Annotated in this window: 52 protein-coding genes and 1 tRNA gene (2 of these 53 only partly in view); 31 read left to right on the top strand and 22 right to left on the bottom strand. The window is 49.4% G+C overall.

Features of this window, described 5'->3' with window-relative positions:
• The 3 genes in view from BZG25_RS01225 to BZG25_RS01215 are tightly spaced (at most 22 nt apart) and all read right to left on the bottom strand, a layout consistent with a single transcriptional unit that may run on beyond the window.
• Positions 1–927 carry the 5' portion of a lactate dehydrogenase gene (locus BZG25_RS01225; protein WP_046075623.1) on the bottom strand. Its footprint begins 540 nt before the window's first position, so only the first 927 of its 1,467 coding nucleotides appear in the window; it begins with the start codon at positions 925–927; its stop codon lies beyond the left edge, outside the window.
• An 18-nt stretch (positions 928–945) separates the two neighbouring features.
• Entirely contained in the window at positions 946–1,656 is a 711-nt protein-coding gene (gene deoD / locus BZG25_RS01220) for a purine-nucleoside phosphorylase (RefSeq protein ID WP_046075624.1), read from the bottom strand.
• 22 nt (positions 1,657–1,678) lie between these two features.
• A complete protein-coding gene (locus BZG25_RS01215; RefSeq protein WP_021023774.1) occupies positions 1,679–1,849 on the bottom strand; it encodes a XapX domain-containing protein in 171 nt (56 codons plus the stop codon).
• Positions 1,850–2,025: 176 nt separating this feature from the next.
• On the opposite strand from BZG25_RS01215, the gene BZG25_RS01210 reads away from it, so the two are divergent.
• The 5 genes from BZG25_RS01210 to BZG25_RS01190 all read left to right on the top strand — a co-directional run bounded on the left by BZG25_RS01210 (position 2,026) and on the right by BZG25_RS01190 (position 6,045).
• Entirely contained in the window at positions 2,026–2,316 is a 291-nt protein-coding gene (locus BZG25_RS01210; protein ID WP_046075625.1) for a hypothetical protein, read from the top strand.
• Positions 2,317–2,371: 55 nt separating this feature from the next.
• Complete coding sequence (locus tag BZG25_RS01205; RefSeq protein WP_046075626.1) at positions 2,372–3,286, top strand: siderophore ABC transporter substrate-binding protein; 915 nt, start codon at positions 2,372–2,374, stop codon at positions 3,284–3,286.
• Positions 3,287–3,361: 75 nt separating this feature from the next.
• Positions 3,362–4,309, top strand: a complete 948-nt coding sequence (locus tag BZG25_RS01200; protein ID WP_046075627.1) for an ABC transporter permease — start codon at positions 3,362–3,364, stop codon at positions 4,307–4,309.
• Positions 4,302–5,249, top strand: coding sequence for an iron chelate uptake ABC transporter family permease subunit (locus tag BZG25_RS01195; RefSeq protein WP_046075628.1), 948 nt, complete (start codon positions 4,302–4,304; stop codon positions 5,247–5,249). Before BZG25_RS01200 ends, BZG25_RS01195 begins: the two co-directional genes overlap by 8 nt.
• 4 nt (positions 5,250–5,253) lie before the next feature.
• Complete coding sequence (locus BZG25_RS01190) at positions 5,254–6,045, top strand: ABC transporter ATP-binding protein (RefSeq protein WP_077638393.1); 792 nt, start codon at positions 5,254–5,256, stop codon at positions 6,043–6,045.
• Positions 6,046–6,086: 41 nt separating this feature from the next.
• Here BZG25_RS01190 and yddG read toward each other — a convergent pair whose 3' ends face one another.
• Positions 6,087–7,004 (bottom strand): aromatic amino acid DMT transporter YddG, encoded by a 918-nt coding sequence (gene yddG / locus BZG25_RS01185; protein WP_077638392.1) that lies wholly within the window; start codon positions 7,002–7,004, stop codon positions 6,087–6,089.
• 118 nt (positions 7,005–7,122) lie between these two features.
• A complete protein-coding gene (locus tag BZG25_RS01180; RefSeq protein WP_077638391.1) occupies positions 7,123–10,869 on the bottom strand; it encodes an EAL domain-containing protein in 3,747 nt (1,248 codons plus the stop codon).
• A gap of 317 nt (positions 10,870–11,186) precedes the next feature.
• Between BZG25_RS01180 and BZG25_RS01175 the strand changes: the two genes are divergently transcribed.
• From BZG25_RS01175 to BZG25_RS01150, 6 genes are all read left to right on the top strand, one after another.
• Positions 11,187–12,785, top strand: coding sequence for a methyl-accepting chemotaxis protein (locus tag BZG25_RS01175; RefSeq protein ID WP_158010023.1), 1,599 nt, complete (start codon positions 11,187–11,189; stop codon positions 12,783–12,785).
• Positions 12,786–12,801: 16 nt separating this feature from the next.
• Positions 12,802–13,548: an SDR family oxidoreductase gene (locus BZG25_RS01170; RefSeq protein ID WP_046075632.1), complete on the top strand. Its 747-nt coding sequence runs from the start codon at positions 12,802–12,804 to the stop codon at positions 13,546–13,548.
• Positions 13,549–13,620: 72 nt separating this feature from the next.
• Positions 13,621–14,208: a DedA family protein gene (locus BZG25_RS01165; RefSeq protein WP_077606691.1), complete on the top strand. Its 588-nt coding sequence runs from the start codon at positions 13,621–13,623 to the stop codon at positions 14,206–14,208.
• Positions 14,205–15,317, top strand: a complete 1,113-nt coding sequence (locus tag BZG25_RS01160) for a hypothetical protein (RefSeq protein ID WP_077638389.1) — start codon at positions 14,205–14,207, stop codon at positions 15,315–15,317. Before BZG25_RS01165 ends, BZG25_RS01160 begins: the two co-directional genes overlap by 4 nt.
• A gap of 69 nt (positions 15,318–15,386) precedes the next feature.
• On the top strand, positions 15,387–15,935 hold the full coding sequence (locus BZG25_RS01155; RefSeq protein ID WP_077638388.1) for a hypothetical protein: 549 nt from the start codon (positions 15,387–15,389) through the stop codon (positions 15,933–15,935).
• A complete protein-coding gene (locus BZG25_RS01150) occupies positions 15,923–16,705 on the top strand; it encodes an NRDE family protein (protein WP_046075635.1) in 783 nt (260 codons plus the stop codon). The genes BZG25_RS01155 and BZG25_RS01150 overlap by 13 nt, the downstream gene beginning before the upstream one ends.
• Here the strand turns inward: BZG25_RS01150 and BZG25_RS01145 are convergent.
• Positions 16,673–17,182, bottom strand: coding sequence for an outer membrane beta-barrel protein (locus tag BZG25_RS01145; protein WP_046075636.1), 510 nt, complete (start codon positions 17,180–17,182; stop codon positions 16,673–16,675). The two genes, BZG25_RS01150 and BZG25_RS01145, sit on opposite strands and share 33 nt — an antisense overlap.
• Before the next feature lie 222 nt (positions 17,183–17,404).
• On the opposite strand from BZG25_RS01145, the gene BZG25_RS01140 reads away from it, so the two are divergent.
• From BZG25_RS01140 to BZG25_RS01120, 5 genes are all read left to right on the top strand, one after another.
• A complete protein-coding gene (locus BZG25_RS01140; RefSeq protein WP_046075637.1) occupies positions 17,405–17,992 on the top strand; it encodes a nucleoside triphosphate pyrophosphohydrolase family protein in 588 nt (195 codons plus the stop codon).
• 316 nt (positions 17,993–18,308) lie between these two features.
• The gene (gene fabI / locus BZG25_RS01135; protein ID WP_077638387.1) at positions 18,309–19,082 is read left to right on the top strand and encodes an enoyl-ACP reductase FabI; all 774 of its coding nucleotides are present in this window, start codon (positions 18,309–18,311) and stop codon (positions 19,080–19,082) included.
• Between the two features lie 56 nt (positions 19,083–19,138).
• Positions 19,139–20,557, top strand: a complete 1,419-nt coding sequence (locus tag BZG25_RS01130) for a bifunctional enoyl-CoA hydratase/phosphate acetyltransferase (protein ID WP_077606698.1) — start codon at positions 19,139–19,141, stop codon at positions 20,555–20,557.
• Between the two features lie 6 nt (positions 20,558–20,563).
• Positions 20,564–21,754: an acetate/propionate family kinase gene (locus BZG25_RS01125; protein WP_077638386.1), complete on the top strand. Its 1,191-nt coding sequence runs from the start codon at positions 20,564–20,566 to the stop codon at positions 21,752–21,754.
• A gap of 195 nt (positions 21,755–21,949) precedes the next feature.
• The gene (locus BZG25_RS01120; protein WP_046075641.1) at positions 21,950–22,639 is read left to right on the top strand and encodes a hypothetical protein; all 690 of its coding nucleotides are present in this window, start codon (positions 21,950–21,952) and stop codon (positions 22,637–22,639) included.
• 32 nt (positions 22,640–22,671) lie between these two features.
• Here BZG25_RS01120 and BZG25_RS01115 read toward each other — a convergent pair whose 3' ends face one another.
• Positions 22,672–23,379 carry an SDR family oxidoreductase gene (locus BZG25_RS01115; protein ID WP_077578486.1) on the bottom strand — a complete coding sequence of 236 codons (708 nt, stop codon included), beginning with the start codon at positions 23,377–23,379 and terminating at the stop codon, positions 22,672–22,674.
• A 33-nt stretch (positions 23,380–23,412) separates the two neighbouring features.
• Positions 23,413–24,144 (bottom strand): 3-oxoacyl-ACP reductase FabG, encoded by a 732-nt coding sequence (fabG, locus tag BZG25_RS01110; protein WP_077578485.1) that lies wholly within the window; start codon positions 24,142–24,144, stop codon positions 23,413–23,415.
• Between the two features lie 208 nt (positions 24,145–24,352).
• Between fabG and BZG25_RS01105 the strand changes: the two genes are divergently transcribed.
• The 7 genes from BZG25_RS01105 (at position 24,353) to BZG25_RS01075 (ending at position 34,163) form a co-directional block, all read left to right on the top strand.
• Complete coding sequence (locus BZG25_RS01105) at positions 24,353–24,697, top strand: hypothetical protein (RefSeq protein ID WP_046075644.1); 345 nt, start codon at positions 24,353–24,355, stop codon at positions 24,695–24,697.
• 297 nt (positions 24,698–24,994) lie between these two features.
• Positions 24,995–26,080: a 4-hydroxyphenylpyruvate dioxygenase gene (gene hppD, locus BZG25_RS01100; RefSeq protein ID WP_046075645.1), complete on the top strand. Its 1,086-nt coding sequence runs from the start codon at positions 24,995–24,997 to the stop codon at positions 26,078–26,080.
• A 223-nt stretch (positions 26,081–26,303) separates the two neighbouring features.
• Positions 26,304–28,571 carry a response regulator gene (locus BZG25_RS01095; RefSeq protein WP_077638385.1) on the top strand — a complete coding sequence of 756 codons (2,268 nt, stop codon included), beginning with the start codon at positions 26,304–26,306 and terminating at the stop codon, positions 28,569–28,571.
• A 151-nt stretch (positions 28,572–28,722) separates the two neighbouring features.
• Positions 28,723–29,730 carry a sphingomyelin phosphodiesterase gene (locus BZG25_RS01090; protein ID WP_077578483.1) on the top strand — a complete coding sequence of 336 codons (1,008 nt, stop codon included), beginning with the start codon at positions 28,723–28,725 and terminating at the stop codon, positions 29,728–29,730.
• Between the two features lie 275 nt (positions 29,731–30,005).
• Positions 30,006–31,148, top strand: a complete 1,143-nt coding sequence (locus BZG25_RS01085) for an HDOD domain-containing protein (protein ID WP_077578482.1) — start codon at positions 30,006–30,008, stop codon at positions 31,146–31,148.
• An 82-nt stretch (positions 31,149–31,230) separates the two neighbouring features.
• Positions 31,231–32,541, top strand: coding sequence for a sensor histidine kinase (locus tag BZG25_RS01080; RefSeq protein ID WP_077638384.1), 1,311 nt, complete (start codon positions 31,231–31,233; stop codon positions 32,539–32,541).
• Positions 32,538–34,163, top strand: coding sequence for an EAL domain-containing protein (locus BZG25_RS01075; RefSeq protein ID WP_077638383.1), 1,626 nt, complete (start codon positions 32,538–32,540; stop codon positions 34,161–34,163). The genes BZG25_RS01080 and BZG25_RS01075 overlap by 4 nt, the downstream gene beginning before the upstream one ends.
• Before the next feature lie 9 nt (positions 34,164–34,172).
• Here the strand turns inward: BZG25_RS01075 and BZG25_RS01070 are convergent, their stop codons facing one another.
• A complete protein-coding gene (locus BZG25_RS01070; protein ID WP_077638382.1) occupies positions 34,173–35,807 on the bottom strand; it encodes an ATP-binding protein in 1,635 nt (544 codons plus the stop codon).
• A gap of 3 nt (positions 35,808–35,810) precedes the next feature.
• A complete protein-coding gene (locus BZG25_RS01065; RefSeq protein ID WP_046075651.1) occupies positions 35,811–36,629 on the bottom strand; it encodes a phosphate/phosphite/phosphonate ABC transporter substrate-binding protein in 819 nt (272 codons plus the stop codon).
• Between the two features lie 90 nt (positions 36,630–36,719).
• Here BZG25_RS01065 and BZG25_RS01060 point away from each other — a divergent pair, with 90 nt between their 5' ends.
• Positions 36,720–36,905, top strand: a complete 186-nt coding sequence (locus tag BZG25_RS01060) for a hypothetical protein (RefSeq protein ID WP_077638381.1) — start codon at positions 36,720–36,722, stop codon at positions 36,903–36,905.
• Here BZG25_RS01060 and BZG25_RS01055 read toward each other — a convergent pair whose 3' ends face one another.
• The 3 genes from BZG25_RS01055 to BZG25_RS01045 form a co-directional block, all read right to left on the bottom strand.
• On the bottom strand, positions 36,906–39,194 hold the full coding sequence (locus BZG25_RS01055) for a TonB-dependent receptor (RefSeq protein WP_077638380.1): 2,289 nt from the start codon (positions 39,192–39,194) through the stop codon (positions 36,906–36,908).
• A gap of 391 nt (positions 39,195–39,585) precedes the next feature.
• Complete coding sequence (locus BZG25_RS01050) at positions 39,586–39,891, bottom strand: DUF496 family protein (protein ID WP_046075653.1); 306 nt, start codon at positions 39,889–39,891, stop codon at positions 39,586–39,588.
• A gap of 276 nt (positions 39,892–40,167) precedes the next feature.
• Positions 40,168–41,097: a chemotaxis protein gene (locus tag BZG25_RS01045; protein ID WP_077638379.1), complete on the bottom strand. Its 930-nt coding sequence runs from the start codon at positions 41,095–41,097 to the stop codon at positions 40,168–40,170.
• Positions 41,098–41,524: 427 nt separating this feature from the next.
• Here BZG25_RS01045 and BZG25_RS01040 point away from each other — a divergent pair, with 427 nt between their 5' ends.
• From BZG25_RS01040 to BZG25_RS01030, 3 genes are all read left to right on the top strand, one after another.
• Positions 41,525–42,469, top strand: a complete 945-nt coding sequence (locus tag BZG25_RS01040; RefSeq protein WP_046075655.1) for a chemotaxis protein CheV — start codon at positions 41,525–41,527, stop codon at positions 42,467–42,469.
• Between the two features lie 73 nt (positions 42,470–42,542).
• The gene (locus BZG25_RS01035; RefSeq protein WP_077606710.1) at positions 42,543–43,034 is read left to right on the top strand and encodes a histidine phosphatase family protein; all 492 of its coding nucleotides are present in this window, start codon (positions 42,543–42,545) and stop codon (positions 43,032–43,034) included.
• A gap of 327 nt (positions 43,035–43,361) precedes the next feature.
• Positions 43,362–44,720 carry a hypothetical protein gene (locus BZG25_RS01030; RefSeq protein WP_046075657.1) on the top strand — a complete coding sequence of 453 codons (1,359 nt, stop codon included), beginning with the start codon at positions 43,362–43,364 and terminating at the stop codon, positions 44,718–44,720.
• On the opposite strand, the gene BZG25_RS01025 is transcribed toward BZG25_RS01030, so the two are convergent.
• The 3 genes from BZG25_RS01025 to BZG25_RS01015 all read right to left on the bottom strand — a co-directional run bounded on the left by BZG25_RS01025 (position 44,717) and on the right by BZG25_RS01015 (position 47,956).
• Positions 44,717–46,636 carry a bifunctional diguanylate cyclase/phosphodiesterase gene (locus BZG25_RS01025; RefSeq protein ID WP_077578475.1) on the bottom strand — a complete coding sequence of 640 codons (1,920 nt, stop codon included), beginning with the start codon at positions 46,634–46,636 and terminating at the stop codon, positions 44,717–44,719. The genes BZG25_RS01030 and BZG25_RS01025 overlap by 4 nt on opposite strands.
• A 103-nt stretch (positions 46,637–46,739) precedes the next feature.
• A complete protein-coding gene (locus tag BZG25_RS01020; protein WP_162274050.1) occupies positions 46,740–47,255 on the bottom strand; it encodes an oxidoreductase in 516 nt (171 codons plus the stop codon).
• 323 nt (positions 47,256–47,578) lie between these two features.
• Positions 47,579–47,956: a glutaredoxin gene (locus BZG25_RS01015; RefSeq protein WP_046075659.1), complete on the bottom strand. Its 378-nt coding sequence runs from the start codon at positions 47,954–47,956 to the stop codon at positions 47,579–47,581.
• A gap of 194 nt (positions 47,957–48,150) precedes the next feature.
• Here BZG25_RS01015 and BZG25_RS01010 point away from each other — a divergent pair, with 194 nt between their 5' ends.
• The gene (locus BZG25_RS01010; RefSeq protein ID WP_046075660.1) at positions 48,151–48,993 is read left to right on the top strand and encodes a 2OG-Fe(II) oxygenase family protein; all 843 of its coding nucleotides are present in this window, start codon (positions 48,151–48,153) and stop codon (positions 48,991–48,993) included.
• Positions 48,994–49,075: 82 nt separating this feature from the next.
• Here BZG25_RS01010 and BZG25_RS01005 read toward each other — a convergent pair whose 3' ends face one another.
• Entirely contained in the window at positions 49,076–50,083 is a 1,008-nt protein-coding gene (locus BZG25_RS01005; protein WP_077638378.1) for an ABC transporter substrate-binding protein, read from the bottom strand.
• A 133-nt stretch (positions 50,084–50,216) separates the two neighbouring features.
• Here BZG25_RS01005 and BZG25_RS01000 point away from each other — a divergent pair, with 133 nt between their 5' ends.
• A complete protein-coding gene (locus tag BZG25_RS01000) occupies positions 50,217–50,972 on the top strand; it encodes a PilZ domain-containing protein (RefSeq protein WP_077638377.1) in 756 nt (251 codons plus the stop codon).
• Here BZG25_RS01000 and BZG25_RS00995 read toward each other — a convergent pair.
• From BZG25_RS00995 to BZG25_RS00985, 3 genes are all read right to left on the bottom strand, one after another.
• On the bottom strand, positions 50,969–52,096 hold the full coding sequence (locus BZG25_RS00995) for a PQQ-dependent sugar dehydrogenase (RefSeq protein WP_046075663.1): 1,128 nt from the start codon (positions 52,094–52,096) through the stop codon (positions 50,969–50,971). The genes BZG25_RS01000 and BZG25_RS00995 overlap by 4 nt on opposite strands.
• 12 nt (positions 52,097–52,108) lie before the next feature.
• Positions 52,109–52,348, bottom strand: coding sequence for a YdcH family protein (locus tag BZG25_RS00990; protein WP_046075664.1), 240 nt, complete (start codon positions 52,346–52,348; stop codon positions 52,109–52,111).
• Positions 52,349–52,451: 103 nt separating this feature from the next.
• Positions 52,452–54,326 (bottom strand): alkaline phosphatase D family protein, encoded by a 1,875-nt coding sequence (locus BZG25_RS00985; RefSeq protein WP_077638421.1) that lies wholly within the window; start codon positions 54,324–54,326, stop codon positions 52,452–52,454.
• A 236-nt stretch (positions 54,327–54,562) separates the two neighbouring features.
• On the opposite strand from BZG25_RS00985, the gene BZG25_RS00980 reads away from it, so the two are divergent.
• A tRNA-Asn gene (locus tag BZG25_RS00980) sits at positions 54,563–54,638 on the top strand.
• Positions 54,639–54,758: 120 nt separating this feature from the next.
• Here BZG25_RS00980 and BZG25_RS00975 read toward each other — a convergent pair.
• The gene (locus tag BZG25_RS00975) at positions 54,759–56,366 is read right to left on the bottom strand and encodes an ABC transporter substrate-binding protein (protein ID WP_077638376.1); all 1,608 of its coding nucleotides are present in this window, start codon (positions 56,364–56,366) and stop codon (positions 54,759–54,761) included.
• Between the two features lie 321 nt (positions 56,367–56,687).
• Between BZG25_RS00975 and BZG25_RS00970 the strand changes: the two genes are divergently transcribed.
• On the top strand, positions 56,688–57,308 hold the full coding sequence (locus tag BZG25_RS00970; RefSeq protein ID WP_077638375.1) for a glutathione S-transferase family protein: 621 nt from the start codon (positions 56,688–56,690) through the stop codon (positions 57,306–57,308).
• 13 nt (positions 57,309–57,321) lie between these two features.
• Here the strand turns inward: BZG25_RS00970 and BZG25_RS00965 are convergent, their stop codons facing one another.
• A protein-coding gene (locus BZG25_RS00965; protein ID WP_046075667.1) for a glutathione S-transferase crosses the window boundary here: on the bottom strand, positions 57,322–57,671 show its 3' portion. It continues 313 nt past the right edge of the window; only the last 350 of its 663 coding nucleotides appear in the window; its start codon lies off the right edge, out of view — the gene reads right to left on this strand; the stop codon is at positions 57,322–57,324.

Below are 57,671 nucleotides of genomic sequence, written 5' to 3'. Positions count from 1 at the left end.
AGTGTATTGAGGGCGGATCAGCGTGCCGCGATTAGGATAAATAAAGTGCAGCGGCTGCGTATAGGGATCTTCGACATTCGAGCGAGCAAAGACGTCGCGGTATTTGGCATCCACTCGACCCAGTAACCCCTCTGGGCGTGCTACTGTATCTTGCGGCTGACCCGCACTGTGCGTCGACATAAAGCGACAGTCAGGCTGATAAGGGTCATGATGTGTGTGCAAGTGGTGATGGTCATCCGTATGATAATTCACATCTTGTTGCAGCACGTAGCCACTGTGCGCTTCTCCTGTTGCCAGCCATTGCACGCCATTGTCGCTCTTGGGTTGCAAGGCGGTGTGGACACTGGCCAGATGGCCGGTTGAGGTATCGGCTAAAAACCGGCTGTCGTAAGCGGCAAGCTTTTGTCGGCAGCGCGCGGCTATTTGGTTAAGATGGTCGTAGAAGGTTTTCGGGTTCAGTGACAGTCTTCGGCAGATGTCACGCACTGTGTGGCCAGTAAAAAGAAACGCTAACAGCTTTTGCTGTAACTCACTTTTTTTGTTGACCCCAGACCAGCGGTCGACAAAGGTGCTTTGGCAGCTTTTGCAGCGATAACGCTGACGATCGCCACTATAGCCGAACGCATGATAACAATGCCGATGCGTGAGCACGGGTTTACCTAAATGCTCACATTCTGGGTTGGTACAAGCACACAAACCATCGGCATGAAGTTGACGCTGAGCAATCAGCTCAGCTTGAACATCATGGTTATTTAACAGTGGAGGAAACGCGCCACACTCTCGACACACCAAGGTTGGGCGAGCAGGATTGGTGTGTTGAACCAAGTAATCTTGCTCATCTTTCGACCCAAAGTTGGGGCAGGTGAGTGTTTTACAAAAGTTTAGCTGTAATTCACCGGCTGCAAGAGGCAGCTTACTGCTTGACACGTTTCCTCCGACCAACACTTACAGGTTGATCGCGGTTTCTAGCGAGACCGTCATCATCTCGTTAAATGATTTTTGACGCTCGTCAGAGCTTAGTGCTTCGCCACGGATGATATGGTCAGACACGGTCAGGATGGTGAGTGCACGCGCACCCAGTTCAGCCGCAACACCGTAGATGCCTGCCGCTTCCATATCTACAGCGAGGATACCTAAGTTATCCATTTTGTTGAACAAATCACCTTCTGGGCTGTAGAACAGATCGGCAGAGAAGACGTTACCGACACGCACAGACACATTCTGCTTACGTGCTTCGCCCACGGCCGTTTCCAGGAGGTGATAGTCAGAGATAGCCGCGAAGTCATGGCCAGCAAAGCGTGTACGGTTTACTTTCGCATCCGTGGATGCGCCTTGTGCGATGATGACATCCATCAGTTTGACATCGTCTTTAACCGCACCACAGCTGCCGACGCGGATCACGTTCTTAACACCGTAATCTTTGATTAGCTCATGCACATAGATTGAGCAAGATGGGATCCCCATGCCGTGACCCATGACAGACACTTTTTTGCCTTTGTAGGTGCCGGTGTAGCCGAACATGTTACGCACGTCGGTGACGCGCTCCGCGTTCTCGAGAAAGTTTTCGGCAATGTACTGCGCGCGCAGCGGATCACCAGGCATGAGGACAGTTTCAGCAAATGCGCCGTCTACAGCATTGATATGTGGGGTAGCCATAGTGTGCTCCAATTATCTTTAGTTAAGAGAAAAAGCGTTCGATCACAGCTTGGTAAGCCATGCCGCCAAGGTAGATACCAACAATGCCCATGATCCCAGAAATCACCGGGGGAGCAGGCAGTGGTAACTTGATCGCGCTGAAGAAAAAGCCAACGATGGCGCCAGCGACGACCGCAAGTAAAATTTCGTTCATTATAACCCTCAAACATCTAGTTAGGTGCAGTCCAGCTCAAATCGGTACCCAAATTGCGACAGTCATAGCTGTCTTTATTGTCTTTTAAGTGGTGCCGCATGAGATGAGTCCAGTGTATGTAACCCATGCGCATTTACGCGCGATCTTGATCACAACTATCCCCATATTAGCGCGTAATGGCCACAATGATTACTAAATATGTTGATAGTGTCGATGCAATCGCTTGCGTTTTGGTCAAATGGCGCGGTTTTATCGCCTCTCAGATGCGTGGTGATGACGAATCAACAGCAGGTAGCCGATTCAATTGCGGTTTTTTTGCGCAAGATCAAAACAGTTTTGGTAAGCGTAACTGGCATCGCCGGATGAAAGACATGATGACTGGCTTTTGCGAGCGAAACCTATTGCCTCATGCCATGCGCTTAATCAATAACACTATAAATATGAATAGTTCTCACTTCTATTCGTGACTTGCTTATTCAACTGCGTTAGCATTCCCCCACCGATTTTTGCGAGGAAAGGGCTATGCAAGCTTTTCGTTCATTTTTTTCATTTATTTTTCTCACTGTTTCTTTGCTGTTGAGCAGCCAGGCGGCCGCAAAAACCATCACCCATGCGATGGGCACCGTTGAAATCGACGGCGTACCACAACGCGTCGTTGTGTTGGGGCAGGGCAGTTTAGATGTGCTGGATCGCCTCGGTGTTGAGCCTGTTGGCGTGGTGAAGTCTTTAATGCCGGATTATCTTGCCAAAACCTATCAAGACGATAAGTATGTCGCGGTCGGGACGGTGAAAGAGCCTGATTATGAGGCCATTTTCACCGCTAAGCCGGATTTGATCATTGCGGAAGCGCGTATGGCCTCGCTCATGGGCGAGTTAGAGGAAATCGCTCCGACAATTATGTTTCGAGCGGACTACGAGAATTACTGGCAAAGTGTGCAAGCTAATTGGCGCATGCTAGGCGAGGTGTTTAACAAGCAAGAAAAAGTCGACGCGATCATTGAACAAATGAATACCAAAATCGCGCAGACCCATGATAAAGCGGTGGCAGATAACTTTAACGCGTTGATGGTCATGAGCAACGGCAGTAAAGTGGCGATGTTCGGCGAGAATAGCCGATTTGGTATGGTGTTTGATGAGCTAGGCTTGAAACCTGCGAAAAGCGATGATGTAGAAGTGGCAGGCTCACACGGTAATTTGATTTCGTTCGAATATATTGCCGACGCCAACCCAGATGTCTTATTAGTCCTTGATCGTGAGCAGGCGATTGGGGAAGGTGAAGGCAAGGCAAAAGCGCGTTTTGATAATCCTTTGGTCAACAAAACGCATGCTCACCAACAGCAACGTATCAGTTATCTCGACCCAACCGCGTGGTACATTACCATGGCTGGCATGACGGCGATGGATAAGATGATCGATGATGTAAACCGCGTGCTTTAATCATCATACGAGAAACAAACAGACCCAGGCTGGCCCTGGGTCTTTGTGGTTATAGACCTCAACGGTAGTGATTCTGTGAAGTATCTTTCTATTCCTGTCCTCGTGGTGCTGGCGATCCTGTCGATATCCATTGGTGTGGCGCACGTGTCCTTCGCGAGCTTGTGGGCGGGCGATCCAGAAGCGTGGACAATTTTTACCACCAGTCGTATTCCTCGGTTACTGGCTATCTGTTTGGCTGGTGCGGGTTTAAGTGTGGCTGGACTCATCATGCAGCAGATCTGTCAAAACCGCTTTGCCGCGCCCGACACTACCGGCACCATTGATTGTGCGCTGCTGGGTTATGTGCTGACGTTGGTTGCGTTTGGGGGCGCCAGCCAATGGCTGGACTTGTCCGTTATTGTGGGGATGGCGATGGCTGGCACTTGGCTATTCGTCCATTTTCTCCAACGACTGAAGTTTAAAAATACCGTGCTGGTTCCCTTGATTGGCATTATGTACGGCAATGTCGTTTCTTCGCTAACCCAGTTTTTAGCTTATAAGTACGATCTGATTCAAACCTTGCAAGCGTGGACGGTCGCCAACTTTTCGTCGGTGCTCGCGGGAAATTATGAAGTACTCTTTGTGGCTATTCCGGTATGTGGTATCGCCTATGCGTATGCCAGCCAATTCAGCGCCGCCAGTATTGGCGAAAGCTTTGCCAAAAACATTGGCCTTGATTATCAAAAGGTAGTGCTATTCGGTGTCATGGTGGTCGCGTTGCTGTCGTCCGCTGTGGTGATGATTGTTGGGGTCATCCCCTTTCTTGGCTTAATTGTGCCCAATGTTGTCTCGCTTTTTATGGGCGATAACATTAAACGCAACTTGCCTTGGACGGCCTTTTGGGGCGTGGTGTTGGTGTTGAGCTGCGACATTCTGGGCCGTGTCATTATCTTCCCTTATGAAGTCCCGATTGCGATGATCATTTCTATCTTAGGCGGTGCGGTGTTTATCTATCTAGTGATGAGGGACAAAGCGAATGCGTGATGGTATCAAGCTTTCCCTGGTCGCAATGGGTGTGGTGCTCGTGGCGGGGTACTTTTTAGGGCATGGATTAACGGCGGATAATTACGCGTATTTTCTTTCGCGACGAACCCCTAAGGTTTTGGCAATCACGTTGGCTGCCGTGGCCATCTCTGCCTCTTCGCTGGTGTTTCAAACCATCACCAACAATCGGATCCTGACCCCTTCGATTCTGGGCTTTGATAGTTTATACGTTCTCTTGCAAACCGTTTTATTGGTGGTATTTGGCTCAAGTAGCGTATTGCTGATCAATGCGTACGCGAACTTTACCGCCAGTGTGGTGTTAATGACGGTAAGTGCGACTGTGTTGTTCACGCTTTACTTTCGTCGACATCGCGCCAACATCTATACGCTGCTGTTAATTGGTATTGTGTTAGGTAGCGTGTTTGGCAGTATCAGTCAGTTTTTTACCTTGTTGGTCGATCCGAGTGAGTTCGCCATCCTGCAAGATGCGATGTTCGCCAGCTTCAACAATGCTAATCGTGAGCTGGTCTATGTCAGTGTACCGGTCTTAGCCGCCTGTTTGCTGGTGCTATATCGATTTAGCAATCAGCTTGATGTGTGTTTGTTGGGTGAGGATAACGCAACCAGCCTTGGCATCGATACGCGCCGACTCACACTGAAAGTGATGATGGTGATTGCGGTGATGATTGCCTTATCAACTGCTTTGGTTGGACCGGTGCTCTTTTTTGGTTTGATTGTGGTGAGCCTCGCACGACAAATGTTTGTCAGTTATCAGCATCGTTTTTTAATTGTGGCCACCAGCGTGTTGGCCGCCTTTTTGCTGTTAAGTGGCCAGTATGTTGTCGAACAATGGTTTGGGTTTGAGACCACGGTGAGTGTGATCATTAACTTTGTCGGTGGCGGTTACTTTTTGTATCTACTGACGAAAAACAAGTTTTAATATTATGATTGAATTAGTTGGATTATCGAAAGCTTATGGCCAAACACAGGTGGTCAATCAAGCCAGCGCACTGTTTCCACTCGGTAAAGTGACCGCTATCATTGGTCCCAACGGGGCTGGGAAAAGTACGCTGCTATCGATGGCGAGCCGACTGACAGACAGTGATGCCGGTGAGGTGTTGATTGGTGATAAACCACTGAGTGAGTGGAGTAACCAGGCGTTGGCGCAGCGCTTGGCCGTGTTGCGTCAAGCGAACAACGTCAATATGCGTTTTCGGGTGCGTGAGTTGGTTGCATTTGGGCGCTTTCCGCATTCCAAAGGGCGGCTAACCGAACAAGACAACGCGGTGATTGATGACGCGTTAGCGCAACTCGGGCTGACAGAGTTGCAAGAGCGCTTTATTGATCAGCTCAGTGGTGGTCAGCGTCAAATGGCATTCATTGCCATGGTGGTGGCGCAAAACACCGACTATGTTTTCCTCGACGAGCCACTCAACAACCTCGATATTCGTCACTCTGTGGCTATTATGAAAACGGTACGAGAGTTGGCACACCGATACAACAAAGCGGTGGTGGTGGTGATGCACGATATCAATTTTAGCGCGTGCTACGCCGATAACATGATTGCGATGAAAGCGGGTGAAGTGGTTGCCAGTGGCCAAGTGAAAAACGTGGTGACTAAACCCATCATGGAGCGGATTTACGAGATTGATTTTGAAGTCGAGGAGATAAACGGGCAGCGCATTTGTCTGTATTATGGCGCCGCCACACCATCGATGGCCGCTGCAGAGACTTAAGCGTGTTGTGAATGACTAGCCGCTATTAGCGGCTAGTCGTCTTAGTGTGCTTTGGCCTCTGCGCGTTTGTTCGCCGCTTTTTTAACGGGTGCCCGAGTCAGCCACCAACTTGCCAGTGAGCCTAAAGTGACCATGGCCACACCTTGCCAAAAGGTGAGCGTCAACGAAGTAGAAAGTAGTACTGCCGACAATAAGGTCGATAAAACAGGGATGAAATAGGATAGGGTGGCCAAGACCATCAAATTGCCCTTGAGAATACCTATATTCCACAGCCCATAACCGCCTCCCATGGCGAGTCCAGCGAGCAGCACATAGCCGCTGGTTTGCCATGAAAGATGCATAGCGGGTGCGTCAGAGGCGAGATAGCCCACCCACAAAGTGACCGCGGTGGCACAGAAAAACCAGGTGATCCCGTTCTTACCCTGCGCGCGCATCTTGGTGAGGTTGCAGTAAATCGCCCAAATAATCGCACCGCTAAACGCCAATATATAGCTAACCGGGTTCGACTGAATGTTGGCCACGAGGTGAGACCAAGATACGCCTTGCTTGCCTCCTACTGTCCACACCACGCCCATAAAGGCGACGACTAACGCAGGATAGAGCCACAGGCTTACTTTCTGACGGGTCAAAATAACCGAAAACAAGACAGTTAAGCACGGCCAGAGGTAGTTGATCACCCCCATTTCGATCGCTTGGGTGCGGGTATTCGCCCAAGCCAATGAGAGCGCTAAGCACAATTCATACACGACAAATAAAACGCCGCCAATCAGTAAATATTGGCGCGGGAAGGTGTTGAGTTTGGGGAGGCCGACGACGACAATCAAACAAAGAGAGGCAAGCGTATAGATCGCCGCTGCGCCACCGAGTGGCCCAAGCAGTTCGGTGACATGACGGATAAAGGCGACATTGCTGCTCCAAAGCATGATGGCGCCGCATCCCGCCAGCGTATATCGGTTCATGAGGTAGCCGTCCAAGCAAAACCTCTAAATTGCCTTTTTTATTGGACGTGTGCAACCACCATCGCCACTGCGTATTAGGTGAATGAGTCAAACAGTAGTCGGTGGTCGTCGGGCGCCGTCAGTGACTCGGCGGTGTGAGGGTATGCGTGGCAAGCAGTGTATCAAGCGGTGTTGGGTAGTCGATAAGAAACCCTTGCACGTAGTTAATGCCAATTTCTCGTACGCAGGCAAGTTTTTCTTCGTCGGAGACCCATTCCGCGACCGTTTTGTAACCCATGGTGTCACAAATGCTGACAATGGACTCCAGTATGACGCGATCGATTTTGTTTTCTCGGTCGGTCAGGTTAGCCACAAATTGGCCATCAACTTTAACCACATCCACATTGAACAGCTTTAAGTAATGAAACGAGCAGAGACCGGCACCAAAATCATCCAGCGCGACATGCGCGCCATGGTGGCGTAGTTCGTCGATAAAAGAGACGGCTGCGTTTAAATGACTAATGAGTGCTGATTCAGTGATCTCAAAACACAGTCGCTCCGCAGGAAGGACAGAAGCGCTTAATAGCTGTTTGAGTTGTGTCTGAAATTTAGGGTCACTGATTGAGTTTGCTGAGAGGTTGATGTTGAACCTGAGTCCTGACTCTGCCAACTCCGCGGCGCGCGTATTGAGCACATAGTTCACTACCCAGCCATCGATATCGCGAATGTAGCCAAAGGCCTCGGCAGCGGGAATAAATTCCCCCGGATTCATAATATTACCGTCGGTATCTATCATGCGTATTAATAGTTCGTACCAGTGTTCAACCACAGGCCCTTGTGCGGGTGCCACCTGTTGGCCATAGAGCGCAAAGCGGTTTTCAGTCAGTGCTCGTGTAATTTTCCCCACCATTTGCATGTCACTGTGGCGTCCCTGCGCGGTGCCTGAGATATCGTTGTAATCCACTATCTGGCCGCGTCCTGCCGACTTGGCCTCATACATCGCTACATCGGCGCGGCTCATCAAATCCGAGAGGGTTAATGTCGCATCGTTAACATCCACCAGACCCACACTGGCACTGATGGCAAAAATGCGCTCGCCATAGGAGAAAGACAAGTGTTCAAGCTGTTTGATTAAGTCGGCGATCGTATGTTTCGCGTCGCGCATATTGCAGTGCGTGAGCAGCAACGCAAACTCATCACCGCCCAAACGCGCCACCACATCATCACTGCGTATGTTATCGGCTAAGGCTTGTGACACTTGGCATAGGACTTCGTCACCGGCGTGATGGCCGACCGAGTCATTGATGATTTTGAACAGGTCTAAATCGATAAACGCTAACACGGAGGGCGATTGGTTCTCGCTGGACAGGTGATTTTCCATGAGGGTTTCAAAGGCGCGACGATTGGGTAGCTGTGTGAGCGAATCATGATTGGCGTTGTAGTCTAACTGTGCCATCAGCGCATGCTCATCCGACACGTCTCGCAACACAAACACATACCCGTGTTGACCGTTTTGGTTACTGGTCAGTGGAGACATAGCCACCGATACATACAGGCGTTTGCCGCCCGCGATAACCAGTTGGTAGGCGTCTTGTATTTGGGTTTCAAAAAAGGTCTCTGTTTGTTGACTGCTAAAGCTGGAAAGCAACACCCGTTGCTGGTTGTTGTAAAGCTCGAAAACCGCGTCCACAGGTTGGCCGAGTGGCAGCACGCTATCATTGGCAACAAGCCACTGCGCGGTGTTGTTGAGGTAGGCCAAGTTGCCCTGATCGTCGATGGTGATCACCGCATCGTTGATGGAGTTCATCACCACATCCAGCTGTTCACGCTCTTGGGCCAGTGCGTGGTTAAGCTCGTTGATTTCGGTATTGTCCCAATTGGCGCCGATCATCCGTACCGTGTTGCCATTATCGTCTATTTGTAAGCTGGCGAGAGCACGGATGTAGCGAATACGCCCTTGACTATCAATGATCCGAAACTGGGTATCGAGTCGTTGATGATGCGTAAGCGCGTCCTGGAGTGTTTGGTTGATCGTCTCTGCATCATCTGGATGAAGACGTTGCTGCCAGGTGGCGAGTTTTTCACTGCCTTCGGCCTCGGGGACATCGTAGAGGCGGTACATTTGTGCGTCCCACTCTAGCTTGTCTTCGTTAACGTGATACTCCCAAATACCAATATTGGCCGCTTTTGTCGCGGCTTCTAGGCGGCGGCGTAAGGTGTCTGTTTGCCGGTTAGTTAGATACTGTTCAGTGATGTCAATCACGGTACTCAAGACGGTTTCTGTTTCTTCCCCCGTTTGCCGCGCCGATGATTGGCGTAGATAGCGATAGGCGTTCGCGTCATTATTAAACCGGAATACCTCTACCATCCGGTCGGTGTGTTTGTCGACGAGCAGGCGCATAGATTGTTCCCATGCGGCGCGATCGTCTGGATGTATGCGACTGACCCAGTCTTGGTAGGTGCGTATCTGTTTGGCATTGATGCCGAGCAAAGGCGCGGACCACCCAGAAAACAGCAACGCACCCGTATGAATATTGAGTTCAAAGACGGCAAGTTTGTTGATATCGAGGGCAAAACGCCAACGTTCAAGCCAGCGTTTTTGTTCACGTTGTGCCGCTTTGAGTGCGTTGATATCCTCGATTTGGCTGATCAAGTGAGTCACATGACCAGCGTGCTTATCCCGGACAGCGGTGAGCGAAAGCCGTCCCCATACTGTCTCGCCATCGGCGCGTACAAAGCGCTTTTCCAATCGCTTATTATCAGAATGACCCATGATCAGATCGCTAAAATATTCCCTCAGCGAAGATTGGTCTTGTGCTCGCGTGAACAAAGAGACATGCGAACCGATAAGCACGCGGCGCTCACAGCCAAAAAACTGCGCCAAACTGGCGTTTGCTTCTTGGACAATACCTCGCGGATCCAGTATCGCCATCCCTATCAATGAGTTGTGCATGGCTTGCGTGAGCAGCGAGTGCTGCTCAATGTGATGCCGTTGATGACGTCGATAGCTATACGCCAGCTGTGTCATCCCGACGCCTATCACCAAGGTCGCGGCCGCGGTGACTAAGCGCGACAAGGAGACTTGGTGTTCGCTGTCGATATGGAAAGCAAAGACACCGATCGCAGAAAGGAGGTCAAAACTGACCACTGACAAGGCGATAGTGGCAAGGCCTATTATTCTGCTTTGCAGTGTGGCAGCAATGAAAAACAAGCCTGTCAGCGCGATGAACGGATAGGGGAAAGCATAAAAAAGCAAACTAATCAGGACAAACAGCGCGAGACTGCCGCTGATCATTGTCGATGGAGAGGGAGCCGGTCGATAGAGCTTGTCGAGAGTATCTGTGTATAGCCGCTCTTTGAGCGCTAAGCATAGCGGAAATAGCGCAACGAATCCGATAAATTCACTAAAAAACCAGCGTACTACATAGTAGTTAAACCCGTGTTCATTGAAGGCGGATAAAACATAGCCCCCGAGGAGGGCACCGACAAGCGGGCTCATAACGGCTGTTGGCATCAGTCCGCGGATAAATGGCCACACACCGTGCAAAGGGTTGCCATAACGCCGGCGCATCATAAGGTATAACGTACAGCCCGTGAAGGCGGTTAATGTATTGATGGCCGCCAGCTTAAGGCTCAGTTGGGATGGGAGCCCCATGACACTGTCTGCTGCAAATACCCCGATAAAAAAACCGAGGGTGGCCAGGGCACGCGCGCGGTGAGGAAGGTTGGCCAGTGAAAAAGCGCCCACGGCGGAGGCATACCAAATGACGGCAAATTCTTCACTCTCGGGAATGACGGCCAACGAAAAGCACACCAGCGAGAAACTAATTGTCATCAATACCAAAAAGGCGTGAATCGCCTGGCGCACTCGGTGATGGCGGGGCATGGCTCTCTCATTAATTACAATGACCTAGCTGTAGCTTAGCGCATTTTGTCTTAGAGTTAACGACCTTTATTGCCTTTCCGCTACCTTTGTCGGTACTGAATTGTTGCCCGCCGTATTGAGAGGCACCTGCATCCTATTAATCGCTTGGTTACTAGCGCCTCAGATCTAATGCTTTAGTCGAAATTTGATCACTTTCACCGCTATTGAGTGTGAAGCATGGCATTAGTAATCAAAACGTGGCAGTCCTGTGTGTCGTGATACGACCGCATGCCATGACATTGGATAAAATCGGTTCAGTGAGGAACAAAGGTGGCTCGATGACAGGGAACGCAGCGAACAAACAATCATGGATTTGGGTTGTAATAGGCACCACGTTGACACTTTTAGTGTTGGTGAGTTGGCACTTTTTTTCTGAGCAGTTTTATACGGTAGCGGGACTCCTCGCCTGCCAAGCGCTCGTGACCGTGTTGGCGATGAAGGTGTACTCGTCGGCACCCAAGGTGGTACCGGGGCAAAATACCGAGGAAGAAACGCAAACGCTGCCGATGAAAACGGTCGGACGGCTGGCAACGCGCGCTACCATGAATGCCATGAATGCGGCGGAAGTCTCGCATCGCTCGGATATATTAAAAACGCGATTAACCGAACAGTTTTCTTCTGTGGTCGAGGTCACCGAGACCGCGCAGCATATCGAACAGACTTTGTCTCACACCTGCCAAGCGCAGGCGGCGTCTGTTGAGCAAGTAACGCGCATGCGAGATTTGAGCTTGGAGGGGGCCGATAAGCTCACCGCCTCAATCGCGGAAATGCGTGATATTAACCAAAAAACGGCTGAAACAGTGGCACGTATTGAAGCGCTAGACGCTAACGTCAATAAAGTGAGTGATGTTGCACAGGTCATTGATGCGATTGCAGAGCAAACAAACCTATTGGCGTTGAATGCCGCCATTGAAGCGGCACGAGCGGGAGAGCAAGGGCGTGGCTTTGCGGTGGTGGCCGACGAAGTGCGTCAGCTTGCACAGCGTACGTCACAAAGCACCAGTGAAGTCGCGGCGATCATAAAACAAATCATGACAGAGTCGAGTAATGTGATGACCCATATTCAAACGCTGTCATCGGATGTCGAGGCGGGGACGTGGAATGTTGAGAGGGTGGGAGAGATTTTAACCGACCTCTCGTCCAGAGCCGATCAGGTTGAAGCGGCCGTGAGACAAATGGCGGATGGATCGTCACAAAACAGTGCAAGCCTCGAGCAAATTGCTTCAGCATTGACCCAAGTGCGGACTGGACTAGAAGACAGTGATAACCAGGTCATTGCGCTGAGCCAAGAAGCGGAAGGCTTGATGGAGACCACCGAAAAAACCAATGCCGTTTTCGCTGAGCTGTCTGAGGCGAGCCCACATCAACGCTTTTTTAAAGCAGCCAGCTTATGTCGTGATCGTATAGAGGCGGCGTTTGCACAAGCCATTGAGCAGGGTGAGATCAGTAAAAGTGATTTGTTTGATCGCCACTACCAGCCGATCGCGAACACCGATCCTAAAAAATATACCACTCGATTTGATAGCTTGTGTGATCGGATCTTACCGCCTATTCAAGAGCCCATTCTTGAGACAGATGAGAACATTGTTTATGTGATAGCCAATGACAACCATGGCTACGTCCCCACGCATAATCAGCGCTTTTGCCAGCCTCTCACCGGTGATTATGCGCAAGATATCACCGGAAACCGGACTAAACGCTTATTTGATGACCGAACAGGTAGGCGTTGCGGTCAACATACTGATACCATGTTGTTGCAGACCTACAAGCGCGATACCGGTGAGGTAATGCATGATCTTTCTGTTCCTCTTTTTGTTGCAGGTCAACATTGGGGCGCAGTGAGAATGGGGTATTATCCACCGGTATCGGCGGATTAAGCGAAAAGGAGTAGCAATGAATCCAGTTGCGATTGTAACCGGGGCAAGTGGCGGCATTGGCCGTGAGACGGCAAAACTATTGGCACAGCGTGGCTATGCCATTTGCATCAATTATCTTAGCAACAGTGAATCTGCTTTTGCGCTTGTTGATGAGCTTCAAGCGATTGGTGTCAATGCGATTGCGGTTCAGGCGGATGTGTCGAGTGAAGAGGGCGTTAAACGCTTATTCAGCGAAGCAGACAACCGTCTGGGAAATATCACTGCACTGGTGAACAACGCGGGGATCATGTTGCCACAGTCGACGGTGAGCAGTATGGATGCCGATCGGATTAACGCGATGTTCCAAGCGAATGTCACTAGTGCCTTTTTGTGCTGCCGCGAAGCGGTACACCGCATGGCGCAGTCCCGCGGCGGGAACGGTGGCGCGATTGTCAACGTTTCTTCCGCAGCGGTAAAAACCGGGTCGCCCAATGAATATGTTGACTACGCAGCCACCAAAGCAGCGCTTGATACGCTTACCATGGGGTTGGCAAAAGAAGTGGGGCGTGAAGGTATTCGTGTGAATGCAGTGCGGCCAGGACCCATCGATACGGATATGCATGCCGCAGGCGGTGAGCCGGATCGCGTCGCCCGTGTCGCGGATAACATTCCACTGGGTCGCGGTGGCTCTACCCTAGAAGTGGCAGAAATGATTGCTTGGTTATTATCTGATAATGCCTCGTACTCGACAGGAAGCTTATTTGATGTGGCGGGCGGCATGTAGCTTTATTTTTTCATCAATTTGTAAGTAACTTGGGCTTTCTCCTGTCTATGATTAATAAGGAGGAGAAAGCCAATGGTTGAGAGCATGATACCCAGTTTGGCGACCTTACCGTCACTGGGTTTATTTTTTGTCATTATATTTGCCTCGTATGTTTTTGAGGACGGTGCGATTGCGCTAGCCGCTTTTGTAGCGGTTGAGTCGGTCTTGGCGTGGCACACGGCCTTGTTGGCGATTTTCCTGGGCATCGCAAGTGGTGATATTGCCCTTTTTTTACTGGGTCGTTATGCGCGGCGTTATCGCGGTTTACGTGCCCGTTTATTGTTGATGAAAGGAGTGCGAGACGCACGCCACCTTTTACGGCGTCACGCTTTTTTTAATCTTTTCCTTATCCGCTTTATCCCCGGTTTAAGAACAATTACTTATAGCCTCAGCGGTTTTCTCGCGATCCCGCTCAGCACCTTTTTATTATCCGTTGGTATTGCCACCGCCTGTTGGACAGGATTGATTTTTTGGGGCGCATTCACGATTGAGCACAGCGATTGGCTGGCAGAGAAACAACTGACAGGTTGGGCGTTTGCGCTCTCGATTGTCTTGCTGGTGCTGATTAATCGTTTTCTCCGTCGCCGCGCGTTGCCAACGCCACCAAAAGGATCGCTATGACAAAGCCTTCGGTGACGCTTATCGGCCAAGCTGGCATGCCCCACTATCCTGTGTCACGGCCGTTGGGCTGGTTTGAGTTTCTGCCTGCTTGGTGTTTCTACACGCCCGTCGTGGTTCAATCAATCGGGCTTGGCCTCTACTATCGCAGTTTGACGTTGCCGTTGATTGCTAACCCGGGGATCCGTCTCTCAGGGATGGTCGGTGAGGCGAAATCAGAGGTGTTTGCCCAAGCGGGCGACACGGCGCAACGATACATCGCTGCCTATTGGCGATGGACGCGGCCCAATGCAATCACCCCCAGCATTAAAAAAACGCTACTTGCCGAACTAGCGAAGGCAGGTATCGCTATGCCGTTGGTGGCTAAGCCGGACAAAGGCTGTCGAGGGGCTGGCGTTCAGCGCATCGATACGGAAAAAAAGCTCTTTGCTTATATCAGCACATTTCCTCCCGACAGAGACATTATTTTCCAAGCATTGGCACCTTACGACGCGGAAGCAGGGGTTTTCTATATTCGCTATCCCGGCGAGGAAAGTGGGCACATATTCTCCCTCGGGTTGAAATATTTGCCCGCCGTGATCGGTGATGGCAAGCATACCTTAGCCGCGCTTATCCAGCACCATGATGCCGCCTCTGTGCGCGGACACCTTTATCATCAGCGCCACCACCACCAGCTTGATGACGTAATACCAGCGGGCGTACGTATTCCGTTAGCCTTCTCGGGTAGCCACTGCCGCGGTGCCATCTTTAAAGATGGGGCAACTTGGGTGACGCCAGCGTTGACGGCAAAAATGGATACGATCGCGAAAGACATTGATGGTTTTTACTTCGGTCGCTTTGACATCAAGTTTCGCGATATGGCGTCGTTAAAGAAAGGAGAGGCGCTTTGTATTGTTGAGATCAACGGCGCGAGTAGTGAGCCGGCGCATATTTGGGACAGTGAGGGGAGTTATTTCCAAGCCATCAGCGCACTTTTGCATCAATATCGGCATTTGTACCATATTGGTGCGCGCTTGCGATTGCAGGGACACAAACCGCCCTCTGTGTTTGCTTTGCTCCGCGCATGGTACCAAGAAAGGCGCTGGATGAAGCAATACCCAGAAACGGACTAAAGCGGCATGACATCTGCTTGAATGAAGATGATGGCGCCAAATTGCCGCAACATGTACTAAGGTGAGGGTATGCATTCGAGTCTAACCAAAGCAGATAGTGCGATTATTAGTGGTAACCTGGATGTGGCTTATCAGGCACAGCAGCTACTGACGAGTGTTACGAGCGCGGCTTATGGTCGTATGCGGGCCGATGGATTTACCAGCACCATTGGCCAACATATGCGTCATGCGCTTGATATGTATTGGGCCTTACACCAAGGAGAGGGTAGTGGCGTGATGAATGCAGATGGACGCCGGCGAGGCCATCGCGTAGAAACCGATAAATCTCTTGCCCAAGCTGAGTGGCAGGCCATAACCAGCTGGTTACATACGCTGTCTAGTCAACAACTCGAGCAGTCGATACAAGTGTCGACACAGGTCACCTTGTATGCCTCCAATACAGTGACTACCCCCTCAACCATAATGCGTGAATTGATTGCCGTGGCCAGTCACGCCACTCACCACTTTGCTATGATGCGCACAGCCGCATACGATCTGGGGGAAGTGTTGGATAAAGAGATCGGCATCGCTGCAGCGACGGCAAGTTATCAGCGAGAGCAGCACCCATGTGCACGCTGACATGGTTGACCTCAGAGCAAGGGTTTGAACTGTGTTTTAACCGTGATGAGGCACGAGGTAGAAGCCGTGCAATACCGCCGAAAGTCTATCAAATAGCGGGAACACGCGTACTTATGCCGATTGATCCTGATGGGATGGGCACCTGGATAGCGGCGAATGAACATGGGTTATTGGTCTGTTTGTTAAATGATTATCAAGGTCAACCGTCTGTTGTGCCCAAGCGCAGTCGGGGTCAGCTGGTGAAATCCGTGGCGAGGGCAAGCGATCTGTCTCAGGTGGCGGCCATGGTGACAGAGCATGAAATGACGGATTTTGCGCCTTTTACCTTGTTGGTCTTTAGCCCGATGAATACCGATAAGACCCAACACGCGGCGTGTTCACCGGTGGCTTGGCAGTGGAATGGACGCACGTTGCAAGGTATCGACTGTGTGCCACCTGTTGTCTCCTCTGCGGTGGTAGCAGATGACGTACGTCGCACGCGCTCAGCGCTCCTCGCCGCAAAATTGCGTGATTCATCTTCTTCCGCCCATGCGCTACTCGATTATCATCGAAGCCACGAGCCAGTATTGGGGAGTTTATCTGTGTGTATGCACCGAGAAGACGCCAGTACAGTGAGTTTGACACATATCTGCGTGAACGCGGATACCGCAAGTATGTATTACTACGATGGTGCCCCGTGTCGGGTCAGCAGGCCATTAGTGGCCCACTTACCCCTCGAGGTTGATCCTACTATGCCACTAAAAGCCAATACTGGTTCCGACGTTTACTGAGCTGGTTTCCGCGGTGCCTCTATCGGCATAAGTGAACTCAAACGCCATTTTGGGGCCGACGGTAGGCTGTAGTTCAAAGCCCACCGTGCCTGTTGCGCCCCAGCCAATATCTTTATCTGAACCGAACTTTGTTTGATAATAATTACCACCACCGCGCAAATAAACATTGCCCATGCTCATGGGGACATTGATCTGCACTCCCACCGGAATATAGCTTGAGGTTAGTGTTGTTTCTGTACCGTTACTATTGTCGAAATCGGCACTGGTTTGGCCGTAGCCGCTGTAAAGGCTTGTGTAATCGGTGACACGTAAGGTGCCGTTAATTTCCCAAGTGTGGCCTGTTTCTGTTTGTGTGCCGTACCTGACATCTGTGATACCGGCACTTGCGCCAATACTGAGTGGGGAGGTTTGCGCTTGTGCGGTTGTGGCCAGCAACATACCAGCACACAGTGTGGCGAGCGATAAACGTTTGGTCATAGTAACTATCCTTTTGGCCGAGCGTGCAAATGACGTCATAGATTCAGTATAAGGCGTTAGCGGCGGGCGTACACCAAGCTTGAGTGATATTTGTGCTTTAACGCTGTCTGGCGACAAAGAATCATCATGATCGATTTTAAGTCTGAGTGAGCAGTGCTATTGTAATGCCCCTTGTATGTCAGCATGAACGCATGCGTGTTTGTTTCTCAAAGGGCCCTACAAATGAAATTTGCTGTTCTCGATCAAGCGATCTACGACCACCTTTACCGTGATATTGAAGCCTTCCGCACCACCTTTGATTTGCCCTGCAATGATCCTGACTCTCTCGATGACAAAGCCGATGATCTGCACACGGCGTTGGCGGTCGAGGAAATGACAGAGCTTGCGGAAGCCGACTCGCTGGTTGAGCAAGTGGACGCTATTGTTGATAGTGTTTATGTGCTGATGGGACGTGCTGTTCAAATGGGCGCGCGTGGGTATCGAGAACAACTCGAAGTGAGCTACATGGTTGATATCTTGCTTCAAATCGCCTCGCGCCTAGGTGTTGATTTTGTGACCTGTTGGGATGAGGTGCATAGCAGCAATATGAGTAAAGTCTGTCGCAATCAACAAGAGTTTGCCGACACCCAAGCGTTTTACGCGCAAAAAGGCATTGATGTTGTCGCCAGTCCCAAAGAAGATGGCATCATCGCCAAATGTGCCGCCGATGTCAGTGTCGACGGCAAGCTTATCCGTGAAGGCAAGGTGATGAAATCGGTTTACTACCGCCCCGCTGACCTTGCCAAGTGTGTGATGGCCGAGTTGGCGTAGTCCCACGCTTCTCGCCTGCCCAAAACGCCACCGTGATTAGCGGTGGCGTTTTTGGTTCGTGAGAAGGAATACCGGTTAGAGTGAAAGCTCTCATCGCGGTGGCCCGAGGCGAGGTTGTCATCAAAAATTGTCACAATTGTCTTTTTATCTAGCACGTCACTCGGCCTTTTTTCTTCTATACTTTTGCACTTAACGCTGATTTAAGTCTACGTTAAGGGTTTGCGGTTGCCCTAAAGTGGATGATGTCTTTTTTAGTGTAATCACTCAGCCCTCTGAGCGATTAACACTTTCGCTATCCAATTTAAGGGAGAGTATTGTGGAACATCCTTTTTCACTTGCAGGTAAAGTCGGTATTGTCGCCGGACTGGCCAATGAAAACAGCATTGCGTTTGGGTGTGCTCAAGCGCTAAGCCAAGCGGGTGCCGATGTGCTGGTCACCTATGGCACACCTAAGGCAGAGCGGTTTGTGACCCCGCTCAAAGCGTCCATGGGCGATCCAGAACTCATGCTGTGTGATGTACAGGACGATCAACAACTCGACGCACTATTCGCTCGCGCCAAGGAGAAATGGGGACGGGTCGATTTTGTTGTGCATTCCATTGCCTTCGCGCCTTTGGAAGATTTACACGGTCGCGTGGTCGATTGCTCACGAGAGGGGTTCTCGCTGGCGATGGATATCTCTTGTCACTCGTTTATCCGTATGGCGAAACGTGCAGAGCCACTGATGTCTGAGGGCGGCACGCTGTTTAACATGTCCTACTATGGGGCGGAGAAAGCCGTCGATAATTATAATTTAATGGGGCCTGTTAAAGCGGCGCTTGAGTCGACCACCCGTTACTTGGCAGCAGAATTAGGACCAAAAGGGATCCGGGTGCATGCTATTTCCCCCGGCCCGATCAGAACGCGTGCTGCGTCGGGGTTAAAAGAATTTGAAGCCTTGGCCGTGGATGGAGAAACGCGCTCGCCCCTTCGACGTTTGGCAACAGTGCAAGATGTTGGTCATGCCGTGGTTTACCTTAGCGCCGATGCTGGGCAAGTGTTGACGGGACTCACCCACTACGTTGATGCCGGTCATCACCTTAGGTTTTAAGCGCAACGAGGCTAACACATACTTTTTTGACTTGATCGATTATTGAGGAGCCCACCATGTCAGGGACGAATAACGAGGAAGTCATCGAGAATAAGACGTACGATGAGATTTCATTAGGCGATGAAGCGTTTTTAGAAAAGCGCCTCACCATGGAGGACATTAAGCTTTTTGCGATTATGTCGGGGGATGTCAATCCTGCCCATGTGGATGATGACTTTGCCAAAAGCAGTCGCTTTCAGGAAGTGATTGCGCACGGTATGTGGGGCGGAGCATTGATTTCTACCGTATTGGGGACAAAGCTACCCGGTCCTGGCACTGTCTACCTCGGACAAACACTCGCGTTCAAAGCCCCCGTCATGCTAGGCGATGTGCTGCGCGTCGCTGTTCGTGTCGATAAAATGGACGAAAAGCGTCACCACATTGTGTTTGCTTGCCGGTGTGAAAACCAACGCGGTGATACTGTGATTGAAGGGGAAGCACGCGTACTGGCGCCCACTAAAAAAGTTCGACGTCAACGCACGGTATTACCAGAAGTGCGCTTATCTGAGCGCGGGCAGTTGCATGCGATTTTAACCGCGGCCGATCACCCTGAGCCCATGCATACCGCGGTGGTGCACCCCGTTGACGATAGCTCGATCCGCGGCGCGGTGGAGTCGGCGAAGCAACAGCTCATTATTCCTACCCTCGTCGGGCCTCGTGACAAAATAATGGCGGCGGCGGATAAAGCTGAACTGGATATCCGCGACTTTGACATTGTTGATGTCCCCCATAGTCACGCGGCGGCGGAAAAAGCGGTGGCTATGGCACGTGCGGGGGAGATAGAGGCGCTGATGAAAGGCGCACTGCATACCGACGAATTGCTACATGAAGTGGTTAAACGGGAAGGAGGGTTGAGAACTGAGCGTTGCCTCAGTCATGTGATGGCCTTTGATGTGCCGACCTATCCGCGCCCGCTATTTATTACTGATGCCGCCATTAATATCTATCCAGGGTTGGCTCAAAAGCGCGATATTATTCAAAATGCCATCGAACTGGCTCATGCGATTGGCAACAGTCATCCACGGGTGGCGATTTTGTCGGCCGTGGAAACCATTAACCCTAAATTGAATGCGACGCTTGATGCCGCGGCACTGTGTAAAATGGCGGAGCGTGGTCAAATAACGGGCGGTATCTTAGATGGACCACTGGCGTTTGACAGTGCCGTCTCCGAAGACTCTCGCGTGACCAAAGGGATTAACTCCCCGGTTGCAGGGTGTGCGGATATCCTGGTGGCCCCTGATCTTGAGGCTGCCAATATGCTGATGAAACAGCTGAGCTACCTCGCAGATGCCACCGGCGCGGGTGTGGTGGTGGGGGCGCGTGTGCCCATTATGCTGACCAGCCGTGCCGATGATGCATTGACCCGCATTGCATCGAGTGCGCTGGCGTTGTTGCTTGCGGAGCATCAACGTAAAGCACTGGATAAGTATAAGTAGGCGACAATGGCGAACATACTGGTCATTAACAGCGGCTCGTCGAGTCTGAAATTCGCGCTGTTTGACGTCAATACGGATCCGGTTGAGGAGACGCGTTGGCAGGGTGTTAATCGGTTAATGGGTGGACAATTTTCCGGTTTGGGGACCCAAGGTTACGCGGTGTCCGTTGATAGCGGCGCGGATGGGCTTTCTATCCCGCCCGCCAACGCAGCGGATCACCATGCCGCGATTGTTTCGCTATTGGCGTGGCTCGAACCGCGAGGCTTTCTTGATAATCTGATTGCTGTCGGTCACCGCGTGGTTCATGGTGGTACGTACTTTCAGCAAGCAACGCCTCTTGATGCGCGCAGCGTCAAGCTGTTGGAGGCATTAACCTCGCTGGCGCCGCTTCATCAGCCTTATAGCCTTGCCCCGATTAAAGCACTTCAGACCCGATTACCCAACATGCGCCAAATTGCCTGTTTTGATACCGCCTTTCATGCCCAGCAGCCCAAGGAGGCGCGCCAGTTTGCGCTTCCTTACGCAATGTATGACAGGGGCTTTCAACGTTATGGTTTTCATGGCTTGTCTTACGACTTTATCTCGCGTTGCTTACCCGAGGTGATCCCGGATTTTGATTGCGACGCCAAAGTGATTGTTGCGCATCTTGGTAATGGCGCGAGTTTGTGTGCTATCCAATCACGACAAAGTGTGGCTTCCACCATGGGCTTTACCGCGCTTGAGGGGTTACCCATGGGAACGCGAAGTGGCGCCATTGATGCGGGATTAGTGCTGCATCTGATCACCGAAGAAGGCATGACTGCAGACGACGTCAGCACGCTCTTATATAAAGAGTCTGGGCTGTTAGGTTTATCGGGTATCAGCAGTGATATGCGCACCTTATTACGCAGCGATAAACCAAGAGCTAAGCAGGCGATAGCGCACTATTGTTATCGGATTGCGCGAGAAATCGGCAGCCTCTGTGCGGCAATGGGCGGTGTCGAACATCTGGTGTTCACCGCTGGGATTGGCGAGCATGCTGCACCTGTACGCGAGCGTGTGGTGGCACAGTGTGATTGGCTAGGTATGCGCTTGGACGCCGCGGCCAATCAAGCCAATCAAACGTGTATATCTGCACCGGACAGTAAGATTGGCGTGTGGGTTATCCCCACTGATGAAGAGCGTGTTATTGCCGCTGATTGTGTCGCGATGCTGTGATGACGATCGTTTCTTGGCGTTGCCTGCCGCCAATGGGGGACATATTGGCTCAAAAAGGTTCAAGGTGGATTGATGATTGCAGCGCCAGTTATACGCTAAAAGTGTGATATTCCATACAAGATTTTTTCTAAGAGTGCACCGAGCGGGCGTAAATCGTTATGCTAGCGCCGAGTTAGAGGATGCAAGGATGTTGTTATGATGCGCTGGGTATGGGTGAGCGTATTATTGCTTAGCCTCACAGGGTGTGCGCAGAAGCTTGGTCGGCCATTTGATATTAAAAATCTCGCCAAGTCAGACATGGATTTAATTACCGATATTCACATCGCTGAGATTCGTGATCTTAGCGAAGCCCTCATCGTGAAACTGTACAAGCGTAACCCGCGCGAGCTCAAAAAAGTGCCCGGCATGACGATTGAAAAACGCGTGGCGCAGTTGATGACGGCAGAACGCCCCGACAATGGCTTTCGAGAGCTGGGAGGAATGGATGGCATCGCGCTGCTGCCTTTAGCCTTTTCAAGTGAATTTGAGGGCGACCGCGTGTTTGCGCTCATGGCGGGTGTTACCGGCATGATCAGTGCGAGCTATAATCATCAACTTGAGTTTTTTTTGCTCGATGATATTGACCAACAAAAACTCTATAACAGTGCTCGAAACCTAGAAAAAATTGCCTGGCTTTTAAACAATCAAAAGGACGAACACGGTCAACTGCTGTTGCTGAGTAATGGAATGGGCAAAAATGGTGTGCCCAATTATAGTTACGAGCGTTTGTTGGGCCAGATGATTATTATTCAAGACATGATGGCCATTATGGTGGCGGACAGTACTAACCGTAATATTAATCAGGTGGTACACAGCATGGCGTCGATGACATTCTTCCCTATCTAATTAACGAGGCGGCGCAATCACCGCCTCGCTCCTTACCAACCAATTTCTTGGCCTTGATAATCAATAAAGTTGCCGTTTTGACTGTCCGTTAGGGTATCGAGCACATGCTTCAACCCTTGGGCCGATGTGGCAGTATTGATAAGGGCATTGGGTCCACCCATTTGCGTTTGTACCCAACCGGGGTGGAGAGCAATCGAACGAATGCCTTTACTTCGCAGGTCAATAGATAGACTTTTGATCACCGCGTTGAGCGCGGCTTTTGAACTTCGATAAATATACCCACCGCCTGATTGGTTATCACTCATGCTCCCGACTTTTGAGGATAGGAAAGCGAAAATGGGTGTATGGCCACTTTGGCTTGCCTTTTCAAGATGCGGGGTGAAATGTTCAGCGATAACCAGGGGAGCGATGGTATTGACTTCCAGCACCTCGCGCCAGGCCGCTGTATCCACGTCACCGAATTGATACCCTTTGGGGCCATATAGACCTGCATTGTTGATCAGTAAATGGATAGGCGTGTCGATAAGCTGTAATGCAAGTTGCTGTATTACCGTATGATCCGTGACATCTAATCCGTAGGTGGTGAGCGTTGAGTAACGGTTTTTTAGTGTCATCAAGTGAGGCGCAGAGCCGGGGAAGCGGCAGCAGGCAATCACCTGCCAACCGTGCTCGAGATACAGCTCAGTGAGCGCCAGGCCAATCCCACGGTTCGCGCCTGTGATAAGAAGTGTTGGAGTCATTGTTGCCTCATAATGGCCGGAAGTGTCCTTCCATTATATGACTAACCCTCCATCGACTTTAAGCGTTTGACCTGTGATAAAGCTCGCGTTATCGCTGGCAAGAAAACTAATCGCGTTGGCGATATCCTGCGCGGTACCCATGCGGCCCAAGGGTGTTTTCCCTTTCATCATCTCAATGACTTTATCGGGTAAATTTTCCGTCATGGGCGTTTCAATAAAACCGGGAGCGACACAATTGGCGCGTATTTGCGCACCGTGACGAGCGAGTTCTTTTGACCAAGTCTTTGTCATTGCAATCACGCCACCTTTTGAGGCGGCATAGTTGGTTTGACCAATATTGCCGTCGGTGCCGACGACCGAAGACAAGCTCACAATCGCGCCTTTCTCTTGCGCCATCATCAGTGGCGCGATGGCTTGTGTCATGGTAAAAACGCCCTTTAGATTGACGTCAATGACCGCGTCCCAGTCACTTTCGCTCATTTTGGTCAGCAGGTTGTCACGAGTGATGCCAGCATTGTTCACCAGCACATCGATAACTGCGTGTTGTTGGTGCAAGCTCTGCACCCAATTCGCGACAGCCTCTTGATCGCAGACATCCAGCGCAACGGGAACGATAACCCGATGTGCTTGCCAGTCTTGCATGTTGTCAATATTCCTATCTAATGCATAAATCTTGGTAGCGCCTTGTTCGACAAAGGTTTCAACGATGGCGCGGCCGATCCCTTGTGCGGCACCTGTAATGACACAGTGTTTACCGGTCAGCATGGTGTTTCTCCTCATTATATTCATCGTGCTTTTCTTGGGCGTTGGGTCACCTAAGCCCCTGCTTCTACGTTGGTATCTCGCGGCCAACGTCAGATAACGTGCAACAACTAGGCCAGTGGTGACATCCTCTATAGTAAATTGAGATATCAATTTGTGGGCGTATGGGCTAAAATTTAATCAAGTTGTCACCTTGTTCGAGAGAGGACCTATGCCGACGTCAATCAATTCGCAACCTTTAGCGCAGCAATACATGCAGCGTCAGCGCGATCGTCAAGATGATCAGGTCAATGGCGGTCTCAATAACTCGATGAGCGTGCAAGAGCGTGCCGAGCTGATCCGTAAAGAGCGAGAAGAGCAAAAAGAAGCCGCAGCATCGGGCGAGCAGCGTGAGGATAAGCGTGATTATCAAGCCCTCATTGATCGTGTGGCGGAACAAGAAGCGCAGAAAACGCGAGCGGATGCCTACAACCAACAGCAACAAGCGCTGATGGATCAGGTGCAAAAAACCATCACACCCAACGGCCAGCAAAACAGTTACAGCCTCAAGGTTTAATACGCCCACCCGCCTGCTTTTTGGTCGCCGCCTTTGGGCGGCGTTTGTGTTTTCGCTGTATGGTTTTCATCTCGCGTTGCAAAAATGTAAAATGTAATGGCGTTTTGGTTGCTATTCTTTACACTTGTTATTGGCTTAAACCCTTAAAAAAACGCGGTTAGCGACGCTTTCCTCTCACTGTTCAGCATAAGTGACACTATTGGTTAACATTTGATTAACCAGCTGTCCGCTTGTCTTCTCTAGTCCCAGTCACCGTCTAATGCTATCTCTAATGTTACACACAAGGAGGAAGCGATTATGACGTCAACCATGCAAGCACCTGTCAAAACGATTAATCCATTGGGCACAGATGGGTTTGAGTTCGTTGAATACACAGCGCCCGATCAAGCGGGTATCGATGCACTTAAGAATTTGTTCTCGTTGATGGGTTTTGCGGAAATTGCCAAACACAAGCACAAAGACGTTTGGCTGTATCGTCAGGGAGACACCAACTTTATCGTAAACGGTGAGCCCGAATCACAAGCGCAAGGCTTTGCTAAGCAGCACGGTGCGAGTGTCAACGCCATGGCGTTTCGAGTGAAAGATGCGGTACACGCGATTGCGTATGCGGCCAAACAAGGCGCCAAAGTGGTTGAGCCAAACATTGGTCCAATGGAGCTCAGCATTCCTGCGGTATACGGCATTGGTGATTCATTGCTTTACTTTGTCGACCGCTATGGTGACCAAAGTATTTATGAAGTCGATTTTGACTTTTATCCAGACTGGCAATCGCGCCTGAAAGAAGCGGATGCAGGATTGAAAGTTATCGATCACCTGACCCACAACGTCGATATTGGCAACATGGATGTATGGGCTGACTTTTACGAGCGTATTGCCAACTTCAAAGAGATCCGATTTTTTGACATTGAAGGCAAAAAGACCGGGCTGAAGTCGCGAGCGCTGACCGCACCTTGCGGAAAAATCCGTATTCCTATCAATGAGTCAAGTGATGACAAGTCACAGATTGCAGAATATTTGAAAGAGTATAACGGTGAGGGGATCCAGCATATCGCCATGACCACCGACAACATCTACCAAACGGTGCGGACGTTACGCCAACGAGGCATGGCGTTCATGGATACGCCGGACACCTACTATGAGAAAATCAACGAGCGTGTCAATGGCCATGAAGAAAGCATCGATGAGTTGCGTGATACCCGTGTATTGATTGATGGTGACGTCGACAGCGGTATCTTACTGCAAATCTTTACCAATACTGTTATTGGACCGGTTTTCTTCGAAATCATCCAACGTAAGGGTAACCAAGGCTTTGGCGAAGGTAATTTTAAAGCCTTGTTCGAGTCTATCGAGCTGGATCAAATGCGTCGTGGTGTATTGGACTAACCGAAACGGTACATAACAAACTCGCTTGAGGCTGCGATACGGGTTATCCGGATAAACTGACTCAAGTCGATAGGCTGTCGTTATTTGTAGACACCCTATGTTATTGGCGCTCCTTTGTGAGCGCCTTTTTTGTTCTTTTTCGCCCACTAACTAGGACATTTCTCGCCCAAAATAAGATTAGACTCTATGATTAGCAGAGAAGCTTTTTCGATAAAAGGTGATTATGAAGGTAGGCAGCCCCCTGACTCGCCCCTCTCTTTCTGCGGGAATCATTACCAAGCTAGCCTTAAGCTGGACCGTACTGACAGCGTTATTTGCGGCGCTTCTCCTGCTGGGCGATTACCAAACGCATAAAGCAGATGTCGATCGCGCCTTGCAAGAGGTGGGCAACAGAGATCTCAGTGCAATGACTGGACATCTATGGCGTGTGGAAACGCAAGCGTTTGAGCAACGGATAGAGCAGCTCATCGCCCAACCTGAGATTGATTATATCCATGTATATGATGCCGATGGCTCGTTAATTGAGCGTGGCGTGGAGCCTGCTGCACAATCGTTGCAAAAGCGTTGGTCGTTAATTGCAAGAGACGAGGGAAACGAGTATACCCTTGGGCAACTTGAGGTGGCGTCAAATTATACGGCGTTAAATGCCTACTTTGGCGATAGTGCTCAGTGGGTTTTTCTTGGATGGTTGGCTGTTTCAGGATTGGGGATCTTAAGCTCGATATGGATTGTGCGTCGCCACTTAGAAAGGCCGTTAGTGGCGCTACACCAGCAGGTCAACCAGTGGGATAATGGCGTACCCACGCCGATTCAGGTCCCCCCCCAATTCCATCATTGGCGAGGTTTTGAAACGCGTTATAACGCTATGATCACGGCGCTAGGGCAACAACTGGCTCAGTTGGAGGACGCGAAGCACGACGCTGAAAAGGCTAGCCAAAAGAAAAGTGAGTTTTTGGCCAACATGAGCCATGAAATCCGTACTCCAATGAACGGCATTATTGGGATGGCCTCGCTGTTAAAAAGCACTCGCTTAAACAACGAGCAACAAGAGTTTGTCGAGATGTTGGAAACATCGTCGATGTCGTTATTAGATATCATTAACGACATCCTCGACTTCTCTAAAATTGAAGCAGGTAAGTTAGAACTGGAACCATTAGAGCTCAATATATTTGAGTTGGGGAAAGATCTTGAGAATCTGTTCATTCTCCGAGCGAAGGAAAAGCAGCTCGCTTTTCGCTGCGAAATAGATGCTGATATTTCCCCTTTGTTGATAGGTGATGCACCACGATTACGCCAAGTGATGATTAATTTGGTGGGTAATGCAATCAAGTTTACTGAGCGTGGGGAAGTGGTTGTCTCTATCAAGCAGGTGAGTGACGAGGATACGGCCAGTGTGCTTCGTTTTGAAGTGAGTGATACCGGGCCTGGCATTCCCGTTGAAGAACAAAGCCGTATTTTTGGTAAGTTCGAACAAGGTGACTCCTTAACAGCAACCGCCCGAGGTACCGGGCTTGGGCTCGCCATCTCACAGCAAATTGTCAATTTAATGGGGGGGCGAATTACCCTCAACAGTGAAGTGAATGTGGGCAGTGTGTTTACCTTCACCGCGCGTTTTGATTGTGCGGATATTCCTTTAGCCACACCAGTTGAGGCGTATCTTTTCGCGGGCGCCCCGATGTTATTGGTAGACGATAGTCGTTTAAACATGCGCATCACCACGGCACAATTGAGCAACCTTGGTTGCCAAGTCACATGCTGCATGCATCCGGATGACGTGATTCCTTTAATTCGCGAACGCCTTGATAGCCACTATCCATTTAAAGTGATTTTACTCGATAAAGTGATGCCCAAAATGGACGGTTTTCGCTTGGCTGAACAAATCATTACCACGTTTGGAGATAAAAGCCCTGCGATTATGATGTTAACGGCGGCGCCCGATGCATTGGATAAGTCGCGGATTGAACGCTCAGGCATAGAGGGTTACTTAGGCCGTCCCTACCAATTTAATGACTTAAAAGCGCATTTGGTGCGCATCTTACAACAGCGCCAACCGACACTGGGGGTCGTACGATCTACCGGAAAAGGCACATCGCTGGCTGGGTTGCATGTCTTGGTCGTGGAAGATTCCAAAGTTAATCAACGAGTGACTGAGGCGATGTTGACCCAGCTAGGGATACATGTTCGCTCGGCTGCCGATGGTGAGCAGGCGCTGGCACTGTGGAAAAGCCAACCTTTTGATGCGATTTTTATGGATTGTCAGATGCCTGTGATGGACGGTTACCAAGCCGCTGAACACATTCGGGCACAAGAATCGCGCTTTAATCGAACCCCCATTATTGCACTGACCGCGAATGCGACAACGGAAGACAAGGAAGCGTGTTTAGCCGCGGGTATGGATGATTATATTGCCAAACCGGTCAGGCAGCATGAGCTCGCGACCATGTTGAGAAAACATACCTTTACCTCGCAAACTTACTTAGTGACGCATTAATGACGTAATACAAGGAACGTGAGCTTAGTTACAAAAATATCAGAAAAAGTAAACAAATCCTGGGGCGGCTCATGCCATTTTCGTTAGGCTTCTAATCTTTTGGTGGGCGAAACACCTAAAACAATTAGAAAGCAAAACGAAAAGAGGAAACATGAAAATCAATAAACTGCTCTCAACGGCAGCTGCGTTGCTGCTTAGTCTCAGTGCGCATGCGGGTCAGCTCAACGTCATGGCGTATAACATTATGCAACTAAGTAACCTACAAGACTGGGATCAAGCTGAGCGTGCCGCCCGTCTGCCGCAAGCGATTGCCGATATGGACACGCAGCCTGATGTGATTTTGATCAGTGAGGCCTTTAACGCGGAAGCCGAGCAAGCGATGAATCAACTGGCGAGCTTATACCCCTATCAAACACCCAATGTCGGACAAGACTGCAGTGGGGAAGGTTGGGATGCGCTGACTGGAGATTGTTCCAATTCTTTATTTGTCGTGCGTGGCGGCGTGACTATCCTTTCTAAATACCCCATTTTGACTCAAAAGGCGCACGTTTATCATCAAAGCTTGAAAGGTAGCTGGGACTATCAAGCCAACAAAGGCTTTGCCTACGTTGAGATCGATAAAGAAGGTGAAGCCTTTCACTTAATTGGCACCCATTTACAGGCAACGCACGATGGCATGTCTGATGAGGAGCACCAAGTGCGCCTTGGTCAGCTTAGCGAAATCAAAGACTTCATCGACAAGGCGGCGATTCCCGCTGAGGAGCCTGTGATTATTGGTGGTGACATGAACGTAGAGTGGAGTCGCCAAGATGAAATCAACGACATGAAAGTAGCATTAAATGGCGCATTGCGGTTCACCGAGCCTGAGGTAACGTCTTTTTCCGCCAAGCATAATTGGTTCACGAAAGCGAACGCGTATCACTTTGAATATGACCTTAACTACAACACGACGCTAGATTATATTTTGTGGAGCCGTGACCATGCACTGCCTGCCAATCAACCTGAGATGAAGGTGGTGCAATTAACCGCCAACGATGACTGGTATTGGGACTACCTTGAAGGCGAGTGGCCGCAAGCGGCTGGACAAACCTATCATGATGGTTACTACCATGAACTCTCTGACCACTATCCGGTCATGGTACAGTTTGAATTTGAGTAATTTCAGCGCTTGATAGAGTGCATTGTTACAGGGCTCAACCATGTTGAGCCCGCTTTCCCTCCCTCCCCCTATTAACGTTATCCAGACACCGCTAATTTCGTCCCGTATGCCAAGACAGTCTGGGATTTTGGACTACGCTTACTGAAAGGATTGCTGGGTATCTCACTTTGGATAAGGTTCCACTGAGATAAGCCGCAGCGTTGATTACTCTCTCACTTACTGCCTAACGATAGCGCTGGGTCGTTTGAGGACAACGATGAGAATACGAGGGAAGCATGAGTAGGCCGCGTTTCCATGTCATCTACGTTGACGATGACGCGCTCACATTAAAGGCGATTGGTCGGGTGATTCGCCGCTTGAAACCGAGTTGGGCTATCAGCTTGATTAAGAATCCTACCCATTGGGAGAAAGGCCTGTTAGATGATCAGTCCCCTTCTCTGGTGATCAGTGATCTACTGATGCCCAAGCTAAAGGGGGATGCGTTATTAGAGCAGGTTCGAGCGCGCTTTCCTGGTACGATACGTGCCCTGATAACAGGGGATACGCGCCAAAAAATTACCGAACTCGCGACGCCTAGTGTGCACTTCGTCCTACCCAAACCCTTCTCTGAAGATGACTTTGATAATGTGCTTAATAGTGTTGAGCGCCTCTATAAGTTGCCGATTGATGCTGAAACGCGTAACCGGTTAGTCGGTATTGAGGATTTTCCCGTCTTGCCTGACTGCGTGCGCCGTTTACGTGCTACGATTAATGATCCCCATTCAGACATGGAACAAATTGCACGAGTGGTCAGCGAAGAGCCTCCCCTAGTTGCCCGACTTTTACAGCTTGCTAATTCTGCTTATTTGGGCTTTCGAAACCGGACTTGGTCAATAGAAACAGCGATTAATCGGCTGGGCATTCAATCGGTCGAGTCAATTGCTGCCACTATGGTGGGACATAATGCCTTTAAGCACTTGTCCACCAAAGAGCACTATGCCGTGGTGGATGAACATATTGAACTGGCTAATGTGAGTAAGTCGCTGGGACTATTCCTTGGGTATGACAAAGCGCATGCAGAGCGTTTGTATCTCGCATCAGTGTTGTCTTCGTTAGGGGAACTGATGGCGCGAGAGCTTGGCTGTCGTGAAAGTAGCAACAATCCCATTTGCGATTTACCTGCCCGTTTTGATACTGCGCTTGTCGTCTCGAGTTATATCATTATTTTGTGGGGCTATGATTTTGAGCTTGCAGAGATTGTGTTGGCAAGCGGCGCCATCCCGTTATCCCCTGAAAGTGAGCGAACCAAGGATGGCGCGCTATTGCATTACTGCCGGCAGTGGATTAATGCAAACGATATTGATAAAGCCAAGCTTTTACAGTCTTGGTCGGCCAATATCGGCGCTTTTTTTACTCAGTCGTATAAGGAGACGATTTGAATGTGCCGGATAACAATCTATGACGCTGTGGTTTGCTGTGCATGTGACATAAACATGGAAGGGGAACGTGGAGGATAACAAGATGTCACCCGCGATTTTAAATGGGCTCTCTATCGCGGTATGTCTTATCGATCGTGACTATCGTATCGTTGACGCCAATACCTGCTTTCTTCGCAGCCTCAACGCAGCAAACGACGCCCTCGTTGGAGACGCGCTGTTAGTGCGTCTTCCTGCTCATCATCAATTTTTACAACAAAACATCGACACGGTTTTCTCGACGCAAGCGCCATTGCAGTCATCCGGCGCTGTCATTGTAGATATATGCGGGGATGTTGATGCGGCATACATATGGCAAGACGTCGAGTTTCTTCCCATTCTGTCAGTGCATGGCGAGGTCACACAGGTCGCCATTTGTTTTTATCGCCCGACAGCGTTGGCGGCCCCTACGCGAGAGGCTCTTCCCTCTATCCCAGATACTGAGCGACTCAAACGAAGCACTGAGGCATATCAAGAGGTCGTTTCAGAACTCAAGCAGTTACAGAGTCAACTGCTTCAGTCAGAGAAAATGGCGTCGATTGGGCAAATATCGGCGGGAATTGCCCATGAAATTAATAACCCTATCGCTTTTATCTCCTCCAACATTCGCACGCTATACGACTATCTAGATAAATTTACCGCCTATGTCCGTTGTTTGGACGAAAAGATAGAGAGCACCGACAATAGGGCCTTACTGGCAGACCGACAGGTGCTAAAAGACGATATTCAATTGAGTTATTTACTCGAAGATGCCAGCGATCTGATTGAAGAGTCGTTAGAAGGGATCACGCGAGTGATGACGATTGTCAAAGATCTCAAAGAATTTTCACACGTTGACAATGGTGAATGGGCGACCACCGATATTCGCCGCGGTATCGACTCGACACTGAAAATCATCCATAACGAGATTAAGTATGCGATTGAAATAGAGAGAAACTACGCGCCTCAGACACCTGATATCCTTTGTCAGCCCATGCAGTTGAATCAAGTTTTTCTCAATCTACTCATTAATGCCGCACACGCGATTGAGGGCGAGGGAAACATAAAGATTTCTGTCGCCCCCCTCGATGAAGAGCATCTGATTATTGAAATCAAAGATAACGGCCAAGGGATCCCAGAAGAGGCGCTGGCGACGATTTTCGAGCCATTTTATACCACCAAACCGGTCGGGCAGGGGACGGGGCTTGGCTTGTCCGTCTCGCGCGATATTATTGTCGCTCACGGTGGCCAAATCACAGTAACCAGTGAGCAAGGAAAAGGGACGACGTTTACGATTGTGTTGCCCTGCTCGGGAAATCAGGCTGAGGGTATTTCTTCGCCAGTCCATGAGGTGATGAAAGGAGGGCGCAGCCCATGATGGCGTACACGGAAATTCTATTGGTTGATGATGAGCCGCATATCCTACGTGCGCTAAAGCGAGAACTGCGTCGTTTTGTGGCGCATATTCATACCGCAGAGTCGGGGCAGCAGGCGCTTGCTATTTTATCTGAACATCACATTGGCCTCGTGATTTCCGATTACCGGATGCCGCACATGGACGGTGCGGAATTACTGATTAACATTCATCAACGTTATCCTGATATTGCCACCATCATGTTATCCGGACAAGCCGATTTGCCGGGTGTTTCCCGGGCCATCAATGCCGGCGCATTGAGCCAATACGTTAGCAAACCTTGGGATCGCGAGGTGCTGTGCGATACGGTTAAAACGATCTTGAGCAATAAACAAGCGTCTTTGCCGCACGACACGCTGACGAGATGCCTTTCGCAAGACGCCCTTAATCAGCGCATTCAAGCTATGGCGGTGGATGTTAAAACGCCGTGGTTGGTGGTGATTATTGATAGTCAAGGAACCAGCAAGATTAATGAAACCCAGTCGGTGATGGCGGGGAATCATCAGTTACAGCGTGTCAGTGAACATCTTCATCAAATAACGGAATTTCACTGGTACCGCATCGCAGATAAGTTTGTGGGATTGTTGGCGTACTCCTCGACAGGTCATTGTTTGTTAAATGCGTTGATTGAGAGCTTGAACCGTGCCAGTGAGGAGGAAGCACTGCCTACACAATTGATGGTCAGCGCGCTTCGCTCTTGGCAGGAGATATCCTTCGAGACGATTCAGGCGCGTAAAGCGAAAAAAATACCGCTTTATGATGCGCACTATTGGCTTCCTTGTCCTGATGGGCATCAAGACGACGCAACGTTGCGTACTTTAATTCGCGATATTGAAGCCAAACACTTCGAGGCATTTTTTCAACCACAATTGAATATTGTGACTGACGAAATTGATGGCTTTGAAGCACTGATGAGACGTCGACTCGAATCGGGTGGTTATCAAAGTCCTGCGGCGTTTTTGCTTTTGCTAAGTCAATACCAGCTCGAAGACGTGTTAACCACCGCGATGTTTGAACAAGCGCTGGAAGCGATTCGTTTATTACGCCAGGCAGACATTCTCAAGACAATCAGTGTCAATGTGACCGCTCGGCAGTTGGAGACGGGATTTGTGGTAGGCGTGATTCAGCGCCTTTTGCCTGACTATCCAGATGATGTCCCGCAACTGGAGGTTGAACTGGTCGAAACCGACAGGATCCATAACTTTACGCATGCCCACCAACAAATGGATTGTTTGAAATCACTCGGTATCTCCTGTGCGTTAGATGATTTTGGTACCGGCTTTGCTGGCTTTGAATCCATGTGTGAATTACCTTTTGACGTGATAAAAATTGATGGTCGCTTTGTTCGTAATATCGGCCAGAGTGAAATGGACGAAGTGATCTTGTCATCGATTAGCCAGAGTGCGGCGTTAATGAATGTAGAGGTGGTCGCTGAGTGGGTCGAAAATCAAAACCAAATTGACTTTTTGAGAGAAAAAGGATGCACGCGTGTACAGGGCTATGGCATTGGTGCGCCGCTTAGCCGTGATCATCTCCTGGAGTTTTTAGCGACTTTTAAACACAACAACATACCCTCTCAAGCATAGCGGCAGCGATTAAGCATTATTCGCCGCTGCATGAGTGACCTGACGCACGAGTACGACGGTCGCTGTGGTGCCGTCCGTGGTTGAAGTAAGCTGTATCGTCCCTTGATGATGGCGAACAATATCATAGGCATAGGTCAACCCGAGCCCCATACCTTGTCCAACGGGCAAGGTGGTGAAGAAGGGATCGTAAACACGGTGGCTGTCATCTTGAGGTAGCCCTGGTCCTGAGTCTTTCACCGTGATGGTGCACAAATCGTCATTCTCCATACCGGCTACGTCAATATGATGTGTCATCGTTGCATGATCGCGTTCACAAGCTTGAAGTGCATTTTTGAGCACTTCTTTAAACAGCATGACCAGTTCGTCATGGCGGCCCATCACTGGAGGAAGTTGATAGATACTGGCAGCAATAGATATGTTGATATTCTTGGGCGGAGACAGGGTATTCAGCGCCTCATCAATCACCGCAAAGATTTCAACGCTTTGAAAGTGTTGGCGTGTTTGTTGATTATAACTGGAGTACTGCTGTAAGGCGGAAACAATATTGATCACGCGTTGCACACAATCGTTAGCATCGGCAAGGCTATCACTGAAATCATCGTAGATGTCATCCACGAAGTGACGTTGTTTCCAGCGAGTGAGGGTCTCAATTGGCTCTGATTGGTGAACAACTCGCTCGGCAATATCTGTCCACTTTTGATAGGTCTCGAGATACTCTTGACACATTTGAAGGTTACTTTTCACCACGCCGATGGGGTTATTGATCTCATGAGCAACTCCTGCCGCCATGGTCCCAATCGAGGCCATTTTCTCGCTTTCGACCAGCTTCTCCTGCGTTTGCTTGAGTTGATGATTTATCTCGCGTAGCTGTTCATTCGATTGCACCAGATCAGCGGTACGTCGCGCCACCTTGGTTTCCAGCGATTGATTCGCTTCCTCTAACCGCTTTTGGTAGGTCTCGGTTTTGTTCTCGGAATCACGCAATGCTTGAATCATATTGGTAAACGCGGTAGCCACACTGGCCAGTTCATCTTTGCCGTGGGTTGAAATGTGAACGTTTCTTTTGCCACTGGCGATAGTATCGGCGGCGTTTTTAAGCTCTGATAATCGCTGGGTGAGATAGCTCCCCAATAGATAAGAGAATAAGGCCACTAACAGCATCTCGCCCAGCACAATGAGCATGCTCCAGTTTTTGGCATCTTGTATCTGGCTCAATAGGCCTGTTAGGTCAAAGCCAATCCAGACCGATCCAAACTCAATGTTCGACTCGGAAATGGTCGCGCGTACATCATACAGTCCATCCGTGACGGACTGTGCATTCATCTCAAGAATGTCTGTATTGAAAGAATCAGGAAGGTCCCCGGCTGATGATAGGACGCTTCCGTTATCGCCTACAACCGCGACATACATAATATCGCTGTTATGGAGTAGCTCTTGAGTAAAGGAGTCAACAGTGGCGAGATCGAACGATAACACCGCATTTTTTACCGTGGAAGCGAATAACTGGGTTGTTGAACTGGCACGTTGGTTGAGCCCTTGGTAGTTGGTGGTTTCTAAATAGTTGAGAGTCAATGTCAGCAGAATCGCCAACAGGATCGCCTCAATCAGGGCGACACCTAAGATGGTCTTTAATCGTAAGGACATGGGCTAGTCACTCAATAAGTGTTGCAACAGCGTAATGTTTAACGCTCTTACATCGTCCCAATCCTCGTTCTGCGCTGGCTCTATCCCTTTAAAACTGATATTTCCCAGCAGCGTTTGGCCCTTTTCACTGTTATTGAGGGAGAGAAAGGCCGCTTTAATCGCATTGGCGACTTGAGGGTCAAGGTCGGGATGAAATGCGAACGCATGAGGTGTGTAGCCAGGGGTTTTCCATAATACTCGTAACTGTTTGCTAACCTCGGGATCGGTATTATTAAACGTCCGTTCAATGCCACCACCGGCAATAAAGAAATCTCGCGCAACGTTTAAATAAACGGAGTCATGAGACGAGACATATTGCGGTGTAATGTTTATGCCTTGATTTTTCAGCGCGGCACGAGGCACCACACTGGCGGCAAACGCGGCCGGTGAAGGAAACGCTAAGCGCTTGCCATCGAGCGCTTCAAGTGAGGAAATGGACGCGTCTTTTTTGACGACTAAAATACCGTGAATCCGCTTATCTTTTTGCTTCGCAAATGCTTGGTAGCCAGGTTTTTGATGGAAAACCGTATAGTGGTAAGGATTCATGTAAGCGACATCATATTCACCGGTGAGCACACGTCCTTCGAATTCGGGAATGTCTTTGGCAGTACGAAAGACAAGGTTGTACCCCGATTGTTGAGAGACGTACTTTAAAATTGGACCCCAGTTGTTAGCCAATGTAATTGCAGATTGCTGTGGCACGATACCAAAGGTAATGTCTCTTGCGTGAGCGTGGCTAACGAGGGTAATGCTGAGTAAAAAAGACAGCAAAATGACTTTCATTCATTCTTTCTCGCAATGTGATTGATGAACTACCAGACAGTGTAGTTACTGACTTCATCCCTTGCCACGCAATGAAGCGTGATTAAGCCAATGAAATCACATTGTAATCACACCACGCGCTTTTCTTATTTGGGACGAAACGGCAGCGATATCCACAGCGAGCTGTCGTCCTTAATGACAGACGACGGGGTGTCAGTGGGTGAGGGTATTGGTGGGAAAATCGGGAAGCTGCAACGTCCAGGCGCCCAGCAGGACTGGGCGCGAAAAGGAACATAATTAAAACGTGGCGCTGTAGCTTAAGCTAAAGGTGCGGCCAACGCCTTGATAGGTGACTAGATCCGCTGGAATACTTGGGCTATAGACTTTTTGTGCCTTTTGACTCCAAATAGTTAGGTAATCTTTATCCAGTAGATTTTGGATACCAAAGTTAATTTGACCGACTGGCAAGGTGTAGTAACCATTGAGACCGACAAGTTCATAGCCCTCGAGGCGATCACCCTCTTTATCTGATAAGTCACCAACATGTTGCAGGTTAAGCTCAGTGCCCCAATCGAAGTTATCGTATCCGATCGCTGCCATCGCCGTTGATGGGCTGGCGGTGTAGATACTCAGGTCTTTCCATGTGCCTTTATTTTTTTCCTCACTTTCGACAAGATGGCCTTGCAAGCGAGAGTACCAATTATCAGAAATATAGTAGTTGACTTGACCTTCTAAGCCATAAATACGTTGTTCATTGTTATCTAGCTCGAGCTGTGTATTGGAGTATTTGTAGGTTTTGTCAGAAAGTGAATAGTACGCAGATAACTGAGTGTTAAATGATGCATTGCTTAGGCGCCACCCTAGCTCGTAAGAGTCTGTTTTTTGACCATCGAGGCCTACATTACTGACGCTAACGTAATCATCTAAAGCAGAGCCAGAGTATGAGCCGTAGCCGTAAAACTTACTGGGATCGGGCATATTGAAGCCTTGGCTAAAGTTTGCCCATACTTGTTGCTTGTCAGTAAGGTCATATTTAATTCCGGCATTAAAGAGCCAGATATCTTTATCCGCTTTACCGCCAGGGATAGCTTCTGCCTGCGGTTTTCCGTCTAGCAGGGTAGCGAGTTGCTTATATACACTGACAAAACTATCACCATCATACTCAGTATTTTGATAGCGAATGCCAGCGAACAAGTTAGTTTTATCTGTGATTGCCCAATCAATTTGGCTGAAGACCCCGATATTTTGTGTGGTGAAGTCAGGATAACGATCGATATTTGCTTTGTGCTTAAAGCTCAACCCTTGGCTCGTTGCACTAACTGATGGGTCGTAGATACGTTGAAACGCACTAAAGGTCTCATGCGAATAGTCCACACCATAGTTAAGCGTTACTTGAGAAAAGTCTTTTTGTAACAGCAATTTTGCGCCTAGTACGTCATTGCTCTGCTCTGAGGCACCGAATGCTAGTGTTGGCGCTGAAAAATCACCTGATGTTGCATAGTCGATTTTTTGTTTGAATGACTCTGAAATCATTGGAAAGGGAAAGTTCCCGAATGTCTCTTCGCGGTAATAGGCTTGAGCCAAAAGAGAGTGACCAGCGACATTAGCGTGACTATATTGTGTGTCAAGCATCAACCTTTCGGTAAAAGGCTGCTCGCTTAACTCCAGCCCGTCCGAGCGCTTCAAATAAGATGAGTCTATCAAGCCAGCATATAATTCTACATCGCCATATCCAGCGTAATCCGGATAGATATTGCCTACAGGAACGGATGTTTTAGGCCCGTAATCAATCCCATAATCCGTATCTTGCTGACTGTTATAGTATTGTGCAGTCAGGGAAAGGTGCTGTTCGTCGTCAGGGCTGTAATCTAAGTTACCCATTACATCAATGCTGTCATTGAATTGGGTATCAGTTTGGGTGACATCGGGCAAAATAGGATCGCCATTGCCGTCGTAGGCCGCACCTTTACCTTCATACGCCACGGATAAGCGCCCTTGCAAGGTTTCACTGCCGCCGGATACCGCGACTGCGGCTTTCTTGGTCAGGTCTTCGCTGTTGTTAAACCCAGTGGTGACGCCAGTCTGCACCTCGAGTTGCGCATCGCCTGCTTCACCTCGTTTGGTGATGATATTGATAATACCGCCGGTTGCGCCCGCGCCATAAATGGAGGTCGCGCCTGACAGTACCTCAACACGGGCGACATTAAAGGGGTCGATACTATCCAGTTGGCGGCTAATGGTGCGAGCGGCATTCAATGCCACGCCATCAATCATGATTTGCGCGCTGCGGCCACGTAAATTCTGTGAGGCGTTGGTACGTGCGTTGGTGCTGCCAAAGTCAAAGCTTGGGATCAGCTTTCCTAGTGCCCCTTTTAATGACTCACCGCCTTGAATTTCACGGGTTAATTCTTCATTGGTGATCACCCAGTTGGTGCTGGCTGAATCGGCGATCGTGGTTTGAATTTTACTGCCGGTGACAATGATGGTTTCGGTATTGGCCGCAGAAGGGGCGGCGTGGGCGAGATGGGCACTGATCACTAACGCCAGCGGTGAGAGCGAAAAGCTGACTGCTTTTTTGGTGTTCATAATTATCCTTATACGTTACAACCCTGCAGGGCATAGTGAGGCTGCCTCCCTGCAGATACGTCTACGTCACTACCTTTTTCCAGTATCAAATGATAATGGATATCATTATGATTATTGATATGTAACCTGATTGTCAATACATAGATAGTTGGATTGATGCATGTAATCTAGCCTCTTGAAAAAAGAGTATAAAAACGCAGTGACTAAATAAGCCTGTGTCTAGTGATATCCGTACGTCGACAAATCGTTTGGCACAAGCTAACGCGGTAGGGAATGACTGAAGAGGGGTAACATCTGGAAGCTATGAAGAAATCCATCAAAAAGGCCAGCTACTGGAGCTGGCCTAAGAACTGTCAACCTATTTTAGGACGAGACATTCCTTAATGTGGGCTTATTTGCCGCCCTTGCTTTGTTTAGTTAGTTCTTTGATAGTGCGGCTGATTTCACGGCGCTGCTTAGAAATTTCCGCATTTTTGATGATGTGGTCATCAACGCGATCTTCGTAATCGCCTTTCATGTTTTTGATGATCTCCACGATCTCTTCATAGGACATCTCTGGCTGGATGTAGTCGAGCAAGTTTTCTAACAGCACCACCCGCTTTTGGTTGTCGCGGATTTTCTTGTCGTTGTCCTGGATTTCGCGCTTCAGTTTGTTCTTTTGTCGTGAGTGCTTAACGATCTCGTATACGCTGGTCATAGTAGTCGCCTTCTATCTTTTGAAGTATGAAAAAATTAAACCACAAGCGCTGCCGCAAACCCAGTCTTTTCGCGCTTGAAGTGAGGAGTTTTTAAACACTTGAATGAAACAGGCGGGTGAAGAAAAGACATTGTGAGGCCAGTTTATCAACAACCTCATTAGCTGGCTAAACCGTCACCCTACCTTCTTCGCTGATTGATGGTGGCAACGATAACAGGTGAGCATTGACAGTGTCATGACACATATCAAGGCTCACCGATAACGTGGTAATCACGCTCAGTAGTCGGTTGGGCTGCCCTCGAGCTTGACCGATGAACCGGATGTTTTCATCATCGCGCCGCGCAACATGGCTTGCACTAGCTCAGTGGCATCGAATTTCGTCAGTGCTTCGTGCGCCCCGACTTGTTTGGCACGGTCGACACTGATATCACTTGATAGCGAGGTGTGTAATATCAAGTAAGCTTCCGCCAGTTTATCGTCGCTGCGGATTTCAAAGGCTAGCTCATAGCCATCAATCCCAGGCATTTCGATATCGCTAACAATAATATCAAATGGCTTGCCGGCAAAGGCGGCATTTTTCATCATTTGCAGCGCTTCTAGGCCGTTGTTGGTGACAAAGTAGGGGATGTTTATACTATCAAGCGCCTCTGATAATTGCCGTCTCGCCGTCAATGAGTCATCGACCAAGAGGATATGCATGGGTTTGAGTTTCTCACGATCGACGTCGGCTAAGATGGGGTGCAGCTTGTCAGGATCAGAGGGGAAAATGTGCTCCATAATGTATTCAACATCAAGCAGTTGCACCAACTTGTCGTCGATGTTCATCACGCCGGTAAGAAACGCGCGTGTTCCTAAGGTTTCCGGTGGCTCTGAAATAGAACGCCAATCGCACTCGCTGATCTTGTCGATTCCACGGACCAAAAAACCCATCACCCGGCGCTGACAATCGGTCACGATAATGTAGCAAGACTCCCATTCTGACTTGGCCACGGGTTTGTAGCCAATCGCTTTTGCCATATCAATGACAGGGGTCGCGATGCCACGGAAGCTAGTGGTTCCGATCACCGTTGGGTGAGATCCCGGCAAATCCGTGAGCGGCTGAAAAGGAATGATTTCTCGTACCTTCAGCGTGCCAATCGCGAAAGATTGGGTGGCGGTGAGGCGGAACATCAACATGCCTTGTGCTTGATTCGCTTTGCTCTTCATAGCATCACTCTGCGTGTTATCGTCAGTCTTCTGATTAGGGTAACAGTGTTGTCTCTAAACACCTATTCTTACCCCAAGGATAGGGCTAACGGGTGAAAAGATAAAACTTTTGCCTACCATTGTCTCACATTTGAAACTTATTGATAGTCTCATTTAAACGTGGTGTATACCACGCTTTTAGGCCACGGTTTTTGCTAAGATAGCGAAAGATATAGGCTAAGTGAGCCAGTCATTTAGGCGTCACCTTCTGCAAAGAGGTTGCCTGTGGCTGTATCTTACCTAAAATAAGAAAGAACACGCTTTTTGTCTCGGTACTTGAAAGTCTCAGTGCAACGCGACACAAAAGCCCCAACATTGAGGCACGTTAGCAAGGATTTACGTGTCCGGATAAATGCGAATGAGCAGTAACACGACGGTTGAGTAGACTATGACCAATATTTTAGATTCGGTAGATTCGCGGACACGATTGGTGGGTGAAAACCGCCTCGAGCTTTTAATGTTTTACCTTGGCTCTACCCAACCTTTTGCCATCAACGTGTTTAAAGTACGTGAAGTCATCAAAGTGCCAAAGCTCAACCAAATGCCTGGCTCCCATCCGAACATCCGTGGCGTTGCCATGATTCGCGGCAAATCTATTCCAGTGATTGACCTACGTCAGTCTATCGGCATGGGCTCGATAGGCATGTCGGATGAATGTAACGTTATCGTGACTGAATATAACCGCACCATCCAAGCGTTCCTCGTTGGGCAGGTGATCAATATCAAAAACATGGGCTGGGATGAGATCATGGAGCCGCCTTCCAGCTCTGGACGCAATAATTACTTAACGGCCATTACTCGCCAAGACTTTGATGGTCAAACGCGTTTAGTGGAAATTGTGGATGTGGAAAAAGTGCTGGCTGAGATCGTTGCGTATGAAGTTGGCGTTTCTGAAGATGTCCTCGACCCGCAACTGACCCCTTATATGACGGGGCAGCGAGTACTGGTTGTCGATGATTCATCCACGGCGCGCGCGCAGGTTAGTGAAACCTTGTCGCAGTTTGGCGTTGAGTGCATCATCAAGAAAAATGGTGCTGAAGCACTGAACTTGCTCAAGAGTTGGTGCGATGAAGGCAAAAACGTAAGTGACGAAATTTTGCTTATGATCACTGATGCGGAAATGCCGGAAATGGACGGTTATAAACTGACGCATGAAGTGCGCTCTGATAGTCGGATGAGTGATTTGTACATTGCACTGAACACCTCACTAAGCGGTAGCTTCAATGAGGCAATGGTTGAAAAAGTGGGCTGCAATCAGTTTATCTCTAAATTCCAGCCTGACCTTTTGGTCAATGTGGTGCAGGAGCGTTTGCGCCAAGTCGTGGCGAGTTAAACCGCCTAGGCACCGGTGAAAACAAAAAGCGAGCCGTGGCTCGCTTTTTTTATTGAACATTGAGGGGGTGACGATGAAAACGGTATTTTTGATGCGCCATGCGAAATCGAGTTGGGATGATCCGAGCCTCGATGATCACGAGCGTCCGCTCAATCCGAGAGGATTTCGACAAGCGCCGCAAATGGCGGAGCGCTTGAATGCTTGGTTGCACCAGCCACAAACGATTGTGACCAGCACAGCGCAACGCGCGAAAGATACGGCAGTGCTGGTGGCACAAACGCTGACCGATAAGCCGCCCATTGTTTTAGAGGAAACGTTATACAGTGAGCATGCATCGGCAATCATTCATACCATCCAAGCACTCGAGTTAGAGCAAGATGTGGCGATGATTATTGGCCACAACCCTTCACTAAACAATTACTTACATGGAGTGGGAATGACCAAGGATAACTTGCCGACCTCAGGTGTGGCGGTGGTGCAGTATCCCGTCGAGCACTGGACAGAGGTTGCGAATACGCATGCACAGCTTTGCTTTCTCGACTGGCCTAAGCGACTTCGAGGCTAACGTCGTCTATGGAACAGGATGCTGTCATATGCATACTAGATATGGTGCGCTCTGAACTATATTTAGCGCTTGGATTGTAAAGTTATCTACTGTACCTGTGGATAACCCCGTTAATTTCTTTGTAGGCAATGGCGGCAGTACGCGTGAGTCGTGGAGAGCAACCCCAAGACGATCGGTTGAGCAAAAAACGACCAGTTTGATTGACGCGATATGGCGGTTTTTCACTTGTGTTGCGGTAAATGTGCGATACTCGTAACACCTTGGTTGTACGCGTATTATGGGGGTCGGCTTGGTAGCAAATTTATTGGCGTTCACAGGAGAGCAGTCGTGATCACAGTAGACAAACATGAGGGCTTATCAGTCAGGGTGGCTGTGCTCAACGAGGAAGTCAGTGCCCAAGAGGTCGAGTTTTATCTCTTCGTCCCTGGTGAGCTTAAGTTTGGTAAGCATGTGCTTTCTGAAGATGAGTTTTACTACCGTGTCCTCGCCAATAGTCGAACGTATTTTACGTCTCGTTATCATCTGCCCTTGGTACATGCTCGCCTAGCCAGTCGTGACAAACTGCCAACCGAACAATATCGAGTGAGCTTGAGTCTCTATGCGTATCAGTATGCCTTATCGCTCGAAAAAGCGACGCACGATTTTTTTGAATCCGTTTCTGGGCTAGAGGATGAACAAGCGTTAGAGCAGTTAGAAGATACGATAGAGATGGCGGTGGAGATTTTACGGCGACTCCGGCGCTACAAACCGCAAAATACCAAGCTACTCAAGTATTACCATAATATAGACAACTATTTATCTTGGTTGACGGAGCAACGTTTTCTGTCGTTATTAGCCCATATGCCGCGTGGAAACGTCTACAAGGGGGTACGCCAGCAATTGATTGAATTGTGCCAAGCTGAAGAGGCACACCGCCTCGTTAACCGTTATAACTCGGATAAAGCACGGCGCGATCCCACTCGTATGGTCAATAAGATGCGCTTGGCGCGCCGCTTGATTGAGTTTCCCGTGACGATTCGCCAAGTGCCGCAGGCGCTAGGTAAAAACCTTAACAAACTGGCTAAAGCGTCCGCGACGGCGTTTGTGATGTTGTTTGTCACCACTGTTATTGTCCGTGCACGTCAATATTTAGGCGAAATCACCCTATCGTTCGTGTTGGCCATGGCGGGTGTGTATGCATTGCGAGAGATCTTTAAAGATGATTTACGTGACGCGTTGTGGCGCTGGATTCGTAAAGGACGTCCCAAGTGGCGAAAACGTTTTATTGACCCCACATCCAATCGACAAATAGGTCGGCAGTTAGAGTGGCTAGATTATATGGATTTTGCTGCCCTACCCGATGAAGTGAAGAAATTGCGTCGTGGCAAACTGCGTCAACGGGAAGAGGCGGTAGTGCGTCTTAAAGTGAAAACACAGTTAGAGACAACCCGTTTTTTGTCGGGTTATGACACCACTCGTGACGTGTGGAAATTTGATTTCCGGTCTTTTTCTCGCCTTATGGACCGTGGTAGTCAGCGCTTATATCGGCTTAATGAAGGCCAAGTACTCAAAGATTCGGTTGAAAAGCGGCATCAATTCAACCTTATTAGTTGTCAGCGGTTAAAAGGGCAGCCGACGGTGTATCAGCGTTGGAAAATTACGGTTAACCGCTCAAAAGTGGTCGATATAGAAGAAGTGTTTGATTAATCATTCATCAATAACTTGTCTTTATGATTTAAGTGATCGATGCAGAAAGCATAAAAGTCCAGTGCGGATAGCGGTTTGGCGAAGAAGTAGCCTTGGAATTCGTCAACGCCCATCTGTTTTAGGCTGGTGAGTTGTTCTTGTGTTTCGACGCCTTCGGCGACCACGCGAATATCGAGCTGATGGGCCATATGACAAATGGTATCGACTAACACATGCTGGCGCGGTGTATTGGCCATGCCGGTGACAAATGAGCGATCAATTTTGACTTTATCAAAACTAAGGTGGCTGAGTACCGACATGGATGACCAACCCGTGCCGAAATCATCCAGCGCTATCCGAATACCGACGTCGCGCAGTTGATTCATCAGCAGATTGAAGCGACCAATATCGTCGATGGTCATCGTCTCTGTGACCTCAAAAATCAGTTGTTTACGTTGTTCTGGGTGATCGGCAAATACAGTGATCACATCGGCAATCAAAGACTCGTTGAAAAACGAGTCAGAAAGGTTAATCGCAATATCAATGCGGTCATTAATGGTTTGCCATTCGGTATTTAATGCCAGATAAACTTGACGCAAAAGCCAGGCGCCTAATCTCCGACCCAGGCCTGACTCTTCGGCGACATTGACGATGAGCTCTGGATCAATGGGACCAAACTCAGCATGGTCCCAGCGAATCAGACACTCACAGCCAAGGCGTCTTGACGTCGCTGCCACCATGGGTTGAAACAATACATAGAGTGTCTCTTGATAAGGGTCGTCAAGGTGAGCCTTGAGCTCATCGCGTAATTGACGACGTTGCTTCGCTTCTTGTTCGTACTCCGCTTTAAATATATCAACACTGTCTTGCGTCACAGGCGCTCGTTTGGCTTTCATCAGTGCAAGGTCCGCGTTGTTTAACAGTTGATTGGCAAACTGACGATGATTTCTAATGACATTGTCATCCAAATCGAGGCTCTTTGCGACGCCAATAGCCACCGCTAATCGATGACCTGGGTAGACACTGTCGATCGCGCTTCGCAGCGCGTTGCACAAAGGCTGAGTAAAGAAGCTCAGCTGACGATTGTCGGTGTATGCGAGAACCGCAAACTCATTACTGCTGATCCGCGCGCAAGGATAACCGTAAGGCAAACACATGCTTTTTAATTCATTGGCTAACTGTGTTAGCGCGACATCGCCTTGTTCGTATCCCATCAGGTCATTGATGTCTTTAAAACGACGAACATCGATCAGCAATAAGGTATGTATTTGTTTTTTATGTGCTGCTTTGTAGAGATACTCCAAGAGGTAATTGCGATTGGGTAGGCCAGTGAGACTATCGTGCCATGCCATTTTTTGCTGTTTGCTACTATTGCGATAGAGGCGAAAGGCGAAAAAAATCAATAACGACATCAGTATAATGATGGCCGCGTACATGGTTTTTATTTGGTCTTGTAAAAATTCACGCTGTTCGATAGCTGCCGGCCCGGTAAAATTATTGACCATCAGATTTCGTACCTGAGGCAGCACAATATCCATTTCATGAAGAAGGCCAGAAAGTCGCTGCCGGTCACCGTTCAATACCGCTTGCTCATGTTGCTGAATTAAACGAAAAGCACGTTGTACCACGGGCTGGGCATCAAACGTTCGACGCATGGGCGCAGCCTCTTGGCTGCTTAAAAACGTGTCATAACGACTCCATAGGATGTCATAAGACAGGACAAGGGACTGTTTGTCTGAGGCCGTGGCGAGGTACAAGGCGAGCTCATTACGAAACTCTAAGGTTTCGAGCTCCATTTGTGCTAAAGCCCATGCTGACAATTGGGTATGCAGTGCCTGTCGTGCGTAGGCATTATGAAACTGGTAAAGCGCTGAGGCCGCGAAGGCTAACGTGGTAAATGCAAAAATGATGAAACCGATAAGAGGGCGCTTTACCATACCAATATATTCCTTTACTGCTGTGTTTTGCCTAGCTGCTTGTGGTTGAGTCGGGAAGCTCGTGGAGTAGGCAAAAACCGTGGTTGAGCCAATAGGGCTGTTGTTATTCTTTTTCTAATATTTCGATATGGTTAACTTGCCACACCATACGGCTGTGTAAAATCTCATTATCGTACTGATTAAATTCGGATAATGGGTAGATAACCCAAATCGGCCCTTTGTCGCGAATAGGCATCCACTCGCCGTTTTTCTTGATGGCGAAAACAGGGTTGTACTTATTAATCTCGTCAGTCGGCATTTTGGACCAATAATCATTGAGGGCGTGAACTTTCAATTCATGGCCTTGCTTGTCATACGTTTTTAACAGTTTTTGTGCTGACACACCGAGAAAAACCTGCTGACCCTCCGTCCAAGGGGTTTCCGTTTCAATTGTGCGGTCGGCCAGCTGCATCAGCTCCTCACGAGTAAAGGATTGCTTGGCGACATCACCATAAATGGTCAAAATCGGTCTTGCTTCGACAGCATGACTGACCAGCATGAGACACAACAACGCTAGCAAAATGAGTTGGTCGGTATAACGGCTTTTGCGGATAGTATATCTGGGATCGTACGTTGTCATGTCACACTCCTTATTATCTCCATCTTTTTAAAGCTAGTTTGTGATTGGACCTAACTCAAGACGGAGCGGTGACCGCCATGATATACGCTCCGAAGGAAAATGGGAAAGGGTCCATTTCTCCCGTAGTAAGGGTGGGTGGATCGTGTAAATCGATCAGACACAGTCACGAGATTTATTGTTGAATTGAAAAAGAAAACTGCCCACGCATAGGGCTAGGGCAGTTTAGCAAAGCCCGATAAAAGGCATAAGCCGGTCGGGCAACAAGGGGCAAGCGAAGGAGTCTTGTCACTAAAAACATAGACGCTAGCTTGGCGGGTGTCTAATTATTTTTCGATAATTGGTGTCGCCTGTTTGTTTAAGTAGGCAATAATATCATCCGATTCGTACATCCAGCGCGCCTCACCGTTTGCCTGTTGGATACGCAAACAGGGTACTTTGATTCGCCCTCCCCCTTGCTCAAGCTCTTTTCTGGCATCCATGTTGCGCTTCGCGTCTTTGGTCTGAAGCGGTAAGCCGAGTTTTCGGCTTGCTTGGCGCACTTTTACACAAAAGGGGCAGGCCGCGAATTGATATAGAGTGACCTGCTGTGCCAATGTGTCCATCGCCTGCTTTTGCGCTGCGTTTAATTGAGGGGATTTGGGTTGGGTCAATGACTCTACAACCAGAATGATTTTACCTAGGATCCAACGAATAACGCCCATATAACCTCCATGCGTTGACAACGGCATAGAGTGTAACACGTGATACACGTTTGCCTATCTTGAGGTTAGATTGTGCCCTTATAGAAACAAAGCGTTTCTCTCTAAGAACAGGATGGCATTGTACCCGTTAACCTGCCTGTTAAACTATTGTTTCACTTACCTCATGATAAAAAGCAAACGATTACGAGAGCATTATGACACTGCAAGCCATTGACTTTACTGCGCCTGATGCAGAGCAGGCGTTTGTTAAATCCCTACGTGAAACAGGTTTTGGTGTATTAAAAAATCACCCATTACAGCAACAATGGGTCGCCGATATCTATCAGCAATGGGAAGGTTTTTTTAATACCGAAGACAAGCACCGCTTTACCTATAAGCCCGACACGCAAGACGGCTTTTTTCCCTCAAAAGTCGCAGAGACCGCGAAAGGCCATACCAAGCGTGATCTGAAAGAGTTCTTTCATTATTACCCATGGGGACAGTGTCCAGACGCCTTGAGAGGCAATTTACAGTCTTATTACGAGCATGCCACGCATTTAGCGGAAACCTTGCTCTCGTGGGTTGAGCGCCAATCACCATCAGATATAAGTCAACACTTCTCGCAACCACTCTCTAGCATGATTAATGGTAGCCAACAGACCTTATTGCGTGTCTTACACTACCCGCCGTTAAAGGGTGATGAAGAGCTTGGGGCGATTCGAGCGGCTGCTCATGAAGACATTAATTTGCTGACAATATTGCCTGCTGCCAATGAGCCTGGCTTGCAAGTGAAAGCGAAAGATGGGAGCTGGTTAGATGTCCCTTGTGATTTTGGTAATTTAATCGTCAATATTGGTGATATGCTTCAAGAAGCATCCGGCGGTTATTTCCCTTCTACCACTCACCGTGTCGTGAACCCGGAAGGTGCGGATAAAACCAAAGCGCGTATCTCGCTGCCGCTATTTTTGCACCCTAAGCCAGATGTTGTACTGTCTGAGCGCCATACGGCTAACAGCTATTTGATGGAACGCCTCCGTGAGCTTGGCGTGATCGAGTAACACACTTTTATGCTTGCCGAGGTCATGTTTGACGCTCGGCAAGTCATGTCTGTTTACGTTTCCCACCGTGTATGCTCTACCATTATCGCAGCGCGTCTTCGACACGTTGCGCGGTTTGTGCATCAACCCATTGATGCCAAACGGCAGGGTAGCGGCGAAGAAACTCGTCTGCGGCTATTTCACCGTCTGCCTGGTAGGTATCCATCCAAGCCAGCATGTCACTCATTACTTGGTTATCGTATTCACGGCGGCTGATATAGTTAAATGCCGCGGGCGCTTGCTCAGCAAATGATGCTGTGGTTAGTGAGTGCACGGGAGAGGTGGGAAATGCGGTGACCTGGGGTGAACGGCAGTCCGCTTGGGTGATACATTGTTTGTAGTGCGCTAAATTGACATCGGCACCCAAATCGACTTCAACCATTTCATACTTTCCCATCACAGGGGTCGGCGCCCAATAATAACCAAACCAAGGGTTTTTTCGCTCATTGGCTCGTGCGATGGTACCGGCTAAGCCTGCCGCAGAGCCTGGGTCGACAATTTCAAAGCCGGCTTTGTCCAATTCAAGGGCGTTAAAAATGTGCTGGGCTGAGATTTGACATGTCCACCCCGCCGGGCAGCCCATAAAGGCGGCTTTGTCAGGGTCTTCAGGGTGAGGGAACAGCTCTGGATGCGCTTTGATACCTTCAATGGTCGCTAACTCGGGGTGTTGATCGACCATGTATTTGGGTACCCAAAAGCCTTCGTTGCCACCTTGTGAGAATGCATCGCCTGCATACCTTAACCGTCCCTCTTGCACGCCTTTATCCAACATTGCTTTGTGTGAGTTTGTCCAAAACTCTGGGGCAATATCAGGCTCGCCTTTTTCTGTCATTGAGACGCCAGTAGGCATGGTGTCGCCTGGGACAAGAGAAGCATCACACCCATACCCATGGGCTAAGATAAATTGATCAACATGTGCCATGAGTGTGGCTGAGTTCCAATTCATATCCGCGATAGAGACCTTGCCACATGCCGCGTCATCGCTGGCTTGGGTAAGGGGGGAGCAGGCCAGTATTGAGCCTATCAGTAGCCGCTTTAGCGTCCCTTTCATGATGTGTCCTTGATAGATGAGTGCTTTATGTATCGAAAAAGTAACATGGGCGAATAGGGCGATCTATACTCAACGCAACCGATCTTAATAAAAACACTGAAATCCCTATTAGCGGACGATAACGAACGCCATTATGCCAAGAAAAGAGCAACTTAATGCGATAGAAAAAAACCAAGAAGCCATCGCTTTAGCTGTGACTCACGCGGTACTTAAGTTGGGGGTGGCAACCTTGGTGCGTGTTCACATTCAGACGCCTACTAAAGCTTTGTTCCGATTTAATGGGTTGTTGATTGGCAGTGATGGACAACGTTTTTGTTATCTGCAACTGCCTAAACTGTCGAGCCAACAGAAAAAGCAGTACTTTGGGGCGGGTTATAGTTTACGTCTTCATGGTGTTTCTGCCGATGGATCGCTGATTCGATTTGGTGGAAAAGTACAAGGCTTGATGGAAGCTCACCATACCCTTTTATGTGTCGAGCTTGTGCGTGACGGTGCGAACGCCACGCCTTTGCGCCAAGACAAGCGTTTCAATGTCGAGCTCTCTGCAGCGTTAAATATAGACGGTAAAGCCAGCGTGCCCGTGACGATACACGATCTCTCTGTGGGCGGGTGCTTGTTTTCTTACCGTGCGATTGGCTTGCAGATTGATGAGGAGCAAAATGCAGCGCTTAGCCTGACAGGTATCCCTGCCAGCCAAGCGTTGACAATGAGCGGCGTGATATTGAGTCACCGCCTTAAAGGTGAGCGTTATCATTGTGGGCTTAAATTCGACGACCGTTCTAAGTCACGAAGCGCGTGGTTAGTCACCAATTTAGACTACGATGGTGAGCTTTATCGTCTGTCGATACCTCACAATGACGGCGAGCTTACCTCCAGCCTTTCTATCTAAGACTGAGGTAATGGTGTGACACGCAGTATACTGCCGTTTCTTCTATCGGTGAGGATGAGTAAACTGCCATCACGTGCTTGGATCACATCGCGAATGCGGCCAAACTGACCCTCTAACATTCGCTCTTCATGCCTGACTTGGCCGTTCTCCAGCTCTAGCCTTACTAGCAAGCCAAACTTTAACGACCCGAGCAGTAAATCCCCCTGCCACATCGGAAACTGCTGGCTGTTCACCATCGTCATGCCTGATGGTGCGATAGAGGGATCCCAGTAATAGACAGGTTGGCGCATGCCAGGTTTGGATGTGCCTTCTCCGATCTGTGTGCCTAGCCCATAGTTAACGCCATGTGTAATGGTTGGCCAGCCATAGTTTTCACCGGCGAGGATTACGTTGAGTTCATCGCCACCTTGGGGGCCGTGCTCATGTGCCCAAATACGGGTGCCGTTGTTATCTAACGCGATACCTTGGATATTCCGGTGCCCGAAGCTAAAGACCTCCGATTGCTTACTCGGTGTTTGGACAAAAGGGTTTGACTCGGGCACGGTGCCGTCATGATGAAGGCGCACAAGAGTGCCAAGATGGTCATCAGCGAATTGAGCGCGATCACGGTGTCCTCGGTCACCGAGGGTAATATACAAATACTCAGGCGTGACTAATAAACGACTGCCAAAATGGCGCCCGCCACCGCGCTTGGGAAGGGCTTTAAAGATAACGCGACTGTCAATCAGTACATCCTTAGACAGTGTGGCCACCATTACCTCAGTACCTGCCTGCCCTTGCTCGTCGACGGCGGCATAAGAGAGGTATAAACGCTGATTGGTCGCAAAATCAGGCGCCAAAGCAATATCTAATAGCCCCCCTTGCCCCTCTTGAAACACGTTTTTCGGGGTACCTAAAATGGAGACGACCAGGCCATTGGGGGTTAAGCGCTTCAGGTTACCGTTTCGCTCAGTGATGAGCAGATCGCCATCCGGAAGTTCAGTGATCCCCCATGGGTGAGAAAAACCGGACTTCAGTGTTTCAACACGAAGGTTCACTGCCTCCGTGTTGATGGTTTTCGCGTGGGTCGCCCCTACAATGCCTAGGCAAAGAACCAACAGGCAGAGTCGATGCAACATATGCATTGTCAGCTCCTGTTAGTGCGTGCGTAGTTTTTGGTATAGACGGTCTTTGAGGTGCGCGCGCTGTCGTTTCATGGCGGTAAAAACATCGTCGCTGGTAGGGATTTGGTTCATCTCTAAACCACGAATATGATGATCGAGTTGATGGTAGCGTTGTGCATCGAGCTGAAACGCTGGGTCATATTGTTTCAGGTGATGGATACGATCGCGGTGCTCTGGGAAATCAAAAACGAGTGCGTGGTTTTCTCCTTGCATAAAGCCTCCTGTTATCGGCCTACCTTTAATAAGGTTAGGCCTGCTTACCGCGATTATCCAAATTTCATTGATGATAATCACGGTGATGTAGCAGGCGAGCTGTCTATGTGTTTGTCTTTTCCGGAAAAGAGACGCGTTGACCATCGGTCTTCAGAAGGCTAATGGTGCGTGGAGAGCCATCTTCATTCAGGGTGACCAATCCCACGGCGCTGGCATTGACGAGACGCTTCGGGCCTGGCGTATCAGGGTCGCGCCGGTCAATGCGCATACGCTTACGTTTCGTGAGCCAATTCAGTGGAGACAGTGGGTTGAATAAAACGCGATCGCACCACTCGCAAAAGCTGAGCAGTGGCTCGGGGAAGCGGTTTTTGAAACCACTGGCAGTTATTTGCCACAAACGCGGACTATGGGTGCGAAATCGGATTCGGATATCATAAGCAAACGAGTAATGCACATCCCCAGATAAAATCACATAATTGGTGGGTGTCCGTTGATGGCGAAAAATACTGAGTAGCGTATTGGCACTCCCTGGGTGTGCCATCCAGTTTTCCGCATCGACGACAGTCGGCGCGCCCAGCCAGGTCGCGACTCGTTGCAATACTTCAATAAACTTAACACCGAACATGGGGGCGGCAGAGACGATCACCGCGCTATCATGCCTTAACAAATCATGTTGAAAATCCATCAGCGCTTCCCAGTCCATCAGGCCCGACGGTTTATTCATTCGTGACTCGGATCGCCAGCGACGAGTGCGTGTATCTAACACAACGAGATGTGGCGTCGTTGGCACCGTGTAATGCCAGTGTTCAAAGCGTAGACATTGCTCCACCATGGCTTGATGCGTCTCTGTTTGTGTGTCCAGATCGCAAACACTCATGGGCTGATAGGCGCTTTGGCGGGCGGTAGTGAGAAAGTCTTGGCTAAAGTTATCGGGCGCATTGCCCCAACCTTGGCACAACCAGTAAGCCATCAGACCATTGCCGATAATACGACGAGAAAAGGGATTGAGATACGCGGCGTGCTCCCAACCGACGGTGATATTCCAATCATCTGTGATGTCATGGTCATCAAAGATCATATAGGTTGATAGGTGTGCGAATAGTCGCTGCACGCCGGTTAAACCGGAACGAAACGCATTGAGTGCGAGTGTTTCTTGTTGATAGCGCTCGCGTTGACTGTCGGTCAGTTGGCTGGGGGCGTGAAGATGAGGTCCGTCTGTTAGCGCCCAAGAAACGGGCGCCCAAACCAGCAAATACATGGCGACGTGTTCTGCGAAGCTTATCAAGTGATTGGAGACGGTTTTGGATGTAAAAATAGGCAGTGGTTGACCAAACAGTCTCTCTAAATGGCCGCCCTTTTCCGCGCGCTGGCTAGGGAGGAGCTTGCCGCGTTGAACATAGCTGTCAGGGTGTGTATCCAAGGCACGGCAGTCGACAATGGGCGCGGCCTCGAAATACTCATTTTTAAGACCTAATACGGCAATTAACCGGCGAATACGCTGCAGCATCGGCGTGGCGACGTCATCTGCGTAGATTTGATCCCCACTCATAATCAACATATTAGGCCAGTGTGTCATAGGGGTCGTGGCCAAGTGTTGGTCGAGAGTGACGAGGGCATCATCGCAGTGGTGGTGTGGGTGTCGGCATGAGCCATGCGCGATGTGGGTGGCTTTTGAGGGAATACAAAAAGAGGGAGCTTGCTCGTTGTCATACAAGAGCTCCGGTTGGATGTCTGCCATTCCACTGTGGTTGATCTGTATGTCGTATGACAATGGGCTATCGACGGGAAACCCATGGGCTGACCGGAGATGATGAAGCACGACCCACGCGCGCTCGCCAATACGAAACCAATGCCCGGCTGACAATGGCATGGATGCTAATATCTGGTGGTGCTGATAAACGGACACGGTACCATCATCGGGCTTTTGTGTTAGCACTGACCATAAGGTCACTTCATGCTGTGTGGTACGTCTTAGCATGGGGCCGGCAATAAACAGTGGGAGTGCGTCTTTATCCAATGTCTCTGAGTCCTCGAAGTCAGCTACTGGGTTGTATATTTGCACTTTTACCTACGTCAGTGCAAAGACGATAGTTTAATCGTCTGATTTGTTGCCTTTTTAGCCATTCGAGCCGAGTGTGTGGGGATTTATTGAAAAAAGGGTTGCACCGAGATAATGGATTGCCTATCATCTCGCTCGTTGTCGCAAAAGACGATTCCCCCATAGTTCAGTTGGTAGAACGGCGGACTGTTAATCCGTATGTCACTGGTTCGAGTCCAGTTGGGGGAGCCAAATTAAAAAGAAGCGCTAGCCGAAAGGCTGGCGCTTTTTTGTTTGTGCGTATGAATAAAAACGCCACGCGTCAGAGCGTGGCGTTGGCCTCATTGATAGGTTGCCTTTATTAAGAGGCGATCAATTTTTGGTGATATACAGGTTGCGTGTATACCTCAGCTTGTTGGGGTTATCGGTGTTATACCCGCCCACTTTCGGACTCTTAATCACGCTGCGGGTATAGAAATACAGTGGGATCGCCGGCATATCGCGGGCGAAAATCCGCTCTGCCTCTTGGTAGTAAGCTTTGCGTTTCTCGGGCTCTGCGACCGTTAATGCCTGATCAAGTGCCTTGTCATAGTCTTTGTTGCCCCAACTAGTTTCATTCATGCCATCACTACTGAAGTAACTCAGGAATGTAGAGGCTTCATTGTAATCGCCAACCCACGCATAACGTGCAACTTCAAAGTCTTTTTGCAGAAGCTTTTGCAAAAAGGTTTTCCATTCTTGGTTGGCCAAGTTGACATTGACAGGAAGGTGACGCTTCCACATAGACGTCACAGCTAACGCCAGTTTTTTGTGTGACTCCATGGTATTATAGACCAGCTCAAACTCCAGAGGGTTATCTTGGGTAAAGCCGGCTTCTGCCAACAAGGCTTTGGCTTTTTGATAGCGATCATCTTGGCTCATTTCCGCCCATTCGAGCTTAGGTGGCTCAAAATGGTTGATAGCTGGCGGTGTGGCGCTATATGCCGGAAGCTGGCCTTGACCGAGAATAATGTCGGTAATGATGTTTCTATCGATCGCATACGACAAAGCCTTACGCACTCGCACATCGTCAAAAGGCGCTTTCTCTGTATTAAACAAATAATAATAGGTCCCCAAAGACGGCATAGTGATCAACTCATCAGGACGTTCCTTTTTAATCTGATCAAAGGCCTCAAGTGGAAAGCTCGAGGTGATATCAATTTCACCGGTACGGTAGCGGTTGTATTCAGCGTTGACATCACTGGAGGCGACATAAGAGGCTTTATCAATCACCGTTTCGTCGTTATTCCAATAAAGCGGGTTACGGGCTAAATCAATTCGTTCGTTAATCACCCAGTTGGTGAGGTTATACGCGCCAGAGTTGACCATATTATCTGGACGCGTCCAGCTATCACCAAAGGCTTCCAACGCATGCTGTGGCACCGGATAAGTAGACGAGTGGGTGAGCATATTCGGGAAGTAGGGCGTGCGGCGCTCAAGGGTAAATTCTACCGTGTGATCGTCGATGGCTTTGACGCCAAGCTGCTCAGCGGGTTTTTCACCGTCGGTGATCGCTTTGGCATTTTGGATATTGGCAGTCCCTAGGTACCAGGCATAAGGCGCGCCAGTAACCGGGTCAACCACACGCTGTAGCGTATACACTACATCGTCTGCGGTAATGGGCTCACCGTCAGACCATTTGGCTTTGCGAAGGTGGAATGTATAGGTGAGCCCGTCTTCGCTTACCTCCCAGTCTTTGGCGAGGCCAGGCACGACGTCGCCATTTGGATTGCGTACCATCAATCCTTCAAACAAATCCGAGATGATTTTATTGCTGGCGGTATCACTGGACTTGGTAGGGTCTAACGTGGGTACTTCCCCCGACACCCCCCAGATTAGCGTTTGGTTTTCGGCAAGGGTGACGTCATCAGGGACTTGCGCGGCAAACGCCGAGCTGCTCAATGCGAGTGCTAGCGCACTGGCTAATACCGTTGTTTTCATAATCCTTCCTTGGTTGAGTGTTTTGTTAATAAGTCTTAACAATCAATAGATTAACGCTGATACCCGGGTAGGCCAATACGTGATGAAAGAAATGTGACATAGCTGGATAAGCCCACCGTAATTTGGCGTATCCGTTTCAGAAGGAAACATCACAAAAAGCTTATAACGAGGTGCAACCTGTTGCTGTTGTGGTGCATTATCGGTCAAGTCTTGAGGTTTTTGGCTGATCTACCCGATTACTTGCTATGGAAAAAGGATTGTGCGAGCCTCGAAGGTGCAGCCGAGCAAGGAACTGCTTTATTGCGTGACAAGGAGAGCAAAATGAAAGTTTATGGGCATCCGCTATCGATTAATGTTCAGAAAGTGATGTGGCTAATCGATGAGTTAGATTTAAGTATCGCGCTAGAAGAAGTCGATATTCACCACAATCGGCACGATGCGCAAGCGGTCGCACAGCGGTGTCCGATGCGCCAGGTGCCCGTGCTCGAAGATGGTCCCAATAGTGTTTGGGAGTCACACACTATATTGCGTTATCTCGTCGCGTGTTACGGCAATAAAATGTGGTATCCCGATTGTGCCTTTCAACGTTCCTGTTATGAGCGCTGGATGGACTGGTGTTTGTCTTCTTTCCAGCCAGCCATCAAAGCCGCTTTGTTTGCCTCTACCCCTGACGGTTCCGATGAGGGGCAAGCGAAGCAACGGGCGATGGAACAATGCCGCTATGAGTTAGAGAGAGTCAATGATGCACTCGACGACCAGCAATATCTCACCTCAGATCGCATGACGTTGGCAGATATTGCCGTGGGAAGTTTAATCCATTGCCTTAGCCAGCAAAGCGACTGGGTGCTACCACCCAATGTTTCTCGTTGGTATCAACAATTGAGTGACCGACCCGGTTATCAACGCTGGGTGATGCAGGCAGCATCAACGCTGCCCACATAAGCGTTGGGTGGTTTTATAACGCTTGTAGAGGGCCGACAACACACAAGGCATTTTGATACCCAGGCTGTTGCTCAACGTGTTCAAGGTAGCGAAGAATATTGGCGTGCTTTTGAGCATCCAATTGCTTGCGCGCCGCTAGTAACGGAAAGCTCATCTGAATGTCGGCCGCTGTTAGCGTATCTCCACACAGCCAGGTGTGTTTGGCGAGATGTGAATCAATCATCGCAAAATGATCGCGAAGCTGAGGGGCGAGAAACTGTTCAGTGACGCCTTTCATCAGCTTTTTTGCCACGGGACGAATAAAGAATGGCATCGGTGATTCTGGGATCTTGCTAAAGATCAAAGACATCACCAACGGCGGCA

This window comes from Salinivibrio sp. ML198 (genome assembly GCF_001996015.1).
GTDB classification, from domain to species: Bacteria; Pseudomonadota; Gammaproteobacteria; order Enterobacterales; family Vibrionaceae; genus Salinivibrio; species Salinivibrio siamensis.
Note: the sequence above shows the minus strand (reverse complement) of the source record. Positions and strands in the feature narration are given on the sequence as shown.

Bases quoted from the DNA above. Each gene is read 5' to 3' on its own strand.
- deoD (WP_046075624.1), bottom strand. From the start codon at position 1,656: ATGGCTACCCCACATATCAATGCTGTAGACGGCGCATTTGCTGAAACT.
- BZG25_RS01215 (WP_021023774.1), bottom strand. From the start codon at position 1,849: ATGAACGAAATTTTACTTGCGGTCGTCGCTGGCGCCATCGTTGGCTTT.
- BZG25_RS01210 (WP_046075625.1), top strand. From the start codon at position 2,026: ATGGCCACAATGATTACTAAATATGTTGATAGTGTCGATGCAATCGCT.
- BZG25_RS01205 (WP_046075626.1), top strand. From the start codon at position 2,372: ATGCAAGCTTTTCGTTCATTTTTTTCATTTATTTTTCTCACTGTTTCT.
- BZG25_RS01195 (WP_046075628.1), top strand. From the start codon at position 4,302: ATGCGTGATGGTATCAAGCTTTCCCTGGTCGCAATGGGTGTGGTGCTC.
- BZG25_RS01190 (WP_077638393.1), top strand. From the start codon at position 5,254: ATGATTGAATTAGTTGGATTATCGAAAGCTTATGGCCAAACACAGGTG.
- yddG (WP_077638392.1), bottom strand. From the start codon at position 7,004: ATGAACCGATATACGCTGGCGGGATGCGGCGCCATCATGCTTTGGAGC.
- BZG25_RS01180 (WP_077638391.1), bottom strand. From the start codon at position 10,869: ATGCCCCGCCATCACCGAGTGCGCCAGGCGATTCACGCCTTTTTGGTA.
- BZG25_RS01175 (WP_158010023.1), top strand. From the start codon at position 11,187: ATGACAGGGAACGCAGCGAACAAACAATCATGGATTTGGGTTGTAATA.
- BZG25_RS01170 (WP_046075632.1), top strand. From the start codon at position 12,802: ATGAATCCAGTTGCGATTGTAACCGGGGCAAGTGGCGGCATTGGCCGT.
- BZG25_RS01165 (WP_077606691.1), top strand. From the start codon at position 13,621: ATGGTTGAGAGCATGATACCCAGTTTGGCGACCTTACCGTCACTGGGT.
- BZG25_RS01160 (WP_077638389.1), top strand. From the start codon at position 14,205: ATGACAAAGCCTTCGGTGACGCTTATCGGCCAAGCTGGCATGCCCCAC.
- BZG25_RS01155 (WP_077638388.1), top strand. From the start codon at position 15,387: ATGCATTCGAGTCTAACCAAAGCAGATAGTGCGATTATTAGTGGTAAC.
- BZG25_RS01150 (WP_046075635.1), top strand. From the start codon at position 15,923: ATGTGCACGCTGACATGGTTGACCTCAGAGCAAGGGTTTGAACTGTGT.
- BZG25_RS01145 (WP_046075636.1), bottom strand. From the start codon at position 17,182: ATGACCAAACGTTTATCGCTCGCCACACTGTGTGCTGGTATGTTGCTG.
- BZG25_RS01140 (WP_046075637.1), top strand. From the start codon at position 17,405: ATGAAATTTGCTGTTCTCGATCAAGCGATCTACGACCACCTTTACCGT.
- BZG25_RS01130 (WP_077606698.1), top strand. From the start codon at position 19,139: ATGTCAGGGACGAATAACGAGGAAGTCATCGAGAATAAGACGTACGAT.
- BZG25_RS01125 (WP_077638386.1), top strand. From the start codon at position 20,564: ATGGCGAACATACTGGTCATTAACAGCGGCTCGTCGAGTCTGAAATTC.
- BZG25_RS01120 (WP_046075641.1), top strand. From the start codon at position 21,950: ATGATGCGCTGGGTATGGGTGAGCGTATTATTGCTTAGCCTCACAGGG.
- BZG25_RS01115 (WP_077578486.1), bottom strand. From the start codon at position 23,379: ATGACTCCAACACTTCTTATCACAGGCGCGAACCGTGGGATTGGCCTG.
- fabG (WP_077578485.1), bottom strand. From the start codon at position 24,144: ATGCTGACCGGTAAACACTGTGTCATTACAGGTGCCGCACAAGGGATC.
- BZG25_RS01105 (WP_046075644.1), top strand. From the start codon at position 24,353: ATGCCGACGTCAATCAATTCGCAACCTTTAGCGCAGCAATACATGCAG.
- hppD (WP_046075645.1), top strand. From the start codon at position 24,995: ATGACGTCAACCATGCAAGCACCTGTCAAAACGATTAATCCATTGGGC.
- BZG25_RS01095 (WP_077638385.1), top strand. From the start codon at position 26,304: ATGAAGGTAGGCAGCCCCCTGACTCGCCCCTCTCTTTCTGCGGGAATC.
- BZG25_RS01090 (WP_077578483.1), top strand. From the start codon at position 28,723: ATGAAAATCAATAAACTGCTCTCAACGGCAGCTGCGTTGCTGCTTAGT.
- BZG25_RS01085 (WP_077578482.1), top strand. From the start codon at position 30,006: ATGAGTAGGCCGCGTTTCCATGTCATCTACGTTGACGATGACGCGCTC.
- BZG25_RS01080 (WP_077638384.1), top strand. From the start codon at position 31,231: ATGTCACCCGCGATTTTAAATGGGCTCTCTATCGCGGTATGTCTTATC.
- BZG25_RS01075 (WP_077638383.1), top strand. From the start codon at position 32,538: ATGATGGCGTACACGGAAATTCTATTGGTTGATGATGAGCCGCATATC.
- BZG25_RS01070 (WP_077638382.1), bottom strand. From the start codon at position 35,807: ATGTCCTTACGATTAAAGACCATCTTAGGTGTCGCCCTGATTGAGGCG.
- BZG25_RS01065 (WP_046075651.1), bottom strand. From the start codon at position 36,629: ATGAAAGTCATTTTGCTGTCTTTTTTACTCAGCATTACCCTCGTTAGC.
- BZG25_RS01060 (WP_077638381.1), top strand. From the start codon at position 36,720: ATGAAATCACATTGTAATCACACCACGCGCTTTTCTTATTTGGGACGA.
- BZG25_RS01055 (WP_077638380.1), bottom strand. From the start codon at position 39,194: ATGAACACCAAAAAAGCAGTCAGCTTTTCGCTCTCACCGCTGGCGTTA.
- BZG25_RS01050 (WP_046075653.1), bottom strand. From the start codon at position 39,891: ATGACCAGCGTATACGAGATCGTTAAGCACTCACGACAAAAGAACAAA.
- BZG25_RS01045 (WP_077638379.1), bottom strand. From the start codon at position 41,097: ATGAAGAGCAAAGCGAATCAAGCACAAGGCATGTTGATGTTCCGCCTC.
- BZG25_RS01040 (WP_046075655.1), top strand. From the start codon at position 41,525: ATGACCAATATTTTAGATTCGGTAGATTCGCGGACACGATTGGTGGGT.
- BZG25_RS01035 (WP_077606710.1), top strand. From the start codon at position 42,543: ATGAAAACGGTATTTTTGATGCGCCATGCGAAATCGAGTTGGGATGAT.
- BZG25_RS01025 (WP_077578475.1), bottom strand. From the start codon at position 46,636: ATGGTAAAGCGCCCTCTTATCGGTTTCATCATTTTTGCATTTACCACG.
- BZG25_RS01020 (WP_162274050.1), bottom strand. From the start codon at position 47,255: ATGACAACGTACGATCCCAGATATACTATCCGCAAAAGCCGTTATACC.
- BZG25_RS01015 (WP_046075659.1), bottom strand. From the start codon at position 47,956: ATGGGCGTTATTCGTTGGATCCTAGGTAAAATCATTCTGGTTGTAGAG.
- BZG25_RS01010 (WP_046075660.1), top strand. From the start codon at position 48,151: ATGACACTGCAAGCCATTGACTTTACTGCGCCTGATGCAGAGCAGGCG.
- BZG25_RS01005 (WP_077638378.1), bottom strand. From the start codon at position 50,083: ATGAAAGGGACGCTAAAGCGGCTACTGATAGGCTCAATACTGGCCTGC.
- BZG25_RS01000 (WP_077638377.1), top strand. From the start codon at position 50,217: ATGCCAAGAAAAGAGCAACTTAATGCGATAGAAAAAAACCAAGAAGCC.
- BZG25_RS00995 (WP_046075663.1), bottom strand. From the start codon at position 52,096: ATGCATATGTTGCATCGACTCTGCCTGTTGGTTCTTTGCCTAGGCATT.
- BZG25_RS00990 (WP_046075664.1), bottom strand. From the start codon at position 52,348: ATGCAAGGAGAAAACCACGCACTCGTTTTTGATTTCCCAGAGCACCGC.
- BZG25_RS00985 (WP_077638421.1), bottom strand. From the start codon at position 54,326: ATGCTAAGACGTACCACACAGCATGAAGTGACCTTATGGTCAGTGCTA.
- BZG25_RS00975 (WP_077638376.1), bottom strand. From the start codon at position 56,366: ATGAAAACAACGGTATTAGCCAGTGCGCTAGCACTCGCATTGAGCAGC.
- BZG25_RS00970 (WP_077638375.1), top strand. From the start codon at position 56,688: ATGAAAGTTTATGGGCATCCGCTATCGATTAATGTTCAGAAAGTGATG.